Source organism: Actinomadura latina NBRC 106108, from assembly GCF_001552195.1.
Taxonomy (GTDB): domain Bacteria; phylum Actinomycetota; class Actinomycetes; order Streptosporangiales; family Streptosporangiaceae; genus Spirillospora; species Spirillospora latina.
Map to the genome: position 1 here is coordinate 57,672 of NZ_BCQS01000018.1, position 54,739 is coordinate 112,410.

The window sequence follows — 54,739 nt, forward strand, 5'->3', positions numbered from 1 at the left end:
TCGGCGGGCTGGCGGCTGCACCGGCTGGCCTTCAAGCTCGGACGGGCACGCCGAAAGACCCCCACCGATGACCTCACCTCGGCGCTGGTGAACGCCAACGTCGACGGCGAACGGCTGAGCCCCCGCGAGTTCGCCGCGTTCTTCCTGCTGCTGGTGGTCGCCGGGAACGAGACCACGCGCAACGCGATCGCGCACGGCCTGAAGCTGTTCACCGAGCATCCCGACCAGCGCGAACTGCTCCTGGAGGACTTCGACGGACGCATCGCCGGGGCCATCGAGGAGATCGTCCGCTACAGCAGCCCCGTCATCTTCATGCGCCGCAACGTCACCCGCGACTACGAGCTGAACGGCCACACCTACCGCAAGGGCGAGCGGGTGACGCTGTTCTACTGGTCCGCCAACCGGGACGAGGCGGTCTTCACCGACCCGGACCGCTTCGACATCCTGCGCTCCCCGAACCCGCACGTCGGGTTCGGCGGCCCCGGCCCGCACTTCTGCCTGGGCGCCAACCTGGCCCGGCGCGAGATCACCGTGATGTTCCGCGAACTGTTCACCCGCCTGCCCGACATCACCGTCGGCGAGCCGGACAGGCTCATGTCCGGCTTCATCAACGGCTACAAGCGCCTCCCCTGCACCTTCACCCCACCCAAGACCCGGCCCTCCACCTAACCCGGCGACCGAGCGCAGCCCTACCCCGCAAGTCAGTTGAGGGTGTCCAGGAAGGGCGCTCGGGGTGCTGGGCGGCGATCCGGTAGGCGGTGATGCCGCCGCCGGAGTGGCCGAGCGTCACGGCCTGCTCGACCCCGAGGCCGTCCGGGTGGGGGACAGGACGGCTGTCCCGCATCGCCATCACCGCGGCTTGGGGTGGAAGGGATCTTGACGTAGGGCGGTCAGGGGCCGAGATTCATGGTGTGCGAAGGACACTGCGCAGGTCACGGGTGATGTGGGCCGTCGTCGCGGCCTTCGTCTCCCTTGGCACGCTCGGTGGTGGCGCGGTGGCCGTCCATGCGCAGGACCCGCGGAGACCGACCGTGCGGTCGCCGGACGGGGGCCTGGCGCTGACAGTGTCCGTTGGGGGCGGACGGCTTGAGTACTCCGTCAGGCGGGGTGGTTCCGTTCTCGTCCAGCCGTCGGGGCTGGGGCTGAGACTCGTCGACGGGGCGGTGCTCGGAAGCGATGTGGAGGTCACGGGGAGTCGCGTCACGGCGAGGGACGGGACGTGGCGGCCGGTTTGGGGGGCCGACTCGCGGGTGCGCGATCGTTTCCGGGAGCTCACCGTCCGGCTTCGGCAGGCGGATGGAAGGGTCTTCAACGTCATCGCCCGTGCCTATGACGATGGGGTGGCGTTTCGGTACCAGGTGCCGGAGCAGACTGGTTTGCGGTCGCTGGAGATCGTGGACGAGGCCACGGAGTTCGCGCCGGCCGGGGACCCCACGGCGTGGTGGACGGAGCGAGATTTCGATTCCGATGAGAAGCCGTGGCAATCGTCTGCCTACAGCGCCATGGGGGCGTCCAACACTCCGGTGACGTTCCGCTATGGCGACGGGACTTACCTGTCGATTCACGAGGCCGATCTGAACGATTACGCGGCGATGACCCTGGTGCCGGAATACGGGCGGCTGCGTGTTGCCCTCGTGCCGACGCCTGGGCGGACGGCCGCGGTCGTGACCCGTACTGGGCGGGTCACTCCTTGGCGGGTCCTGACCATCGCCGGGAATGCGGGCGGGCTGATCGAGTCGCATTTGGTGGAGAACCTCAACCCGCCGTGTGCGATCTGCCAGGGCGACACGTCGTGGATCAAGCCGATCAAGTACGTCGGCATCTGGTGGCTGATCCAGCACGGGAAGGCCACGTGGGAGGACGGGCCGCGGCACGGGGCCACCACCGGACGCGCCGAGCAGTACATCGACTTCGCGGCCGCGCATGGCATTCAAGGATTGCTCGCGGAGGGGTGGAACCGGGGTTGGGAGGGCTCTTGGGCCGACCAAGACTTCACGCGGGCCACTCCGGACTTCGACCTCCCCCGGGTCGTCGCCTATGGCAAGAGGAGGGGCGTCGAGTTCATCGTCCACAATGAGACCGGTGCCGGGGTCGATAACTATGAGAAGCAGCTCGATGCTGCGTTCGCTCTTTATGAGCGGCTCGGGATCCGCTATCTGAAGACGGGGTACGTGGGGAGAATCCCCGGGCACCACCACTACGACCAGCGGATGGTCAACCATTACCGGCTCGTCCTCGAAAAGGCCGCGCAGCATCGGATCAACGTCGACTGCCACGAGTGCGTCCATGGGACCGGGGAGGTCCGGACGTATCCCAACGCGCTCGCCCGGGAGGCCGTGCGCGGCCAGGAATGGGACGCCATCGGGGACGGCAACACCCCCGAGCACACCCTCATCCTGCCCTTCACCCGCATGCTCTCCGGCCCGATGGACTACACGCCCGGCATCATGGACGTCCTGTGGGACCCGCGGGACGCCGGCCGCCGAGTGCACACGACGGCAGCCAAGCAGCTGGCCTACTACGTCACCTATTTCTCGGGTGTGCAGATGGCCGCCGACCTGCCCGAGCACTATGAGAAGTCGCCCGGTCTCACGTTCATCCAGGACGTGCCGGTCACATGGGACGAGACGAGGGTGCTGTCCGCGGAGATCGGTGATCAGGTGGTCATCGCGCGTCGTTCGGGCGCGGAGTGGTACGTCGGCGCGATGACGGGCGAGCGGGCGCAGACCCTGCGCTATTCGCTGTCCTTCCTGGGTGAGGGGACGTGGGCCGCGGAGTCCTATTCCGGTGGGACAGCGGCCGATCCGGCGTCGATCAACGTCGTCCGGTCCGTCGTCACCCGCGAGGACACCTTCACGGCCGTCCTCAAGCGCAGCGACGGCCAGGCGGTCCGCTTCCGGCGCGTCGGCTGAGCAGCGGCACTGCCGTCCGGGCACACGCGGGATGCGGCGCGCTTCAGGAGCCGTGACCGGGTTCGCGGGCGGCGAGGCGGCGGGCGAGTTCGTCGCGCTCGCGGGTGATTTCGGCCAGCTCGTGCTGGAGTTCGAAGATGCGGCGGATGGCGGGCAGGGTCATGCCGTCGCCCATCAGGGTGACGACCTCCTGGATACGCCCGATCTCGTGCCTGCTGTAGCGGCGCTGCCCGCCGACGGAGCGCTCGGGGGAGACGACATGGTGGTCGTCGATGCGGCGCAGGAACGCCTGTTGCACGTCGAGCATCTGCGCGACCTGGCCCACGGTGTACAGGGCGGCGTGCTCGTCGTCGAACGGCAGTTTCATGGGCTCTTCTTTCGCCTGCGCCGCGGCCGCCGGGGTGGCCCCGGCCCGCGTGGGGGGATGCCGCGGATCCGGGGCCGTGTCCGGAACCGTGGCGGTCAGCTTCTGATCGCCTTCTGCCCGTCGCCGGTCTGCTGGACGGCGACCTTGCGCGGTCGGGCCTTCTCCAGGACGGGGATGCGGACGGCCAGGACGCCGTTGTCGTAGGCCGCCTCGATCGCTTCGGCGTCGAGGTGCTCCGACAGGTAGACCCGGCGGGTGAACGAGCCCATCGTCCGCTCCCGGACGAACACGCGCTCGTCCTCGCCGAACTCCTCCTCGCGGCGTGCGGTCACCGACAGCACGCCGCGGTCCACGGTGACCTCGATCGAACCGGGGTCGATGCCCGGCAGGTCGAACCGCAGGACGACGTCGTCGGCGCGGCGGATGCCGTCCATCGGCATGCCGTTCCCGTTGCCCGCTCCGCTGACCTGGCGGATCGCCCGGTCGAACTGACGCTCGAACTCCTGCACGAACGGGTCGATCGACGTCAGCAACATGACCATCACCTCCGAAGACCTTCGGCGCCCCACCTGACGCCGAGTACCTGCTCCTCACAGAAGAGGAAACCTACGAGTCCATTTATAGGTTTCCACTCGCCCCGTGTCAACCGACCGCATCCAGGTCGTGGCCCTCGGGTGCTGGGCGCTGCGTAACATCCGCAGACCTGAAGGTGTGCTTGACAGAAACCTGCAACCTTGGCTATAGGAGTAGTAGAAGCGGTCAATGACCTGGTGGCGCTTACAGAGGTTTCCGGGGAGTGATCACCATGCCGGACTCGGGCACCCTGCCGGTGAGCGCAGGGTTCGCGGACCTGATCTACGCCGACGACGACTGGCTGCGGCAGGAGTTCGACGCACTGGTCGAGGCGAGCTTCGGCGCCCCGCCGGACAGGCCCGGGCCGCCCGCACCTCCCCGCACGCCGCCGTCCGGTCGGCCGTGGCGATATCCGTCCGGTGCCCGCGGCGCGCGGACGCCGTACCGGCCGGCCCGGGTGGCCGGCAGGCGGCGCCCGCCGCGCCGCCAGCGCTCTCCTCCGCCCGCCCGTCTACGCGCGGTCGGCGGCGAGGCGTTTGGGGGCCGAGAGGCGCCAGGCCTCGGTGACCAGTTCGGCCAGTTCCTCCCGGTCGACCCTGCTGAGGTTCACGTTCACCCAGGCGAAGCGGCCGCTCGCCCAGGACGGTGAGAAGACATCGGGGGCCTCGGCGACGAGGGCGGCCTGTTCGTCGCGGGTGGCCTTGAGCATGACGGTCTCGGCCGCTTCGTTGAGGTAGGCGAAGCCCTTGCCGCGCACCTTGAAGCCGGTCATGCCGCCGTACGACTCGTTCTCGGTCACCTCGGGCAGGCCGTGCGCGGTCTCCAGGAACTGTTCGATGCTCACATACGAAGCTGTACCCGCCGCGTCGGACAGTTCAGCCGGCAAGCCGATCAGCGCGCACCGCTCGGACGAAGGAGGGCGACACCGGCCACTCCCTGATCGTCATGGTTCGCCCGCGGCGCCCCGGGACATGGCCCGGAAGGCGGTCGGCGGCATTCCCGTCCGTTGCTGGAAGAACGCGCTGAACGACGTCTGGTAGCCGAAGCCGAGGCGGTCGGCGATCGCGGACGGCGGCAGGTCCGTATGGGACAGCAGCCGTTTCGCCTCCAGCAGGATCTGGTCGTCGATGAAGCGTTTGGCGCCGCAGCCCGTCGCGGCGCGGGTGGCGCGGGTCAGGGTGCGGACGCTGTAGCCGAGGCGGGCCGCGTAGTCGGCGACGCGGTGGCTGCTGGAGAGGTCCTGGTCGACGGCCTGCTGGAAACGCTGGAAGACCTCGCCCGCGGCGGCGGGCGAGCCCGGCCCGCCGTTCAGGTGCGTCAGCCGCAGCAGGATGACGCCGAGCAGGTGGCGCATGACGTCGATGTGCGCTTCGAGGGGGAGGTCGGCGAGGCGGCCGGACTCGTCCTCAAGGAGACGCAGCGTGCCGTCCAGGGCGGCCTTCTGCGTCCCCGCGGGTGTCAGCGGACGATGGTGGACGCGCAGGTCGAGCCCGACCGCCTCGCGGGTCGCGGCGTCCGGGAAGTCGGAGGTGAACAGCACCACCGTCGCCTCAGCCTGGCGGAGGTCGCCCATATAGCGGTGGATCTGGCCGGGCCGCATCCAGAGCCAGCTCCCCGCGGGCACCCGGAACTCGTTGAAGTCGACCGAGCAGCGCACCGTGCCCTCTTTGACGGCGATGAACTCGTGGAACACCGGGCGTCGCGGGGCGTAGATCTCAACCTCGTGGGCGCGGGCACGCGAGATCAGCCGGGGCAGGTCCAGAACTTCCACGCCCGGTGGTGCCCCCGCGGCGGGACGGTACGGGATGTGCGGAATGTCCGCCCGCTGAGGTTGTCCGTTTTTCTTCATCCGCTGTCCTTGATCTATGACAGCGATTATCAGCCCTCGCCCTAGCGTGAATCGCGGCGCCGGACAGGCGTGACCGAAATCTCAGGGGAGTGGACGGCCATGCGACTCATCGTCGGAATGACGGGTGCGACGGGAGCGGTGTTCGGCGTCCGGCTGCTGGAGAACCTGGCCAGGCTCCCGGACGTCGAGACGCATCTGGTGATGTCGCGGTGGGCGCGGGCGACCGTCGAACTGGAGACCGGGCTGTCGGCGCGGGAGGTCGGGGCACTCGCCGACGCCGTGCACGCGCCCGACGACCAGGGCGCGCCGATCTCGTCCGGCTCCTTCCGGACGGACGGGATGATCATCGCGCCCTGCTCCATGAAGACCCTCGCCGCGATCCGGACCGGCTACGCCGAGGGGCTCGTGGCCCGCGCCGCCGACGTGGTCCTCAAGGAGCGGCGCAGGCTCGTCCTCGTCCCGCGCGAGATGCCGCTCAGCGAGATCCACCTGGAGAACATGCTCGCGCTGGCCCGCATGGGCGTGCAGATGGTGCCGCCGATGCCCGCCTTCTACAACCACCCCGAAACGGTGGACGACATCGTCGACCACATCACGGCCAGGGTCCTGGACCAGTTCGACCTGCCCGCCCCCGCACGCCGCTGGGAAGGAATGCGGGCCGCCCGTGAAAGGAGCAACCACCATGCCCTATGACGATCTCCGCAGTTTCCTGGACGCCCTCGACAAGGAGGGGCAACTGCTGCGCATCACCGACCAGGTGATGCCCGAACCCGACATCGCCGCCGCGGCCAACGCCGCCTGCCGGATGGGCGATGACGCCCCCGCGCTGTACTTCGACAACGTCGCCGGGTTCACCAGCGCGCGCATTGCCATGAACGTCCACGGGTCGTGGGCCAATCACGCGCTCGCGCTGGGCCTGCCCAAGGGAATGGGCGTGAAGGAGCAGGTCAGCGAGTTCAGCCGCCGCTGGGACACGTTCCCCGTCGCGCCCGAATGGCGCGCCGGCCCGCCGTGGGCGGAGAACGTGATGGACGGCGACGAGGTCAACGTCTTCGAAGTGCTGCCCCTCGTCCGGCTCAATGACGGCGACGGCGGTTTCTACATCGACAAGGCCGCCGTCGTCTCCCGTGACCCCGAGGACCCCGGCAACAGCGGCAAGCAGAACGTCGGCATCTACCGCATCCAGGTGAAAGGGAAGCGCAGGCTGGCGCTTCAGCCCGTCCCGATGCACGACATCGCGCTGCAATTGCGGAAAGCCGAAGAGGCCGGCGAGGACCTGCCCGTCGCCATCACCATCGGCAACGACCCGGTCATCTCGATCGCCGCGTCCACTCCGATGCGCTACGACGAGAACGAGTACGAACTGGCCGGGGCGCTGCGCGGCGCGCCCGCACCGATCGCCGAGGCCCCGCTCACCGGACTTCCCGTCCCGTGGGGTTCCGAAGTGGTGATCGAAGGCGTCATCGAGGGCCGCAAGCGCGAGATCGAGGGGCCGTTCGGCGAGTTCACCGGGCACTACTCGGGCGGACGCAACATGACCGTCATCCGCATCGACCGGATCTCCTACCGCACCGACCCGATCTTCGAGCACCTCTACATCGGCATGCCGTGGACGGAGGTCGACTACCTGATCGCCGCCAACACCTGCGTGCCGCTCTACCAGCAGCTCAAGGCCGAGTTTCCGGAAGTGCGGGCGGTCAACGCCATGTACACGCACGGCCTCGTCGTCATCGTCTCCACCGCGAAGCGCTACGGCGGCTTCGCCAAGGCCGTCGGGCTGCGCGTGCTCAGCACCCCGCACGGGCTGGGCTACGCCGCCACGGTCATCGTCGTGGACGAGGACGTCGACCCGTTCGACCTTCCGCAGGTCATGTGGGCGTTGTCGACCAAGATGAACCCGGCGGGCGACCTGATCCAGGTGCCCAACATGTCGGTACTGGGGCTCGCGCCGCAGGCGACGACACCCGGCATCACCGACAAGCTCGTCATCGACGCCACCACCCCCACCGCCCCCGACCCGCGCGGAAATTACGGAAACCAGGTCCGCGATCTGCCCGAGGCCGCCGAGTGGCTCGTCCGCCTGCGCGACCTGGCCGCCCGCCGCTGAGAGGAGCACCCGAGATGACCTGCCCGCGTTGCGCGCACGAGACAGTCGAGCCGCTGTTCGCCTCCCCCGTCCCCGGCGTGTGGGAGGTGCTGCGGTGCGAGCGCTGCCTGTACTGCTGGCGCACCACCGAACCCGACCGCCGCACCCGCCGCGACCGCTACCCCGACGCGTTCAAGCTGACCGCCGAGGACATCGCGTCCGCCCCGGAGATGCCGTCGATTCCGCCGCTGCGAAGCCGGTGACCGGCGCGTTCCGGGACGCGCTGGCCGCCTGCGCCGTCCTCAACCTCGCCTACGCGGACGAGGACGGCCCGCAGGCGTGCGCGGTCTTCTACGCCCCGGCCGCGGACGGCTCGCTGGTGTTCGTCAGCTCGCCCTCGACCCGGCACGGCCGCGCCCTGGCGGCCGACCCGGCGGGCGTGCCGGTGGCCTTCACCGTCCAGGCCGACGACCAGAGCTGGCGGACGCTGCGCGGCGTCCAGGGGCGCGGCGTGTGCCACCGCCTGACCGGCATTGACCTGGACGTCGCCCGGAAAACCTACGCCGCGCGCTTCCCCTTCGTCGCGGACGACGCCCGGCTGGCCGGCGCGCTGGCGGCGGCCGGCCACTGGCGCGTCCGCCCGACCTGGCTCCGGCTCATCGACAACGCCCGCGGCTTCGGTCACAAGACCGAATGGCCGTAGGCCGGCCATTTCCATCCATTGCCACGTGTCGCCGGGAAATTCTGGGACACCGCCCGGATAAGGGGGACGTTGGTCCCGCTGAACATGGACCGAACGGACCTACGGGCAAGGGCCCGGCCAGGGTTGAGTAAGAGATGAAGAAACCAAGGCGATGTGATGGAAGGTGAGACGGCGATGGCAGTCTCCGAGCACAAGACGCACGTGAGGCGGAGCACTCTGATCCGCGTGGTCGCCCCCAAGCCGCTGACCGAGACGCCCGCCGCTCGCTACATCTGGGCGGCCGCGCGACTGGCGCTGGGCTGGGTGTTCGCATGGGCGTTCGTGGACAAGCTGTTCGGGCTGGGCCACGCGACCCCGGCCGGCAAGGGCTGGCTGGACGGCGGAAGCCCCACCGAGGGGTTCCTGGCGCACGCACCCAAGGGCCCGTTCGCCGGGTTCTACAACGACCTGGCCGGCGCGGCCTGGGCCGACTGGCTGTTCATGATGGGGCTGGCCGGGGTCGGCGCGGCGCTGATCCTGGGCATCGGGATGCGGGTCGCGGCCGCCGGCGGCGCGGCGCTGCTGGTCCTGATGTGGACGGCCGTTCTTCCTCCGGAGAACAACGTCTTCATGGACGACCACATCATCTACGCACTCCTGATCGTCGGACTGGCCCTGGTCAGCGCCGGCGACACCCTGGGACTCGGCCGCTGGTGGGGCAAGACCCCGCTGGTGGAAAGGCTCCCCTTCCTCAAGTGACCCCGATCCGAAAGGCGCCCGCCACGGCGGGCGCCTTTTCGCGTTGTCCGGGCCCTTCTCGATCTTGCCGGGGCCGCGTGGTGTGATTTGCGGCTGACGGGTAGCCATACCGCTGATCGATTCGGTCGGGGGCCGACCGCCGGTTCGTTGGAGGGCTGACCGCATGACCGCTGATACACGCGTAGGGACGATCACCACGCGGATCCCGGCGCGCCTGGACCGGCTGCCCTGGTCGCGGTTCCACTGGATGGTCGTGGTCGGCCTGGGCACGGTCTGGATCCTCGACGGCCTCGAGGTCACCATCGTCGGGTCCGTCGCGGCGCGGCTGACGGAGTCGGGCAGCGGCCTCGGCCTGACCGCGAGCGACATCGGGCTCGCGGCGGCGATCTACGTCACCGGCGCGTGCCTCGGCGCGCTGTTCTTCGGGCAGCTCACCGACCGGTTCGGCCGCAAGAAGCTGTTCATCCTGACGCTGGGCGTCTACGTCCTCGCCACCGTGGCGACCGCGTTCGCGTTCGCGCCCTGGTACTTCTTCGCGTGCCGGTTCGTCACCGGGATGGGCATCGGCGGCGAGTACGCGGCGATCAACTCGGCGATCGACGAGCTGATCCCGGCGCGCGCCCGCGGCCGCGTCGACCTCGCGATCAACGGCAGCTACTGGCTGGGCTCCGCGCTCGGCGCCGTGGCCGCGCTGCTGTTCCTGAACACCTCGATCTTCGCCAAGGACATGGGCTGGCGGTACGCGTTCGCGATGGGCGCCATCCTCGGCCTGACGATCATGCTCGTCCGGCGGCACGTCCCGGAGAGCCCGCGCTGGCTGTTCATCCACGGGCGCGAGGAGGACGCCGAACGCATCGTCGACGGCATCGAGTCGGAGGTACGCGAGCAGACCGACCACACCCTGGAGGAGCCGGGCGAGAGCATCACGGTGCGGCAGCGCAAGGCCATCCCGTTCCGGGAGATCGCCCAGGTCGCGGTCAAGGTCTATCCGAAGCGGGCGACGCTCGGTTTCGCGCTGTTCGTCGGGCAGGCGTTCCTCTACAACGCGGTGACGTTCGACCTCGGCACGATCCTGAGCAAGTACTTCGACGTGGCGTCCGGGGCGGTGCCGTACTACATCGTCCTCTTCGCGCTCGGGAACTTCCTGGGCCCGCTCCTGCTCGGGCGGATGTTCGACACGGTGGGCCGAAAACCGATGATCTCCGGGACGTACTTCATCTCGGCCGCGTTGACCGTCCTGCTGGGGGTCTTCCTCTGGACGGACGCGCTGTCGAACTGGTCGTTCATCCTGCTGGTCTGCGTGACGTTCTTCTTCGCCTCGGCCGGCGCCAGCTCCGCCTACCTGACGGTCAGCGAGATCTTCCCGATGGAGACGCGGGCCCTCGCCATCGCGTTCTTCTACGCGGTCGGCACGGCGGTCGGCGGCATCTCCGGCCCGCTGCTCTTCGGCAGGTTCATCGACAGCGGCATGCTGAGCAGGGTCGCGATCGGCTTCCTCATCGGTGCCGTGATCATGATGCTCGGCGGCATCGCGGAGCTGCTCTTCGGCGTCCGTGCCGAGCAGGCGTCGCTGGAGAACATCGCCAAGCCCCTCACCGCCCACGAGGCCGACGAGAAGGAAGCGGCACCGGCCGGGCAGGAGGCGCCGGCCGGGACGGCCGGGGAGGCGGACGGCGGCCCCGGGCGTCGCGCCGCGCTGGAGGCGCGCCGGCACGCCGAGGAGACGCGGGCGCGTGCCGCCGAGCACCGCGCCGCCATCCACCAGCTCAGGCCCCGCGTGCAGGAGGGCGGCGACGGCGCCGCCGAACGGCTGCGCGTCGAGGAGGTCCTCGCCCAGATCGCCGAGTGGGACGCCGAGCGCCTCACCGAGGAGGCGACCGCGCACGACGAGCGCGCCGGCGCCGAGCGGGCCGGGAACGACACCGAGCGGGCGAGCGCGCTCGAGCGCGCCGCGGCGGCGGACGAGCGGGCCCGCGCGCTGCGCGAGCGGTCGGCGGCGATGTCCGCCGAGAACGAGGCGGACGCGGAGATCCACGCGGCGCTCGCGGAGGCGGCGGCGGAGCGGGCGCGGGCCGGCGAGCAGCGGGCCATGGCCGCCGAGACCCGCGGGCGCGCCGAGGGGCTCGACGGGATCGAGGCCGAGATCGCGCTCGACCAGGCCGAGACCTACGACGAATGGGAGCGCATGCACGCCGAGCTGGCGCTCGCGCATGTGGCCCGCGCCGAACACGACGACACGGCGGCGGAGCGGCACGAGCGGCAGGCCGGCGTCCACCGGATGCGCGCCGAGTCCGCCGCCGACCGGATGGAGGCCGCGCAGCACCGCTCCACCGCGGAGTCGCTGGCGGCGGAGTCCGGCTCGGTCGAGCAGGCGGAGCGCGAGCGCGCCGAGGCGGCGGAGCGGGAACGGGCCGCGCGGGAACGCGACGAGCGCATCCGCGAGCGCGTCCTGCGCCGCGAGCGGGAGCAGCGCGCGGGGCTGCGCCGGTTCCGCCCCGGCCCCGGGCGGGCGTTCTACTCGCCGACCCTGATGACCGGCTGGACGACCGACTGGGCGTCCGACGCGGACTTCGCCCTCGACCGGGAGGTCAACACCATCGCGCAGGCGCTCGCCGAGCACGGGCCGACGGCCCGGAACCGGCTCGCCGAGATGGTGGGCGCGCGCTACTGGGGCCCGGGACGGTTCCGCGCCGCGCTGCGCGAGGCCGTCCACGAGGGACGGGCCCGGCCGCTCGCCCGCAACCAGTACGGGCCGCCGGAGAACAGGGAAGGGTGACCTCATGCTGGCCTGCCGCATATTCGGGCACGACTACCGATTCACCGCCGAGGGAACGACGATGCGCTGGTCGTGCGTGCGCGAGTGCGGTGCCGGAGGCGCGAAGGAGTACGACGCGGCAGCGCGGGCGCAGCGCTACGCCCGCGCCTTCGACCGGAAGGACACCGACGACCTGGGGCGGCGTGCCCCGCTCATCGGCCTGTTCCCGTTGCGCATGATCCGCGCCATGCGTGAACGCATAGGCCGTGAGGGTGCGGCCCGGGAGCGGGCAGCCCGCGAGCAGGCGGGCCGGCGTCAGGCCTGAGTGAACGTGTGGGTCTGGCCGGGCTCGATGTAGGTCGCCTGGTCGCCGAAGCCCCGGCGCTCCATCTCGTGGCGGAAGTCGTCCAGAGGCGAACTGAAGACGCCGTAGTCGTTGTAGTGGACCGGCACGGCATGTCCAGGGCGGATCGCCTCGAAGAGGTCGGCGCCTTGCGCGGCGTCCATCGTCACGATGAGCCCGCCGGGCAGCTTGGTGCCGCCCAGGTGGAGGACGGCCAGGTCGATGTTCCGGTTCCGCCGGGCGATCTGCCGGATGCCGTCGAACATCAGCGTGTCGCCGGTGATGTAGAGGCGGTACTGCACCTCGCCGGTGGCCGGCCCGAACTCCAGCAGGCTGCCCATCACCGGAGGCAGCAGCATGCGGGCCGGGCCGGGCGCGTGCCGCCCCGGCATCGCGGTGATACGGAGCATCGCCCCGTCCTTCACCAGGGTGTGCGACTCCCAGGTGCGCAGCCCGGTCGCGTGCCGGAAGCGGTGCCAGCCCTGCAGCCGGCGGGCCGCGTGCGGCGTCGTGACGATCGGCAGGCCGCGGTCGAGCTTCCCGCGCGCGACCCGGTCCCAGTGGTCGCCGTGCAGGTGGGACAGGACGACGGCGTCCAGGCGCGGCAGTTCCTCGATGTTCAACGCCGGCTCGGTCAGCCGCTTGGACGAAAGCCCGAACCCCAGATAGGCGCGCTGCCCGCGATGCAGGAAGTTGGGATCGGTCAGCAACGTGAACGGCCCGCAGCGCAGCAGCGTGGTGGCGTTACCGACGAACTGCATCGTGACCTGGCGTAGTGCGAGATCAGGTGCGGTTTTCATGCTTGATTCCCCCTTTTCCGGCCCGTGATGCCCGGCGGGACGACGCCGAACCCTGCCGTGCCGGACGGATACCGTTCGCTGCCGGATCATCGCCTCGGGTGGCCGCATTGCCTCATAATTCGTGCATCACAAGTTGTGGCAATGGAGGCGAAACGGTGAGCGACATCGAGCAGGCTCCCCCCGGGGTGGACGCCACAGTCCCCAGCCCGGCTCGAATGTACGACTACATTCTCGGCGGCTCGGCCAACTACACGGTGGACCGCGAGGCGGTGGAGAAGGTCCGCGCCCACATGCCCGACCTGGAGGACGCGGCGTGGGCGAACCGCGGGTTCCTGCAGCGTTCGGTGCGGTGGCTGGCCGAGCACGGCATCCGGCAGTTCATCGACATCGGCGCCGGCCTGCCGACGGGCAACAACACCCACGACGCGGTGCAGAAGATCGCGCCCGACGCGCGGATCCTGTACGCCGACAACGACCCGCTGGTCGAGATTCATGCGAAGTCCCTGCTGGAGGGGGTGCCGGGGACGGCGTCCATCACGGCCGACTTCCGTGACCCGGACGCTCTGCTCGGGCACGAGAAGACCCGGGAGATGATCGACTTCACGCAGCCGGTGGCGCTCCTCCTGGTGACGGTCACCCACTTCGTGTCGGACGAGGACGACCCGTGGGGGCTGATCCAGCGGTACGTGAGCCGGCTGGTGCCGGGCAGCTACGTGGCCCTGTCCGCGATCAGCAGCGACCGGCAGGTCAGCGAGGAGCTCGACGAGGTCACGGCGGTGTACGCGAAGTCGTCGTCTCAGGGCGCCTACCCCCGGTCCCGCGCGGAGATCGAGCGGTTCCTCACCGGGCTGGAGCTCGTCCCGCCGTACGAGGGGGCGCCCGCGGAGCTGTGCCATCTCGGGGTGTGGGGGGCCGATGACCCTGACGCCGCGAACAGTGATGGCTCACGGCTGGGCTATGCCGCTGTGGCCAGGAAGCCAGAATGACGACGCCGGCCGCGAAGGCGGCAAGGGAGGCGGAACGGTGAGCGGTACCGAGCAGGCTCCACCCGGGGTGGACATCACCATCCCCAGCGTGGCCCGAATGTACGACTACTTCCTCGGCGGCACGGACAACTTCGAGGTCGACCGTGCCGCCGGGGAGAAGATCCGCGCGAACATGCCCGAGGCCATGGACACGGCGTGGGCGAACCGCGGGTTCCTGCAGCGTTCGGTGCGGTGGCTGGCCGAGCACGGCATCCGTCAGTTCATCGACATCGGCGCCGGCCTGCCCACGATGAACAACACGCACGACGCGGCGCAGGCGGTCGCGCCCGACGCGCGGATCCTGTACGTCGACAACGACCCGCTGGTGCGGGTGCACGCGAACAAGCTGCTGGAGGGCTCGTCCGGGACGGCGTTCATCACGGCCGACTTCCGCGACCCGGACGGGCTGTACGGGCACGAGGTCACCCGGGAGACGATCGACTTCACCCGGCCGGTCGGGCTGCTGATGGTGGCGCTGACCCATTTCGTGGCGGACGAGGACGACCCGTGGGGCCTCATCCAGCGGTACATGAGCCGGCTCGTGCCCGGCAGCTACCTCGCGCTGTCCGCCGCCACCGGCGACCGGCAGGCCGATCGGGCGCTCGGCACGATCAAGGAGGAGTACTCCCGGTCCACCGCGGCCGTCCACATGCGGACCCGCGCGGAGGTCACCCGGTTCTTCGACGGGCTGGAGCTCGTCCCGCCGTACGCCGGGGCGGGGCGCGAGGTCTCCTACACCGGTGAGTGGGGTGCCGAGGACCCTGTCGCCGCCGATAGTGATGGGTCGCGATGGGCGTACTGCGGTGTAGCGAGGAAGCCAGAATGAAGAAGCCGACGGTGGATGAGCTGGGCGTCGACCCGGACGCCTTGGACTGGCGGCGCTCGGGGAGCGACGAGGGCGGCGTCGAAGTCGCTTTTGTCAGAGAATGGACGCTTTTGCGGACGTCCGGGGAGCTGATCTCGGTCTTCGACCAGCACGAATGGTCGTGCTTCCTGGACGGCGTGCGGAAGGGCGAGTTCGACCGGGCCGCGTCCTGAGGCGGTCGCATGATGCCGTTACCTGACGGGATTCGTGATGCGCTTCCTGATTCGGCCAAATCTGTGATTCACAAATTCGGAAGGCGTATGCTGATGCCGGCCGTATGTCAAGGGAGGTGGTGCCGATGAGCGAGGCGTACGGCGCCACCATCGCCAAACGGGGGCTGGCGCGCCGCCTGCGAGAGCTGCGCGTCGAGGCCGGATACACGGCCAACCAGGTCTGCGACCGGCTGAACTGGGGACGGGGGAAGGTCGGCCGGTTCGAGGCCAACAACTGGGTTCGCCCCGAGCTCAGCGACATCCGCGACCTGGCACGCATCTACGAGGGCAGCGACCTCGACGAGCTCGAGGAACTCGCGACGCGCGCCAGGCAGCGGGCCTGGTGGCGTGACTACCCGGAGGTGTTCAACAACGAGTTCCCCGGCTACGAGGGGGACGCGTCGAGCATCCGGGTGGTCATGCCGCTGGTGCTGCCGGGGCTGCTGCAGACCCTGCCGTACATGCAGGCGCTGCTGAGGTCCGGGACGCAGTCGCCGGAGTGGCGCGAGCAGGCGCTGCGGGCGCGGCTGCGCAAGCAGCAGATCCTCGACCGCGACGAGGGGAAGGCGCCGGAACTGGTCGCGCTGATCACCGAGGCGTCCCTGATGTACGAGTGGGGCGACCCCGGCGACCGCCGCGCCCAGCTGCGCCACCTGCTGACCATGTCGGCGCGGCCGAACGTCGAACTCCGGCTGCTGCGCCTGTCGGACGGCCTGCACCCCGGCATGTCGACGCTGGTCAACATCTTCCGGTTCCCCGGGGGAGAGCCGTCCATGGTCTTCCTGGAGAACGACGCCGACATCCAGGAGATCGACGACCCGGCCAAAGTGGAGGCCTATGGCGAGATTTTCGAAGAGATCCGCGGAGCGGCGCTGAGCGCCGCCGACACCGCGGCTCACCTGGAGGCACTCATCGCGAAGCTGGAGTAAGACTCATGGACCTCTCTCAGGCACGGTGGTTCAAGGCCACCGCGAGCGCGAGCAGCAACGGGGGTTGCGTCGAGGTCGCCGACCTCGAGACCGCCACCGGGCTGCGTGACAGCAGGACACCGGAGGCCGGGGCGCACGTCGTTCCCCGGTCCGTCTTCGCCGCGTTCCTCGAAGACGTGCGGGCCGGCAGGTACGACCGCTGACTGACCGGGCCGCACACAGGATCCCCCAGGGCTGCACCCCTGGGGGATCTTTCATGTGTGCGGCCCTCTCTCAGGCGCGTCCACGGTACAGCGCCGCGCGCCGGTCGTCGCGTGTCCTCCGGTACACGTTCGCGGTACCGCGCGGCAACGCGGTTTGGACGGTTTCGTGCACATCGATGAACGTCTCAACTTCTCTGCATGATCCTTGCCATCCACTGCACCATCCGGCCAGAAATGTGCAAAGCTGGGTTCTGTGATTCACACATAGCGAGTCGCGAACCATGGAGGTTCAAGCCGCGAATGTCTGAATCGTGAATGTCTCCGGAAACCCCCCGAGGTGGGCGTCATGACGAAGGCCGCGGCGACGTGCGGGATTCCGTGGAGGCTGGAGAACGGCGGTTGCGCGGCCCTGCCGCTGCCCACCGACGACTCGATCGCGCGGGTCGCCCGCGCGCACGTCACGGGACTGCTCCCCGCGCTCGGACTCTCCGTCCAGGACGCCGACGACATCACCCTCATGGTCAGCGAGCTGGCCACGAACGTCTTACAGCACGCCACGCCCGCCGACGGCGGCGAGTCCGGCGCCGAACTGTGGGTCTACCAGCGCGTGGACGGGCGGGGCAGGGACGAACTGGTCGTCAAGGCGTTCGACACGCTCCGGGGATGGCGCCCCCAGGCGCCCGCCGGCCCGATGCTCGAACACGGCCGCGGCCTGGAGATCATCGAACTGCTCACCCAGGGGCGGTGGGGGCACCACCCGTCCCGCTCCCGGCTCCGGACGCCGGCCGTCCGGGGGAAGGCGACCTGGTTCGCCCTGCCCCTCCCGCGCACCGCGCGCCGCCACCGGCACAGCTGGCGGCTGGACGAGCCGCACGCCATCAAGGACCTGCACGCCCTGCTCCTCCAGCGCGGCATCGACGACCTCACGCCGAGGGACGAACTCGGCATGTCCATCCTGTCCGGGAACGGTGACCTGACCATCTGGTGCGAGTCGGCGACGTTCCGCTGGTGCGCCCGGTCCGGCGAGACCGGCAAGCTCCCGATCGCCGACATCACCGAGGTGTGCGAGCAGCTCGTCCGGATCTCGGAGTCGTTGAACGACTGAGGCCGGTTCCGGCCGCATGATCGGCCGCCGCATGGCCCGGGGTGGGGGCGGGCCATGCGGCGGCAGGGGTCAGCCGGGGGTCAGCGGGGGGTCAGCCCAGTTCCCGCCGGACGCGGCGGGCGGCCGTGACCAGGTTCCGCAGCGACGCCTCGGTCTCCGGGTAGGCGCGGGTCTTCAGGCCGCAGTCGGGGTTGACCCACAGCCGTCCGGGCTCCACGGCCCGCAGCGCGCGCCGCAGGTTCTCCTCCATCTCCGCGGCGGCGGGGACGCGCGGCGAGTGGATGTCGTACACGCCGGGCCCGATGCCGTTCTCGTACCCGGCGGCGCGCAGGTCGCCGACCAGCTCCATGTGCGAGCGGGCCGCCTCCACGCTGGTGACGTCGGCGTCCAGCGCCCCGATGGCGCCGATGATCTCGCCGAACTCCGAGTAGCACATGTGGGTGTGGATCTGGGTGGTGTCCTTGACGCCGGACGTGGCCAGCCGGAACGCGCCGACCGCCCAGTCGAGGTAGGCGGCGCGGTCCTCGTTCCTCAGCGGCAGGAGTTCGCGCAGCGCGGGCTCGTCCACCTGGATGACGCCGATGCCGGCCGTCTCCAGATCGGCGATCTCGTCCCGCAGCGCGAGGGCGACCTGCCGGGCGGTCTCGGCGAGCGGCTGGTCGTCGCGGACGAACGACCAGGCGAGCATCGTGACGGGCCCGGTGAGCATCCCCTTGACCGGCTTGCTCGTCAGCGACTGGGCGTAGGTGGCCCACTCGACGGTCATCGGGCGGGGGCGCGCGACGTCGCTGTGCAGGATCGGCGGCCGGACGTACCGCGACCCGTACGACTGCACCCACCCGTGGTCGGTGGCCGCGTACCCGTCGAGCTGCTCGGCGAAGTACTGGACCATGTCGTTGCGCTCGGGTTCGCCGTGCACGAGGACATCGAGGCCGAGTTCCTCCTGGAGCGCGATGACGCGGGTGATCTCGTCCTTCATCGCCTTGACGTACGCCTCGCCGGTGATGCGCCCGGCGCGGCGGTCGGCGCGGGCCCGGCGGATCTCGGGGGTCTGCGGGAACGAGCCGATCGTGGTGGTCGCGAGGTCGGGCAGGCCGAGCGCGTCCCGCTGCGCGGCGAACCGGGCGGCGCGGTCACCGCGCCGCGCGTCGCCGACCGACCCGAGCCGTTCGCGGACGGCCCGGTCGACACCGGCCTCCGGCAGCGGCGTGCCGTCCTGGACGGGAACGCCCTCGCTCAGCGCCCGTCCGAGCGCGACGACCTCGGCGACCTTCTGCCGGGCGAACGCGAGCCGTCCCCGGACCCGCGGGTCGAGCGCGGTCTCCCGGTCGAGGTCGATCGGGACGTGCATCAGCGAGCAGGACGTCCCGACCACGATCTGATCGACGAGCCCGAGCACAGAGGCGCAGGTGGACAGCGCCTTCCCCGCGTCGGTCCGCCAGACGTTCCGCCCGTCGACCACGCCCGCGACGAGCGTCTTGCGCGGCAGCCCGCCGACCTTGGCGAGCACCTCCACATTGCCGGGCCCGGCGACGAAATCGAGGCCCACGGCCTCCACCCGGCTCCGCGCCAGCACCCGCAACGCGTCCGCCCCGACGGCGCCGAAGTACGTGGCGACCATCATCCGCGGCCGGCTGGTCAGCTGCCCGAGCCGCGCATAGGCGCGCGCCAGCGCGGCGATCTCGTCCTCGCTCCGATCGCCGGCGAGCACGGGCTCGTCCAGCTGCACCCACTGCGCGCCGGACCCCGCAAGCCGCTCCAGGACCTCGGCGTACACGTCCACGAGCCCGTCGAGCAGCTCCAGCGTCCGGAACCCGTCCACCGCCGGCTTGGCCAGGAGCAGATACGTGAGCGGCCCCACGAGCACGGGACGCGTCTCGATCCCGAGCGCCTTCGCCTCGCGGTACTCGGCCAGCGGCTTGGCGGCGGCCCCGTCCGCCAGCCGGAACCGGCTGTCCGGCCCCAGTTCCGGGACGATGTAGTGGTAGTTGGTGTCGAACCACTTGGTCATCTCGAGCGGCGGGACGTCCTGCACGCCGCGGGCCATGGCGAAGTACCGGTCGAACCCGTCCAGCCGCCGGTACCGCTCCGGGACGGCGTCGACCAGCACGCTGGCGTCGAGCATCTGGTCGTAGAACGAGAACGTGTTGGACGGGATCGCGTCGATTCCGGCGTCGCGCAGGCCCGTCCAGACGTCGGCGCGCAGTGCGGCCCCGGTCGCGGCGAGCGCGTCGGCGCTCGTGCGTCCCGCCCAGTAGTCCTCGGTGGCGAACTTCAGTTCCCGGTCCGCCCCGATTCGGGGGTATCCGAGGATGGTGGTGTTCAAGGCGGCTTCCCTCGCTGTGCCACGGGCGGACCCATGGGACGCACGGCACGGCCGCGAAACCGTGTCGCCGGCCGTCCCACGAGGCCGCGGACCACCGCGCGCCGGCCGGCGCGCGGGCGGAGGCAGGTCTTCGGACTCGCGGGCGCCGCCTCAAGAAGGCGTCCTACTGGCCGTCGCTTCCCAGGCCGCGTAACCCAGTGCGTATGACGGCGGTCGTTCCCACTCACCGCTGCGGGGCAGTCCCGGACTCGCACCGGGTTCCCTCTTACGACACTCGAAAGGAGTGAACCGTCCGCACCCGGAGTCTACGACGCCCCCCGCCCGCGGCGTCGGCACGGGGTGAGGGTCGCCGCCGGCGCGTGCCGGGCGGGCGATCATGGGCTCGTGCCCCGAATCACGAGGAGACTTCGATGCAGCGGACCTTCGTAGTGACGGGCGGCGGGCGAGGCGTCGGCCGCGCCGTCGTCGAACGGCTGGTCGCGGACGGCGCGACGGTCGTCGTGGTCGAGCTCGACCCGGCGGCCCTCGACTGGGCGGACGACCGGGTGATCCCGGTCGCGGGGAGCGCCGCCGACGAGGACGTCGCCGAACGCGCGGCCGACCTGGCGCAGGAAGCCGGAACGCTGACCGGGTGGGTGAACAACGCCGCCGTTTTCCGCGACGTCCCTTCTCCGTCCGCGCGCGAACTTCTCGACCTCGTCGGCCTGAACTTCGATCCGGCGGTGGTCGGCTGCGTGACCGCCGTCCGCCGTTTCCTGGACGCCGGGACGGGCGGTGCGATCGTCAATGTCTCGTCCCATCAGGCGCAGCGCCCGGTGCGCGGTTCCCTGCCCTATGCGACCGCGAAAGCGGCCATCGAGGGCCTGAGCCGGGCCCTCGCCGTCGAGTACGGCCCGCACGGCATTCGCACGAACGTCGTGGCCCTCGGCTCGATCACGACCGACCGCTACGAGACCTTTCTGGAAAGACAGAACGGTGCCGAGAGGCGGCGAATCGAGGGCGAAATGCGGCTGCTCCATTCGGTCGGCCGTGTCGGTCGCCCCGCCGAAGTGGCCGCGGCCGTCGCGTACCTGCTCTCGGACGGGGCGAGTTTCGTCAACGGCGCGGTCCTCCCCGTGGACGGCGGGCGCCACGCGGTCGGCCGGGACCCCGAAGAAGCCCGTGTTTTCCCGGACGACCTGCGGGAACGCGGTACGTAGGACGCGTGGTGGCCGAGCCCGGTTGACAGCGGACCCGGAGTTGGCCAGCAGCCCCCGAGCGGCACGGGATACCGGTACATATAGGGATTCGTTCGATCTGAAGGGATCCACAGGGTGAGGAAGATTCTCGTCACGGGGGCCGCCGCGATCGCGGTGGCGGGAGCCGGAGTGGTGGTGGCGGCGCCGGCCGAGGCCGCGAGCCCGGTGCAGATCTACCGCGTCTACTACAACTCGCCGGGCAGCGACACGGGGTCGAACAAGTCGCTGAACGCCGAATGGGTGCAGCTGTTCAACACGTCGCGATCGTCCAAGAACCTGAAGGGCGTCAAGCTCCGCGACAAGACCGGCTACACGTACACGTTCGGCTCTTACACGATCAAGGGCCGGAAGTCCGTTTACATTCACACGGGCAAGGGGACGAACAGCGCCGCCCACCGCTACTGGGGCAAGAGCTGGTACGTGTGGAACAACACCGGCGACACCGCCTACCTTCTCTACCCGAGCGGTCGGCTGGCCGACAAGTGCTCCTGGGGCAGCAAGGGCTCCTCGAAGTACTGCTGACCATTCCGCGACGCGGCTCGGCCCTCGCACACGGGGGGCCGAGCCGCGAGGTCAGGCGGTCTTGGCCTCGGTGACGGCCCCGCGCAGGGCGGCGAGGAACGCCGTGCCGTCGGGGTCGCCGCCCAGGCCGATGAAGAAGGAGGCGGACTTCGGGCTTCCCACAGCCGGCACGGCCGTCAACTGCATGCGGCCTTCTGTCTGGCCAGTTTGGTGGATACCCGCGCCAGATCAGCTCGCCGGTGCTTGGGAATGACGTCGTCCATCATGCGATCGGCTGTCAGCAGCGCGTTGAAGAACACGGAAGCGCGAGCGACCTCCACGGCGGTGTGGTCGACGTCGCCGAGCCTGTTTCGAACGAGCCAGTCGGAAACCTGAGCCCAGGAGAACAGCCGCTGCCGGACCGGCTCGGGAAAACCGCCGGGACCACGCACACCTCCGATCCAGTGCCGAACGGCGTGGATCGTCACCTTTGCTCTGGTGGCTATCGTCTCGACGGCGACGAGGTCTCCACCGTCGACGCCGGTCACCGTCATCCCCGCTTCGCGGACGTCCGTGATCGCCGACATGATCGCACCGGCGACGTCGTCGGCCTCACGGGAGAACATCACGACCCCGCCCCGGTCATCGGCCTGGACGGTCGCGTCGATGCCGTCACCGGCATTGGCGATGATCACTTCCGCCAGCCGGTCGACGTGCTCGTCCGTTACCGGCCCCGCGATCTCAAGATCGAACCAGTACACGTTCACTTCGCACTCCTTCCTCAGTGGCTGGCCGGGCACCCGGCGACGGCCTTGTAGATCTTCGCTGCCTCGTGCTCAGCCACACGTGGCGTTCCGTAGATGTTCAGTTGGGGGCAGCAACCTCGCCCGCCCGGGCAGCGCAGTTTGCAGTAGACGTGAGCGCTCCCTCCTGGCTAATCAGCGGGCTCCTGCCACCCGGCTTCGACTGCGGAACGGATGGCAGCGAGGATCTCCTTCGCAGGCATGTGGAAAAGCCTAATCCAGATGTACTAGTTCGCAGTACATGATCGGTGCGCTGAAGGCAAGAGTTGGGAGGAGGCAGAGCCCTCGGACGAGGACGGAGGGGTTCTGTCGGTGGGGTGGGGCATGGTTGCGGGACAGCGATGGGAGGGCACTGGTGATCATTATTTCGGGGGCGTTGCAGGTGGACGCCGATGCCCGTGACGCGTATCTGGACGGGTGCCGGGAGGTCGTCGAGCTGGCGCGGGCCGCGCCGGGATGTCTCGACTTCGCCCTGTCGGCCGACGTGGTCGAGCCCGGCCGGATCAACGTGTACGAGCGGTGGGAGAGCGGTGAGGACGTTGAGCGCTTCCGGGAAGCGGGCCCCGAGCCGGAGCAGGCGGCGCAGATCCGGCATGCCGAGGTGATGCGGTATCTGATCTCGGGGGTCGAGGCGCCGTAGCGCCGGTGGCAGAGTTGAGGGGTGCGGGTAGCCATCCTCGGGCCGCTGGTCGTGACGGACCAGGAGCGCCATGTCGCCGTCGGCGGGGCTCGGTTGCGGGCGCTGCTGGTCCGGCTGGCGCTCGAGCCTGGGCGGACGGTCTCGGTCGAGGCGCTCGTCCAGGCGTTGTGGCCCGAGGGCGGGCCGGGCGTGCACGCGTTGCAGGCGCTGGTGTCGCGGTTGCGGCGGTGCCTGCCGGACGGGCGGTTGCGGTCGGTCCCCGGTGGTTACGTCCTCGATGTCGAGTCGGTCGATGCGCCGGAGTTCGAACGGCTGGCCCGGGAGGGAAGGCGGGCACTCCGGGACGGGGACGCCGAGGGTGCGGCACGCCGGCTGCGGGAGGCGCTCGCGCTATGGCGCGGGGACGCGCTGGCCGACGCGGCCGGGATTCCGTTCGCGGACGCGGCGGCCGTGCGGCTGCGGGCCCTCCGGACCGCGGCGGTCGAGGATCGGGTGGCCGCCGAGCTGGCCGGTGGGGGAGACCCGGCGCGGCTCGTCGCGGAGCTGGAGGAGCTGGCCGCGCTGCACCCGCTGCGGGAGCGGCCCCGGGCGCTGCTCGTCGAGGCGCTGCACAGGGGCGGACGGTCGGCTGAGGCGCTGGCGGCGTTCGAGCAGTTCCGGGGCTTGCTGGCGGAGGAGCTGGGCGCTGATCCCGGGGAGGAGCTGCAGGACGCCTACCTGGCGGTTCTGCGGGCCGCCCCCAAGCAGCGGGCGCGCGGGAATCTGCGGGTGCCGCCGACGAGTTTCGTCGGGCGGGAGACCGAGTGCGCGTGGGTCGCGCGGGCGCTGTGGGCCGGGCGGCTCGTCACGCTCATCGGCCCCGGTGGGGCGGGCAAGACCCGGCTCGCCGCGAAGGTCGGGGCCGACGTGGCCGGACGGTTCCCGGGCGGGGTCTGGCTGGTCGAGCTGGCCGCCGTCGACGATCCGGCGGAGGTGCCTCGGGCGATCGCGGACGTCCTCGGGGTCAGGGACGGGACGCACCGGCTGGTCGAGGCGCTGTCCGCCGACGAGACGCTGATCGTCCTGGACAACTGCGAGCATGTCGTGGACGCGGCGGCCCGGGTCGTCCACGAACTGCTCGGCACCTGCCCCAGCCTGCGCGTCCTCGCGACCGGCAGGGAGCGGCTGGGCGTCGACGGGGAGGCGCTCTGCCCGGTGCCGCCGCTGGAGGCCGCGTCGTCCGTCGAACTCTTCACCGAGCGGGCGCGGGCCGTCCGACCGGGGTTCGAGGCGGACGGAGAGGCCATCGCGGACATCTGCCGGCGGCTGGACGGGCTTCCGCTCGCGATCGAGCTGGCCGCCGCCCGGCTGCGGTCGATGTCCCTGGAGCAGCTCGCGGCCCGGCTGGACGACCGGTTCCGCCTGCTGACGGGCGGGAACCGGACGGCGCTGCCCCGGCATCGGACGCTGCGCGCCGTCGTCGGCTGGAGCTGGGACCTGCTGGACGACGCGGAACGCCGGTTCGCCGAGCGCCTGTCGGTGTTCCCCGGCACGATCACGCCGGAGAGCGCGTCCGAGGTGACCGGCGCCGGGAACGCCCTGGGCCTCCTCGACGCGCTCGTCGACCGGTCGCTCCTCCAGGCCGTCGACGGGCCCGAGCCGCGCTTCCGCATGCTGGAGACCGTCCGCGAGTACGGGCTGGAGCGGCTGGCGGACGACGACGAGGTCGGCAAGGTGCGGGACGCGCACGTCCAGTGCTTCCTCGACCTGGCCGAACGCGCGGAGCCGCACCTGCGCCGTCCCGAGCAGCTGACGTGGATCCCGCTGCTCGCGGCGGAGCGCGACAACCTGCTCGCCGCGCTGCAGCACGCCGTGGACGGGGGCGATGCCGAGAAGGCCGTCCGGATGGGCGCCGCGCTGGCCGCCTTCTGGATGATCCAGGGTGATCACGCGGAGGCGGCGCGGCGGCTGCGGCTCGCGCTGGCCGTTCCGCGGCGGGGCCCGGTGCCGGGGGAGGCGGCGGCGCTGGGCGGTTACGTGTTCAACACCGTCCTGTCCGGCGGTGACGCGCGCGACGACCCGCTGATCGGTGAGCGCCGGGAGGACGCGCATCCGCTCGCCGCGCTGATCGAGCCCGCGGCGGCGCTGCTGAACGACGACCCCGCAGGAGGTGTCGCCGCCATCGACCGGCGCCTCCCCGACTCCGATCCGTGGACGAGCGCGGCGTTGTATCTGATGCGCGCCATGCTCAACGGCAACCGGGGCGAGATGGGCGCGGCGAGGGAGGACATCGCCGCGGCTCAAGCGGGCTTCCGGGAGGCCGGTGAACGGGCCGGGCTGGCGCTCGCGCTCACCTTCGCGGCCGAGACGCAGATCGTCGACGGGCATTTCGACGCCGCCGTCACGGCGCTGGAGGAGTCGGTCGGGCTGCTGCGCGAACTCGACCAGGACGGCGACACGGGCATGCAGCGGGTGATGCTCGCGATGGCGCGGGCCCGCTCCGGCGACGTCCGGAGAGCGCGGGACGAGCTGTCGTCGATGATCGCGCCGGGAGCCGCGACCCCGTCCCGCCACCTGGTGCAGGTGCTGCTGGCGCTGGGCGACCTCGCCCGTCACGCCGGCGACGCCGAGGAGGCCCGCGAGCACTATGCCGCCGCCGGCCGGGAACTCGACCGCGTCCCGTCCTACCCCCAGTACCGCTCGCTGCTGGAGGCGGCGTACGGCCGGCTGGCGCTCGGACGGGACGATCCGGCGGCGGCGCGCGGGCACCTGCGGAAGGCGCTGGCGCTCGCCGCCGACGCGCCCGACATGCCGATCGCGGCCGTCGCCGGCTACGTGGTCGCCCGGCTGCGCGCCGCCGAAGACCCCCGCGGGGCGGCCGAGGCGCTCGGCGCCGCGTCCGTCCTGCGCGGCGCGCCCGACGCGTTCAACCCCGACGTCGTCCAGCTGACCCGCGATCTAAGCGAGGATCTGGGCGAACGCGCCTACCGCGACGCCTACGGCCGAGGCCGCCGGCTCGGCGTGGACGGCGCGCTCGCCCTCCTGCACGCTCAGCTGCGCCGCCGGTAGGCGGCGACGGCGAGCGGGCCGAACACGAGCAGGAACCCGGCCGACCACAGCAGCGTCATCGTCGCCGGATGCGCCACCGGACCGCCGATCAGCAGCCCCCGCGAGGCGTCCACCGCGTCGCTGACCGGGTTGACCCTGACCCACGCCTGGAGCCAGCCGGGCATCGTGTCCACCGGGACGACCATGTTCGTGCCGAACGCCAGCGGGAAGATGCCGAGGAACGCCACCGTCTGCACGATGACCTCCTCCTTGATCAGGACGCCGATCAGCACGTTGATCCAGCCCATCGCGAAGCCCAGCACGGTCGCCAGGCCGGCCGCCGCCAGCGCCGACGCCGCGTCCGTCTGGACCCGGAAGCCCATCAGGTAGCCGGTCGCGAACAGCACCACGGCCGCGACCACGTACCGGATCACATCTCCGAGGACGATCCCGATGAGTGGTGCCGAAGGTCCGATGGGCAAGCTGCGGAACCGGTCGAAGACTCCCTTCTTGATGTCGGTGTTGATGCTGAGCCCGGTCGCCAGCATCCCGGCGAGCAGCATCGTCATCACCAGCACGCCGGGGAACACGTACTGCAGATACGCGTGCGTCGAGCCGGACACCGCGCCGCCGAACAGGTACACGAACAGCAGCAGGAAGATGATCGGCATGAACAGCGCGTCGCTCAGCACGCCGGGGCTGCGCCGGGTCTTGGTCAGGCTCCGTCCCGCGAGCAGCAGGGAATGCCGGACGAGCCGGTAACGGGGCTTCGCGGCCTGTCGGAGGTGGGCGCCCGATTCCAGAACGATGCCGCTCATGCCGCCTCCTCGTCCGTGTGGTGGCCGGTCAGGGTGAAGAAGACCTCGTCCAGGCTGGGCAGCCGCAGCGACAGCTCGGTGACGCCGATCCCGGCGGCGTCCAGGCGGCGGACGGTCTCGGTGAAGTCGCCGTCCCCGCCGACCGGCACCGACACCACGTCCCGGCGCGGCGGCTCGACCTCGCGTCCCGACACCGCGCGCAGGATCGCGACGACCTCGTCCAGCCGGTCCGGTTCGCGCGGCCGGACGGTGATCGTCTGCCCGCCCGCGATCCGCTTCAGCTCGGCGGGCGTGCCGGACGCGATGACCTTCCCGCGGTCGATGACCGTGATCTCGTCGGCGAGGGCGTCGGCCTCCTCCAGGTACTGGGTGGTGAGCAGGACCGTGCCGCCGCCGTCCGTCATCGACCGGATCAGCCGCCACGCCTCCTCCCGCCGGCCGGGATCGAGGCCGGTCGTCGGCTCGTCCAGGTAGATCACGGCGGGACGTCCGATCATGCTGGCGGCGAGGTCGAGGCGGCGCCGCATCCCGCCCGAGTAGGTCGAGACGCGGCGCCCGGCGTCCTCCGTCAGTTCGAACCGCTCCAGCAGCTCCGCGGCGCGGGCCTGGGCCTCCGCCTTCCGCATGTCGAGGAGCCGCCCGATGAGGACGAGGTTCTCGGCCGCGGTGAGGTCCTCGTCCACGGATGCGTACTGCCCGGTGAGCCCGATCAGCTCCCGCACCTTCGCGGCGTCCCGGACGACGTCCAGCCCGCAGACCTCCGCCCGCCCCGAATCGGGACGCAGCAGCGTCGCCAGCACCCGGACCGCCGTGGTCTTCCCTGCGCCGTTGGGGCCCAGGACCCCGAGGACCGTCCCCGGCCGCGCCGCCAGTTCCACCCCCGCAAGCGCGGTCGTCCTCCCGAACCGTTTGGCCAGGCCCTCAGCCTGAAATGCGTAACTCATACCCGGAGGCTGCCGGGCGCCGCTCACAAACCGCTCACACGGCGCCCGCCCCCTGCCTTACTCCAGGTCGAACTTGACCTTCTGCCCCTCGATCGAGGTCACCGTGATCGACACCGACCCCACCCGCGCACGCTCACCGTTGGGGATCACCGCGGGCGCGGACCCGTCCGCCGACACCGTCATCCCCTGGTCGGAGATCTGCGAGACGGTGACGTCGACGTCGTTGACCTCGACGGTCTGCCCGGCGCCGGTCACGGTCACGTGGCACTTGCCGTTGACGCAGCTGTGCGTGTTGCTCTGGCAGCCGCTGAGCAGCAGGACGCCGCCGAGTGCGGCAACGGAGAGAACCGGGACTGCACGCTTCACAAAAACCCCCATGTCAGACGATCTCGCATGTATCGATGCGCCGCCCGCCCGCCCGGTTCCACCCTCAACTGGCACAAAGCGGTCAGCGGGGACGAGAACTTCACGCCGCCGAGCCGCGTCCGCGCACGCCGAATCCGCGAGTTCGCCTGCGCCGGCTCACGTCAGACGGGGATCAGGGCCTGGTCAGCGAATGGCCCGGCCAGTTCGCCGCCCTGAACCGCGAGAGCACCGACGCCCTCAACGCGTTCATCGACCGCCGCCCCGGCCTCGACCGCGAGCGCCTCGTCTTCGCCACGGTCGACGTCCCCTACGGCGCCGTCCGCCGCCACCTCGTGGGCCGCCGCCCACCCCCGCCCAGCGTCGACCTCCTGATAACCACCACCTGCCGCGCCGTTCTGACCGGCTTCAAGCGTTGAGGATGGCCTGGATGACGGCGGGGGTGTCGGTCAGGTCTTCGAGGACCATTTCGGCGCCGGAGAGGCGGAGGGCCTCGGGCGGAGTGGCGCCCGTCGCCACGGCCACCACGCGGGCGCCGCCTTCGTGGCCTGCGCGGACGTCGTAGGGAGTGTCGCCGATCAAAACCGTGTTGGACGGCGTGAACTCGTCGCCGTACTTGCCGGACGCGCGTCGCTGTGCGAGGGCCACCAGCGGCGGGCGTTCGATGCCGTCCATGCCGTAGGCGCCCACGTCCAGGTCGAAGTAGCCGATCAGGCCGAGCGCGCTCAGCTTGGTGGCGGCGATCTGCTCCATGTTGCCGGTGAGGGCCGACTGGATCACGTCGGGGCGGGCGGCGAGGGTCTTCAGGGCGGCGTCGGCGCCCGGCAGGACGCTGCCCCTGGAGGCGATCTCCTGGGCGCGGGACGCGAACGCCTCGGCCAGGGCCGTCGTGAAGGACGTCAGGAGGGCGGGAGTCGGGTCAACGCCGTGGTGGCGGAGGGTCTCGGTGGTGATGGCGAGGTCGGTGCGTCCGGCCATGGACGCGACCTTGGCGGGGCGGTGGCCGATGAGGCGGTGGAACACCGACGCGTAGATGTCGGCGCTGATGCCGCCGGCGTCGATGAGCGTGTGGTCGATGTCCCAGAGCACCAGTGTTCGCACGCACGCATGCTAGGCCGGGTTGCCGGAGTAAAGGTTTCCCCCGCAGTTCACCGGGGCGTGAAATGCTTGTCACCTGGGTGTGCGCGTTGATTCCCGAACGTCCCTGAGGAGCAGAGCGTGGCCGAAAGGCATCTCGAGATCGAGCAGAAGTACGATGCCGCCGCCGACTTCGTCCTGCCGGAGCTGGACGGGTTGCCGGGCGTGGCGGCGCTCGGGGAGCCGCAGGTCCACGAGTTGCACGCGACCTACTTCGACACCGCGGACCTCCGGCTCGCCGCCAACAAGATCACGTTGCGGCGGCGGCGCGGCGGCCCGGACGCCGGGTGGCATCTGAAGATGCCCGCCGGGCCGGACAGCAAGCAGGAGCTGCGGGCGCCGCTCGGCCGGCCGCTGGTCGTCCCGGCGCGGCTCGCGGGCCTCGTCGCGGTGTACACGCGGGGCGCGGAGCTGCGTCCGGTCGCGACGCTGGAGACGCGCCGGACGGTCGTCCGGCTGTTCGGGGCCGATGGGGCGGAGCTGGCGGAGGTCGCCGACGACCTGGTCACCGGGCGGGGCGGGGAGGACGCCGAGCCCGAGCGGTGGCGGGAGATCGAGGTCGAGCTGGGGACGGGCCCGCCCGACCTGATGAAGGCCGCCGGGAAGCGGCTCCGGAAGGGCGGCGCGAAGAGGGCGAAGTCGTCGTCCAAGCTCGGGCGGCTGCTCGGCGACGCGGTCGTGCCGTCGGAGGCGGCGGCCGCCCGGGCGGCGGCCCGGTCGCGGATCGCGGCGGCCACCAGCAACGGGAAGGCGCCGGCGATCACGACCGGCGAGGTCGTCATGGCGTACCTCGCCGAGCAGGTCGAGGCCGTCGCGAACCTCGACCCGAAGGCGCGGCTGGGCGAGGACGACGCCGTGCACAGGATGCGCGTCGCCGTGCGGCGGACGCGGAGCGCGCTGCGCAGCTACCGTTCCGTCCTGGACGCGGAAAGGACCGTCCCGCTCGGCCCGGAGCTGCGCTGGCTGGCCCAGGAGCTGGGCGAAGTGCGCGACCGCGAGGTGCTGCGCATGCGTTTCCAGGGCGCGCCCCAGTTCCTGCTGGACGATCTGGAGAGGCAGGAGCGGTCCGCGTACCGGCGGCTGAACGCCTGCCTGAAGGAGCCGAGGTATTTCGCGCTGCTCGACGGGCTCGACCGGCTGATCGCCGATCCGCCGCTGGCCGCGGACGCGGACAGGAAGGCCCGCAAGGAACTGCCCGGCCTCGTCACGCGGGCCTGGGACCGGATGGCCAAGGAGTACGCGTCGATCAAGACGGCCGGCGACCCCGACCGCGCGCGCCACGAGACCCGGAAGGAGGCCAAGCGGGCCCGGTACGCGGCCGAGCTGGCGGTTCCGGTGCTGGGCGTCGCGGCGAAGCGGGTGGTCGAGGACGCCAAGCGCATCCAGGGCGTCCTCGGCGACTACCAGGACGGGGTCATCGCCATGGAGCATCTGGCGGCGGCCGCGAAGCGGACGCGGATTCCGGCGGAGGCGTTCACGCTCGGCGTCCTGTACGGCAAGGAGCAATGCGAGGCGATGTCCGCGCGAGACCGCCTGGCGACGACCTGGTCACGCACCCTCGGCCCGTCGTTCTGACGCGTCGTTCCGGCTCCGCTGGGGGCTGTGGCGTTCCAGGGCGGTCATCGAGTCGCCGGTCAGGTGGGCGGCCCAGAATTCGGCCTTGCGGAGGCTCGGGTCGTCGGGGACCTTCTCGCCGAGTTCCCTGCACAGGCCGGAGACGAGTTCGGAGACGATCTCGCCGTGCGTGCACACGAGCGCGGGGACGCCGGTCAAGGAGAGCAGCCGTTCCATGGCCTGCTCCGGGCCGGTGTCGCCGACGGTGAACGCCGCGTCCGTGGCGATGGACGTCCTGACGAGGCGCGCATAGGGCAGGACGGTCTCCAGGCAGCGGGCCGTCGCCGAGCTGATCACCTGCAGCGGCCCGTAGGCGTGCAGGAGGCCGGCGAGGGCGGCGGCCTCGCGCCGGCCGGCGGCGTCCAGCGGGCGCAGCGAGTCGGGCTCCCGCCACTCGTGCTTCTCTCCGGCGGACGCGTGCCGCAGGATGATCAGTGGCGCCGTCCGCAGCGGGCCGCGCAGGAACTCGTGCAGCAGGTCGACGTCGTGCCGGTAGCTGAGCCGGGCCTCCGCCTCGGCGGCCGGCAGCCACACGAGCTCGTCCACCTCGTCGTTGGGCGTGAACGCGCTCGACGCGGCGGGCCGGGCCGCCCAGTAGTCGACCAGCTTCGTCCGCTCCCCGAGCGGATAGGTGCTGGTCGGGAGCCGGCGGCCGAGGCGGGCGACGATGCCCGTCTCCTCCTCGGTCTCGCGGACGGCGGCGCGCAGCACGTGCTCGCCCGGGTCGACCTTGCCCTTGGGGAACGACCAGTCGTCGTAGCGGGGGCGGTGGATCAGCGCGAACTCGGGCCCGTGCTCCGGCCCGTCCCGCCACAGCAGCGCGCCGGCGGCGCGGATGACCTCAGCCATCGATCGTCCTCCACCGGCGGCTCTTGACCAGGTGCGTCTGGATGTCGAGGAGCGTCTCGCCCGGCCGGGGCCGCGCCCGCGTCCACGTGCCGTCGCCGGCGAGCGCCCACGCGTGGGTGCCCGGCTCCATGGCGCGGTCGAGCAGGGAGAGCAGGTCGTCGCGCTGCGCGCGGTCGGTGACGGTGACGAGGGCCTCGACGCGGCGGTCCAGGTTGCGGTGCATGAGGTCGGCGCTGCCGATCCACACCTCGGGCTCGCCGCCGTTCTCGAACGCGAACACCCGCGAGTGCTCCAGGAACCGGCCGAGGACGCTGCGCACCCGGATCATGTCCGACAGGCCGGGCACGCCGGGACGCAGCGCGCAGATGCCGCGGACCCAGACGTCCACTGGAACCCCGGCCCGCGACGCCCGGTACAGCGCGTCGATGATCACCTCGTCGACGAGCGAGTTGCACTTGACGCGGACCCGCGCGGAATGCCCGGCCCGCCGGTTGTCGATCTCGTGCTCGATCCGCTGCACGAGCCCGGACCGCAGGCTGTTCGGCGCGACGAGCAGCCGGTGGTAGGAACTCTGCCGCGAGTACCCGGTCAGGTGGTTGAACAGGGCGCTGACGTCCTCGCCGACCTCGGCGTCGGCGGTGAGCAGCCCGAAGTCCTCGTAGAGGCGGGCGGTCTTCGGGTGGTAGTTGCCGGTGCCGATGTGGCAGTAGCGGCGCAGGTTGCCCTCGTCGTCCTGCCGGACGATCAGCGCCAGCTTGCAGTGCGTCTTCAGCCCGACGAACCCGTACACGACGTGGCAGCCGGCCGTCTCCAGCTTGCGCGCCCACGCGATGTTGGCGCGCTCGTCGAACCGGGCCTTCAGCTCCACGACCACCACGACCTGCTTGCCGGCCTCGGCGGCGTTCATCAGCGCGTCCACGATCGGGGAGTCGCCGCTCGTCCGGTACAGCGTCTGCTTGATCGCGAGGACGCGCGGGTCGGCGGCGGCGTCCTCGATCAGCCGCTGGACGGTCGTGGTGAACGAGTCGTACGGGTGGTGGACGAGCACGTCCCGCTCGCGGATGGCGGTGAAGATGCTCGCGTCCTCGGGCAGTGCCTCCTTCGACGGCACGAAGGGCGGGTACTTGAGCTCCGGGCGGTCGAGGTCGGCGATGGACGCGAGCCCGCCGAGGTCGAGCGGCCCGATCACGCGGTAGATCTGGCTGTCGTCCACGGCCAGCTCGGAGGTGAGCAGCTCCAGCACGCCCTCGGAGATCGACTCCTCGACTTCCAGCCGGACGACCGGGCCGAACCGGCGGCGCAGCAGCTCGCGCTCCAGGGCTTGGAGCAGGCCCTCGCTGATGTCGTCGTCGATCTCCAGGTCCTGGTTGCGGGTGACGCGGAACGCGTGGTGCTCGACGACCTCCATCCCGACGAACAGCTGCCCGAGGTGCGCGGCGATGACGTCCTCCAGCGGCGTGAACCGGTCGGGGGACGCCTCGATGAAGCGCGGCAGCAGCGGCGGGACCTTGACGCGGGCGAACATCGTCGCGTCGGTCTCCGGGTCGCGGACGATCACCGCGAGGTTCAGTGACAGGCCCGAGATGTACGGGAACGGGTGCGCCGAGTCGACCACGAGCGGCGTGAGCACCGGGTAGATCCGGTCGCGGAACAGCCGCCGCAGCCGCTCCTGCTCGGTCTCGGCCAGCTCGTCCCAGCGCAGGATGTCGATGCCCTCGTCCTCCAGCGCGGGACGGATCTCGTCGCGGAAGCAGGACGCGTGCCGGCCCATCAGCTCGTGCGCGACCTCGCCGGTGCGTTCCAGCACCTCGCGGGGCTGCCGGCCGCTGGCGGACTGGACGGCGAGCCCGGTCGCCATCCGGCGGGCGAGGCCGGCGACGCGGACCATGAAGAACTCGTCCAGGTTGCTGGAGAAGATCGACAGGAAGCGGACGCGCTCCAGCAGCGGCAGGCCGGAGTCCTCGGCGAGCTCCAGGACACGCTGGTTGAATCTCAGCCAGCTCTCCTCCCGGTCGAGGAAGCGGTCGTCCGGCAGCGCTTCGGGCTGATGGGGGAGCTGTCCTGGGTTGACGGTCATGCCTTAATTGTCCCTGACCAAGATGAACGGCGATCGAACTCGGCTGTTTCTCCGACGTATCAGACCCTCCGATCATGCCCCGGGTTCCGGCTGATCACTCGATATTTCCGCCCCCGAGCACCGGCTACGTACCGCCGTGGCCCGGATGCGCGATGTGCGCGGTGTCGGCGCGCTCGTCATGGTTCACGGCGGACGCGCCGGCGCACACCAGGGCCACGATGACCGCGAGCCAGGCGACCACGCGTCCCGCGCGCAGCCCGTAGCCGCAGGTGATCCAGAGCAGGTGCAGGCCCAGCCGGCGCAGCGGATCCCGCTCGCCGCGCCGCCGCAGCTCCAGCGCCCCGTACCGGAAGTCCCGGGCCAGCCGGCCCCGGCCGGAGTCGGCGGTGGCGCGAGCCAGCTCCAGGTAGAGCGTCCGCAGCCGGTCGCCGCGGCCGGCGTCGCCCGCGCCGCGGACGAGGCCGACGAGGTCCTCGGCGAGTACGGCACGCCCGCGGCGCGCCCAGGGCCGCAGCGTCCGCCGGTCCGGGACGGTCGCGAACGAGCAGTCGCCCGTGATCGCCAGCGTGTCCGGGCGGCGCAGGCCGAGGAAGGCGCAACCGCTCAGGTCCAGGTCGGCGAGGTGCAGCCGGGCCGCGTCGACGCGCCGCAGCGACGTGACCCGGACGCCCGCCGGGCCGGCCGGAGGCGCCAGCCCCTGGATGGGGCGGGCCAGCGACCGGACGGTCGCCGGGCCGTCGAACACCGCGTCCTCCAGGTCGAGCTCCGCGTGCCGCAGCCGGAACCCGGCCTCCCCGTGCACGGTCACGCCGCGCGCCGTGACCTGCGGGGCCGCCGCGTGGACGCGGAGCCCGCCGTGCACGGTCGCGTCCGACAGCCCGACCCGGCCGCCCGCCGCGAGCGGGCCGAGCCACACGCCCTGCCGGAACCGCGTCCGCTCGAACCGGGCGTGCCGGGCCACCTGGACGCGCTTGAACGAGACGGGCCCGCCGAAGCACGCCGCCTGCATCGCCGCGTCCCGGCCGAACCGGGCGCGGTCGAAGCAGGCCGCGCCCATGAACACGGCCTTCCGGAACGAGGCGTCGGCGTGCCAGCGGGCCTCCCCGAACAGCGCGTCGCAGGTGAAGACGGCCTCCTCGAACGTGGTGTACCGGTGGAACCGCGCCTCGTGAAAGGACACGTTGCGGCCGAACCGCGCGCCCCGGAACGAGACGTTGCCGAAGAACCGCGCGTCGTAGAACGAGACGCCGCCGAGGAAGCAGGCGCCGTCGAACGAGCTGTCGCCCTCCACGCAGGCGCCGCGCAGCACCGCGCCGGACGGCAGCACGGCGCCGTCGAAGCGCGTCCGGCCGAGGTGGGGGCGGCCGTCCGGCCCGGTGACGGCGTCGAGCACGGCGTCGAGCAGCCGCGCCGGGACGGTGACGCCGCGCAGGTCCAGGTCGCCGCCCGGACGCAGGGCGCGCACGAACTCCTCGAACTCGCCGGGACGCAGATGGGCGGGGCAGCCGCCGGACGGCCCGGCCGCCCGTCCGCTGCATCCCGGGACGGCCGAACATCGAGGCCAGAACACCGCCGGTGGGGAAGGCTCGGGATAAGTCACGGTTCTCGTTGTACCCATGGCGCCCCGCGGAGTGAAGGTCTCCTGGAGGCCAGGTGCGTGCGACCCCGGCGCCAGCCGGCGGCGCCACCCGCCCCGGGCGACCCGCGGATAAAAGGCGGGCTTGTTTTGTCAGACCCTTGCGTAATGATTTGTGTTATGAGCAGAGACACCCATCCGGGGGTGCAGTGCCCGCACTGCCAATCGCATCTCGCGCTCGTCCCCGTGCCTGGAAACCCCGTGCCCGGAAACTCCGCCGTACCCGTCCCCGCGTCCGTCCCCGCCGTGCCGATCGTCGCCAAGGAGGAATGGCAGCCGCCGCCCGTCGCCGAGGTGCTCGCCGTTTACGCCGGACGCGCCAAGGACACCGTGACCGCGACGCGCGGCGCCGCCAAGGTCAGGGAAAGCCTCAACCGCGCGAAGGCCGTCGCCGCGCAGCGCAGGGCCGTGCAGAAAACGGCCCGCCGGACGCCCAAAAGCGCCTGATCACATCTCGGCCACTAACGCCGGGAAGGGACGGCGCCATCCGGTGGCACCGCCCCTTCCGCCGACGGGTCAGCCCGGGTGGGAGTTCGTCCATTCCGTGGTGACCGTGACGGTGGAGTCCACCGTCCGCCCGGACGGGATCTGCGTCCCGGCCGCCGGGGCCAGCATGATGTCCTCGCTGGCCAGCGCGGTCCCCGAGGACAGATCAATGATCATCTGATGGCGGATCACGCCGCGGCTCGTCTTCTCGTCCACCGCGATGGCGCTTCCCGCCCGCCCCTGCGGGTCCTTCACCTTTCCGACCGACCGCACCGCCGGAAGGGCGGCCAGCATCCGGAATCCGGCCGCCCGGACCGCCGGCTTCACCGGCATGTCCATCACCAGGCCGCGCGCCACCTCGTAGAGCCATTCGTCGGACGGCATCGGATCGTCCGACTCGGTGCCGTGGCCCTTGTACGAGCGCATCAGTTCCGCCCTGAGGCGCTTCGGGTCGGACGGCAGTGACCGCAGATCCTTCATGGTCACGTTCCGGCCGAGCCAGAACACCTTGTCGCCGTCGACCAGCGGTGAACTGCTCACCTCGGGACGGCCCGGCGCGGTCGTCGCCGTGAAGGTCTTCAATCGTCCCTTGCCCGCCTTGGAGGGCGCGGGGGCCTCGATCTTGAAGGTGGCCGGTGATCCGGCGCGTCGCCAGGCCGCCGCGTCCGCCATGGTGGCGGGTTTGGCGCCGAGGTTCTGCTGGAGGACCCACGTCTTGACTCCGGGCTTGCTCGGAGTCCATGTCTCCGCCTTCTGCCGGACGGCGACGCCGTAGCGGTCCGCGCCCGTCCCGACCATGTAGAGATGGGACGAGATCGTGGCCTGATGCCAGTACGCCCGCATGGTCTCGGTCTGCCCGTCCGCCTGCTCGGCCGCCGTGAGCAGCACGGACTTCGCGTCGAGCGCCGGCTCGGCCGCGCCCGGCCGCGGTCCCGGGCCGGGCGGGTTCCCGCCGGTCGTGACCACGGCCGCCGCGACGATCGCCCCCGCGGCCACCGCCCCGGCGAGGCTCAGCCCCCACATCGGGCGCACCCGCCGCCGCGCCGGCCCGGCCTGCGCGTCCGCCAGAGTGCCCGCCGGTGTGCCCGCCATGGCACGGGCCAGTTCCGCGTGCCGGACGCCGTCGTCGATCCGCGTGTCCGGGTCCAGTTCGGCGGGCCTGGCCTCCCGCAGCGTGTGCAGCACGTCCCTCATGACATCTCCTCGCTCACGATCCCCATCTGCGGCCGCACACCGGCCCGCTCGCGGGCTTCCGTCGCTTCTTGGCCGGCCGCCGCACGCAGAAGGCGGCGGCGGGCCCGGTGCAGGCGCACCCGCAGCGCGGCCGGCGAGCAGCGGACGACCTTCGCCGCGTCGCGCGGCGTCAGTCCCTGCCAGGCGATGAGGATCAGGATCTCCCGGTCCTGCTCCGGCAGCGCCGCCATCGCGCGCAGCACGGCGAGCCGTTCCGCGACGTCGTCGGCGATGTCGCCGGCGGGACGCGCGGCCCACCGGGCGAACTCCGCCGTGAACGACTCGCGCCGCACCTCCGCCCGGCGGCCGTCGCGCAGCACGTTCCGCGCGACGCCGAGCAGCCACGGCAGGGCCGGGTCGGGGACGTCGGCGAGCCGCCGCCACGCGACCGCGAACGTCTCGCTCACCACCTCGTCCGCGGCCTGCCGGCCGGCGCGGCCCGCGGCGTACGCCCACACGTTCTGGCGGCACGCGTCGTAGATCGCGGTGAACCGCTGTTCATCGGGAGTCACGCCGCGTCACCGCCCGTCCCTCCGCCGCTGTCGTCCGTCACCGCGTCTCCGTCCGTCCAGGTGTGCATGTCACGAGGTAGTGGCCGGGGAAGCCGCATTGTTACACCGCGGAACCGTCCCGGCGGAGGGCCGGGCGCCGGTGTCGTCCGCCCGGGGGCCTACGCCGGGGGGAGGGAGTCGAGGAAGCGGGCCACCAGCGGGGCGATCTCGGGGAGGTGGTCCTCCAGGGCGAAGTGGCCTGTGTCGAAGACATGGAGTTCGGCGTCCGGCAGGTCGCGCAGGTACGCGCGGGCGCCCGGTTCGGGGAAGAACGGGTCGTTGCGTCCCCAGACGATGAGGGCGGGCGGGGTGTGCTCGCCCAGCCACGCCTGCCAGGCCGGGTACCGCTCGACGTTCGAGTGGTAGTCGAAGGCGAGGTCGAGCTGCGGCCTGGTCCGTCCGGGCAGGTCGAGGAAGTGCTGGTCGAGAGTCCAGCCGTCGGGGGCGATCAGCCCGGGGTCTCTCGTCCCGCCCTCGTACTGGCCGCGCGTGGCGGGAAGCGTCAGCAGGTCGCGGACGGTCTCCTCCGCGCCTTCCCCATCGGGACGCAGGGCGATGAACTCCCGCGCGCCCGGCGACAGGCCCTCCTCGTAGGCGTTGCCGTTCTGGACGACCAGGCCCGCGATCCACTCCGGGTGCCGCAGCGCCAGCCGGAAGCCGACCGGCGCGCCGAAGTCGAAGACGTACATGGCGAAGCGGTCCAGGCCGAGGCGTTCGACGAAGCCCTCCATCACGTCGGCGAGGCCGTCGAAGGTGTAGCGGAACGTTCCGCCGGTGGACGCCGGCTCGGGGACGTCGCTGTGCCCGAAGCCCGGATAGTCCGGGGCGATCAGCCGGTACCGGGCGCCGAGCACGTCGATCAGGCGCCGGAACTGGTGCGACGCGGACGGGAAGCCGTGCAGCAGGAGCAGCGCGGGCGCGTCGGCGCGCGCGGGCAGCGACTCGCGGTAGAAGACGCGGATCCCGTCCACGTCGATGAGGCGGTGCGCGGTGCGGGCGAGGGCCGGGATCGTCATTTCACATGCCTCCTGGACGTGAAGATGCATTAGTCCTAACCCATGACGATCTAATGTGTCAATGAGCGGATGTAGCATTAGAGCCATGACCGACCCCGTCCCGCTGACCGGCGAGCCGCTCGCGCTGGACCTCGTCAACACCCGCCCGGCCGGCGCCGACCTGATCGCCACCGTGGACGGCCTGGCCGCCTGGCTGGCCCTCGAAGGCGACCGGGTGCCGGAGCCGGCGGCCCTCACCGCGGCCGACCTGGCGCCCGTGCACGCCGTCCGGGAGCACGCGGCCGTCGCGATCGGGCACGCGCGGCGCGCCGAGCGGCCGCCCGGCGCGGTCCTCGGCGGCCTCACCGAGGCGCAGCGGCGGGCTCCGGCGATCAGGCGGCTGAGCTGGGACGGAACGGCCGTCACCGCGACCCCGGAACGTCCCGGCCGCTACGGCGACCGGCTGGCGGCGCACCTCGCCGAGGCCGTGGCCGACCTGCTCGCCGGCCCGGCGATCGGCCGCGTCCGGCAGTGCGAGGGGGACGGCTGCGTCATGCTGTTCCTCCCCGCGCACCCCCGCCGCCGCTGGTGCTCCGCGACCCGCTGCGGGAATCGCGCACGGGTCGCCCGCTACTACGCGCGGCGCACCTAGGTTGGTCGGGCAAGAGGGATCGTTTCGGTCGTTTGCCGTGCATTCCAGCGATCGATAACCCTTAATATTTGCTCAACGACAACCAAACCCCGTTGGACCCATCCGGTGGCGCCGGACCGAAGGAGCTGAGACATGGCCGCGATGCACAGTCGCGGTGCGGAGCGACTTCTCGGCGTGGCCGGCTCCCCGCACCTCCTCCTGGTCGAGGACGATCCGGGCGACGCGTTCCTGTTCGAGGAGCTGCTGGCCGAGGCTCAGCCCGGCCTCCGGATCACGGTCGCGACCACGCTCCGGGAGGCGCTCGACGCGCTGCGGCCCGAGATCCAGTGCGTCATCGTCGACCTGTCGCTGCCGGACGCGCAGGGCCTCGACGCGCTCCACCAGGTGCGCACGCACGCCCCGACCACCGCGGTCCTCGTGCTCACCGGCCTCGACGACGCCCACGTCGGCGTGGAGGCCGTCGCCGCCGGCGCCCAGGACTACCTCGTCAAACAGGACGTGGACGGCGCGCTGCTCACCCGCGCGATCAGCTACGCCATCGAGCGCCAGCGCGCCGACGAGACCGAGCGGCAGCTCGTCGAGGCGCGCGCGCTGAGCCGCGAGAACGCCCGGCTGGAGCGGGGCCTGCTGCCCGTGCCGATCCTGCACGACGGCACGCTGCGGCACCACACCCGCTACCGGCCCGGACGCGACCGTGCGCTGCTCGGCGGCGACTTCCACGACACCGTGGAGACCACCGACGGCGCCGTCCACGTGGTGATCGGCGACGTCAGCGGGCACGGCGCGGACGAGGCGTCCCTCGGGGTGCGGCTCCGCATGGCGTGGCGGACGCTCGTCCTCGCCGGGCACGCGGGGCCGCTCCTCCTGGACACGCTGGACGCCGTCCTGCAGCACGAGCGGTGGGCCGAGGAGATCTTCACGACCGTGTGCATGCTGACGATCGCGCCCGACCGGCGCAGCGCCCGGCTGTACCGGGCGGGGCATCCGGCGCCGCTGTTCTTCGGGCCGGGCGGCGTCGCGGCCGTCCCGGACGAGCCGCGCGGCCCGGCGCTCGGGCTGATCCCGGGCGTCGAGTGGCCCGCCCTCGACCTCGAACTCGGCGAGTCGTGGACCCTGCTGCTCTACACCGACGGGCTGATCGAGGGGCATGACGGCGACGGGTACCTCGACCTGTCCGGGCTGGTCGAGCTGGCGAAGATCGCGCACGGCGAGGGGCAGCGCGGCGACGTGCTCATCGACGGGCTCATCGCGGAGGCGGAGCGGCTTAACGGGGACGTCCTGTCCGACGACCTGGCCGTCCTGCTGCTGAGCCGGGGGGACGGCTGATGGCGGACGGACCGCGGACGCGGACCTCGGCCGACGCCGCGCCGCGCCGTCCCGAGGCCGCTCCGGAACTGCGGATCGGCGGCCCGGCGGTCGTGCTGCCCGCGGCCGACATGCCCGAGGGGCACGGGATGAGCCGGCTGCGGCTCGTCCGGATCTACCAGATCGGCGCGCTCGTCCTCGGCCTGCTTCTGATGGCCGTCTTCGCGCAGGCCGGGACCGCGCTGTACGGGAACAACAAGGCGCGGGACGTCCTCGTCAACCAGGTCGACCCGGCGACGCTGGAGCAGTTCCGGCTGTCGACCGCCGTCGCCAACCAGGACACGGCCATCCGCGACTACGCGCAGGACGGCCGGGACGAGCACCTCGCCCAGTACCGCCGGGCCGTGCGGCAGGAGGCGGACTCCGCGGCCACGATGCGCCGGCTGCTGTCCGGCGTGCCCGGCAGCGCGGGCGTCGACCGGCTCCTGGACCGGGCGACCGACGACTCCAGGGCGTGGCGGGCCGCGTTCGCCGACCCGATCGCGGCCGGACCCGGCGGCGAGGGCGTCGACGCCGCGCGGAGCCAGGACGCGCGGCGGCTGCTCAACCAGGCGCGCGGCGACATGACGCCGCTCCAGGTCGGCATCACCAAGCTGCACGACAGGGCCTCCTCGACGCTCCAGTCCCGCGCGCGGGCGGCCCTGTGGTCGACGATCGCCGCGCTCGTCGTGGTCGTCGTGGCCGCGCTGGCGCTCGCCGCGCTGCTCCGCCGGACGGTGCTGACGCCGGTGGCCTCGCTGACCGGACGCGTCCGCGCCGTGTCCCAGGGCGACCTCGAAGCCCGGCTGGACGTCCCCGGCCCGGCCGAGATCAACGAGCTGGCGGCGATCATCGACGCGATGCGCGACCGGATCATCCGGCAGTGGCGCATCAGCGAGGAGAAGACCCGGCAGCTCAACGAGCAGACCGCGGAGCTGCGCCGGTCCAACGCCGAGCTGGAGCAGTTCGCCTACGTCGCGAGCCACGACCTGCAGGAGCCGCTGCGCAAGGTGGCGAGCTTCTGCCAGATGATCGAGCGACGCTACGGGGACCAGCTGGACGACCGGGGGCAGCAGTACATCGCGTTCGCCGTCGACGGCGCCAAGCGCATGCAGGCCCTCATCAACGACCTGCTGAGCTTCTCCAGGGTCGGGCGGATGACGCAGCCTGAGGAGTCCGTCGACCTGGCCGGCGTCGTGCGGCGGGCCCTGGACAACCTGGCGGCGCTGCGCGAGGAGACCGGCGCCGAGGTGGACGTGCGGGACCTGCCGGACGTCTCCGGCGACCGCACGCAGCTCACCCAGCTCTTCCAGAACCTCATCGGGAACGCGATCAAGTTCCGCCGCGAGGGCGTGCCGCCCCGGGTCGTCATCGACGCCCGCCGCGACGGCGACGAGTGGGTGTTCGGCTGCGCCGACAACGGCATCGGCGTCGAACCCCGCTACGCCGACCGCATCTTCCTGATCTTCCAGCGGCTGCATCCGCGGGACGAGTACACCGGCACGGGCATCGGGCTGGCGCTCTGCAAGAAGATCGTCGAGTTCCACGGCGGCCGTATCTGGCTCGACGCCCGCGACCCCGGCGACGGGCCCGGCACGACCTTCCGCTGGACCCTGCCGGTCCGATCGCACATCGGCAACGGAGACGACACGTGAACGAAGGCCCGCACCCCATCGAGGTCCTGCTCGTCGAGGACGACCCCGGCGACGTCCTGCTGACCGTCGAGGCGTTCGAGCACAACAAGGTCAACAACACGCTGAGCGTCGTGAACGACGGCGAGCAGGCGATGGCGTTCCTGCGCCGGGAGGGCGAGTACGCGGATGCGCCCCGCCCCGACCTGGTGCTGCTCGACCTCAACCTGCCGCGCAAGGACGGCCGCGAGGTCCTCGGCGAGATCAAGGCGGACGACGACCTGCGGACCATCCCCGTCGTCGTGCTGACGACGTCCGAGGCCGACGAGGACATCCTGCGCAGCTACCACCTGCACGCGAACGCCTACGTCACCAAGCCGGTCGACTTCGAGCAGTTCATCTCCGTCGTCCGGCAGATCGACAACTTCTTCGTCACCGTGGTCAAGCTGCCTCGCTGACCCTTTTCAGCGGTCGCGTCCGGTCCAGTCGATGCAGACGATCACGGCGTCGTCGGCCGGCTCGCCTTCGTCGTGGTACTCGACGAAGCGCCGGACCACGGTACGGACGGCCTCCGGCGGGTCCTGCAGCCGGGTCGCGCGCAGCGCCTGGAGCAGCGAGTCCGGCCCGAACGGCACGCCGGACGGGGACTGCGCGCCGTGCACCCCGTCGCTGACGACGACCAGCCGGTCGCCCCGCTCGACGGTGAACTCCTCGGTCGTGTAGCGGGTGTCGCCGAACATCCCGAGCGGCATCTGCGCGTCGAAGTCGATCGCGTCGGTGGCGCCGCCGCGCAGCCGGTAGATCCGCGGCGAGCCCGCGTCCACCACCCGGACCCGCCCGGTGCCGAGCTCGAACTCCAGCAGCAGCGTGGCCACGTGCTGGTCGCCGCGGTGCCGCGCGAACAGCGCCTGGTCGCCGAGCGCCGCCTGGTCGACGATGCCGGCGCCGGACCGGCGCGCGTTGCGCAGCGCGCTGATCGCCAGATGGGTGAGCGCGGCCGCCCTCGTCCCCGACCCCATGCCGTTGCTGACGGTCAGCGTCAGCTTCTCCGCGGACACCGACCAGTCGAAGTTGTCGCCCCACACCGCGTAGGCGGGTTCGAGCTGGCCCGCGAAGCGGAACTCGGCGGCGTTGTAGGCGGGCGGGGGCAGCAGGTCCCACTGCATCTCCGCGGCGAGCGTCAGCCGTGTCCGGCGGCGGAGCCGCCGGTACAGGTCGGTGCCCCCGTCGGCGATCTTCAGGGCGCGGGCGAGGGCGTCGGCGAACGCGGCCAGCCAGCCCGGCCCGCCGTCCGGGAGCCGCACGGTCAGCACGCCGAGGCGCTCGCCCTTCACGGTCATCGGCAGATGGAGGGCGTCGCCCTCGCCGATGGCCCGCTGGGCGGCGAACGCGTGGCCGGGCGCGGTGTTGTCGACCGGCACGCCCTCGCCGTCCCCGGGGACGGTCCGGACGAGGAACGCCTGCCGGTAGTCGACGAGGAGCACCTCGGCGCCGGTGGCGCCCGCGTGCCGTCCGAGCAGGCCGGTCGCGACGTCGATCAGCTCGTGCGGCGGAGCCGCCCACATCGCCGCTTCGAGCGCCGCCGGGAGATCGTCGTCCGCAGGTTCGCCTGGCATCGCCGTCCTCGCGGGAATAGGGGCCGGGCCGCCCCCGGCGTCCGGCGGACCCGCAGGTCCAGGGATGCCGTCGGCGGCGTCGTATGTAACAGTGGAGGGCATGGTGGCCACGTCGGGTGAGGATGCCGCGGATGCCGCGGCGGCCCTGGACGACGCGGCCTCCACCCTCATGAACGTCTGGTCGCGCGCCCACAATGCCCCGGATGTACCCGTCCCGTCTACGCAACTGCGGGCGCTGTTCGTGCTGGAGCGCGGCCCGGTCAACATCAGCAACCTGGCGGGCGAGCTGGACGCGCTGGTGTCCTCGGCGAGCCGGCTGTGCGACCGGCTGGAGGCGTCCGGGCTGCTGGCCCGCGACCCCGGCCGGGACCGCCGCGAGGTGACCGTCCGGCTGAGCGCGGACGGGCAGGCGCTGCTCGACCGGCTCCGGGTGCGGCGCCTGGAGGAACTCGCCCGCGTGCTGGCGCAGATGCCGGCGTCCGCGCGGGCCGCGCTGCTGTGGGGGCTCATGGAGTTCCACGAGGCTGCCTCCAAGCCGGACGACGAGGACGGTTCCTTCTCCATGCTCGCCTGATGCGCCCGGTTTTATTCGGGTAAGTTACAACGCTCCGCAAAGCACCTGCCAAATTGGTGATTGTCATTATTTGTAATGGCGGCTCTCGGCGCGTTTTCCGCCATTCCCCATACGCGCGCCTTCACCGCCACTAGCATCCCGGCTCATGGCGACCATCAATGCCCCGCGGCATTCCCGCCGCGCCGTCACCGCCGCCGGGCTGCTCCCGGCGGCCGCCGCCGTGCTGCTGCTCGGCGGGTGCGGCGGCGGCTCCTCCGCGCCCGGCACGGCGTCCGGGAAGGACGCCGGCCGGCCGCCGGCCGCGGTGGAGGCCGGCGCCGCCAAGGTCCCCGAGGCCACCACGTTCGGCACCCTGCGCGGCGCGCCCAAGGACACCGCGCCGGACGGCGCCACCGACGGCCTGGTCGTCCACCCGGCCGGGCCGACGCCGGTACTGGACCGTCCGGGCGGGCGCCGCGTGGCCACGCTCCCCACCACCGAACTGGGCGGCCCCACCTGGGTGCCCGTGGTGGAGAGCTCCGGCGGGTGGCGGCGCGTCCTGCTGCCGAGCCGCCCCAACCAGGCGAGCGGCTGGATCTCCGGCGCCGGGCTGCGGACCGCGCACACGCCCTACACCGTGCGGGTCGACCTCGGCCACCGGCGGCTCACGCTGCTCAAATCCGGGCGGCAGGCCGGCCGCTGGCCGGTCGCCGTCGGCGGCGCCGAGACCCCGACGCCGCCCGGCCGGACGTTCGTCCTGGCCTCCATCGTGCCGTCCGACAAGAAGCAGAGCCCGATCGTCCTGCCGCTCGGCACGCACTCGGCGACCCTGGACACCTTCGGCGGCGGGCCGGGCACCGTCGCCCTGCACGGCTGGCCCGACGCCTCCGTGTTCGGCAGGGCCGTCACGCACGGCTGCGTGCGGGTACCCGCGGACGCGCTCAAGGCGCTGTCGCGCGTCCCGCTCGGCTCGCTGGTGTTCATCACCGCCTGACCTCAAGAAACGGAGCACATCCATGCGTCACAGCCATGCCCTCGGGCGCCTCGCCACGACCGGCCTGCTCGCCGGCGGCCTCGTCGCCGCCGGGCTGCCGGCCCTGGCCGCCACCCCGGCCGGTGAAGGCTCCGCGTACGGGCTGGCGGTCACCGGGCCGCTCGCCGTCCCGCCGGTGCCCGCCGTCTCGTCCACCACGGGGGAGGTCAACAAGCGCCTGCTGCGGGAGGACCACACCAAGCTGGTCAAGGCGTCCGCGCTGGACGTCAGCGCCTCGGCCGCCCGCGCCCGCTCGTCCGTCGCGCGGCTCGCCGTCCCGTCGGCGAAGCTGGCGGCGGGCGCCGTCTCCGCCCGGTGCGTGAACGGCCAGGGCTCGGCGAACCTCGCGCACGCCGTCCTCGCCGGCAAGCGGTTGGACTCCACGCCGCCGCCGAACACCACCGTCCCCGTCGACGTGGACGGCCTCGGCCGGACGTCGATGACCCTCAACAAGCAGCAGCGCACCGCCGACGGCCGGCTCGCCGTCACCGCCATGGAGCTGATGCTGCCCGGCGGCAAGGGCGCGCTCAGGGTCGCGTCCGCCACCTGCGGGCGCGGCGCCGTGCCGAAGGGCCCGGCCGAAGCGCCCGAGCCGACCCCGATACGGCACGACCTGCCGGTCACCGGCTGACGCCGACGGCCCGGCCGACACTGACGGCCCGGCGGACACTGACGGCCCGGCGGGCGCGCGCCCGCCGGGCCGTCAGCCCGCCAGCGACTTCTCGAAATGCACCACCGAACCGTTCCGGTGCACGCGATCCGCTATCTGAAGCTCCTCCGTGAACGCCCGCATCAACTGCAGCCCCCGGCCGTGCTCGGCGAGCGGCGGCGCCTGCAGGGTCTCCCAATCGGCGCCGTCCTCCGCGTCGCCCGTGCCCCCGTCTATGACCTCGACGACGCATCTCGCCCCGTCCATCCGCGCCCGGACCTCGTACTCCATTCCGGCCGCGGCGTGCTGGATGACGTTCGCGCACGCCTCTCCCAAAGCGAGCGCGATATCGGCACGGACCTCGGATGCCACCCCGAGGCCGCGGAGAGAGGCGTCGAGCGTATGCCGCACCAGCGGAGCGCTCTCGGCGTTCCTCGGCAGGGTCATTTCGAGAACGACCTCCATGCCAATCGCCTCCGTTCCCTCTAGCAGGCAGATTTCCCAACCACCACAACGGGAAACTCCGGCCACCAGAAAAACGCGGCGACCCGCATATTCGCCGGACTACTCGTCTCGCCGGACTACTCGTCGGCCCGCCCGGCGAGCTTCCGCAACGCCGCGACCTGCTCCTCGTCCAGGCCCTCGTAGTCGCTGTGCCGGCGCTGCTCGGCCTGCTCGTCGATCCACCGGCCGTGCGCCTCCCAGGCGGCCTGCTTGCTGACGCCGAGCGCTCCCCCTATCTGCGTCCACGACGCTCCGGCCCGCCGCGCCGACCGGACGGCGAGCTGCCGCCCGTAGACCGCCTTGCGGGCGATGACCTCCCCGAGCGCGAGAAGCTCCAGTACTTCCGCGCGCTCCAGTGGCATGTCCCCGACCGCGTCCCGAACCCACAGCTCGTCATACCGGACGGCTGCGCTCGTCAACGTGATGTCCCGCTCGATCCCATCAGGAGTGACCATGCCTTTGAGCATGCGCGTCAAGCCGCCCTGACGTCAAGTCGTCCTGACGTTATTCCTCCAAGGCGCGGGCTCGCCGGACCCAGCCGGCGAACAACTCCTCGTCCACGTCCTCCAGGCCGCTGAGCTTCACGCCCGCCATCTGCCGCGACATCGCCTCCAGCCGCCCCGACGCGTCCTCGATCTCCTGCCCCCGCCACAGCCCGAACGTCACGTACTTCGCGTACGCCTTGATGAAGCAGACCGGCTTCTGCCCGGCCTTCTCGCCGAGGCTCCACGTCGGCTGCGCATGCCACAGCGCGACCTCCACCCCCGGCAGCGCGGCGTCCACCACCGCAAGCGCCTTCTCCGCCACGTCCCGCAGCCCGGCCGGCACGTCCGCCATGTACTCCCGAACGTTCGCGTGCTTACCCATCCCGATCTCCTCTCGTCACCAACGCGTCGCACGGGCGCCGACCAGATCGACGGCCCGCCCGAACTTCTTCGAGAAAATCTCGGGGCACGCCTTCGGGGCGGGACCGCGTCGACCGGAAACTCTTCCTCCTCCAGCCGTGGGCATACGGGGGCGGGTATCAGCCCTCCCCGGTCAGGTCGGCGGCGATGTCTCGGTCGCCGTAGCCTTCGGGCGCCGCGACCTCGACGATCGGTTCCGGGCGGTCGTCGAATTCGAGCCGGAGGGCGCGGCTCATCGTCGCGTGCATGTCGTACATGCAGGTGATGTAGGTGAGTTGGAGGATCTCCTTGTCGGAGAGGTGCTCCTTGAGTTTGTCGAAGACCGCGTCGGGTGTGCGGCCCCCGTCCAGGACGAGGCAGTCGGTGTAGGCGAGGACGGCCCGTTCCAGCGGCGAATAGCAGTCGGCGGTCTGCCAGTGCGGAATGGATTGGATCCGCTCCTCGTCCATGCCGAGCGCCCGCATCTGCTTGCAGTGCTGCGAGAACACGAACTGGCTGCCGCGCGCCCAGCCCGCCCGGCACTGGCCCAGCTCCCGGAGGACGGGGTCGAGGCCGGAGTTCCGGTACAGCGCGAAACCCTTGACGGCGTGCCGGAACACGTCGGGGGACTGGGCGAAGACCGTCCACCAGTCGCCGGGGGAGCCGGTCGCGGTGCCGTGGTCGACGGCCGGGTCGCGGTCGGGCGCGAAAAGGTGGTCGTAGAAGAACAGGATCTGCTCGTCGGTGACTTCGGCGCGGGGAACCTCACGCAGTCGGGGCATGCTGCTCCTTCGGGGCGGTGCGGTCGGCGGCGGTCTTGGGCTCGTGGGAGACGTCGGAGTCGTCGAACGTCCGCGTCCAGCAGGCGAATTCGAGGAGGATTCCGTCCGGGTCCTGGAAATAGAAGGAGCGGACGAACACCCCGTCGTCGACGTCGCGGGAGATGCCCATCGGGCTGTCGTCGTGGTTCAGGATGGGGCTGACCGTGACGCCCTTCTCCTTCAGCCGCTTCCGGTACTCCTCGAACTTCTCGGGCGGGACGTGGAAGGCGACGTGGTTCATGGACCCGACCGCGCTGAGCAGTTCGCCCTGCTCGGGACGGCCGGCCGGGGCGGAGATCCCGGGGACGCCGTCCGGCGCGTCCGGGAACCAGAAGAAGGCCACGCAGTCGCCGCCGCCGCAGTCGAAGAAGAAGTGCTGGCCCAGGCCGGCGGGCAGGTCCAGCGTCTTGATGAGCGGCATTCCGAGGACGCCCGAGTAGAAGTCGATGGTGCGTCTCATGTCGGACGACACCAGCGCCAGATGGTTGATCCCACCGAGTTCGAATTCGGTGTTCATGCGACCCTCCCTGGAAGTTGACTTGACAGTCATATCAACTTGCTCGATGCTCGGATACTGTTCCTGCGAACATCGGGTTGTCAACACCCAGGGCGAGAGGAACCACGGCGATGCGGGACGATCCCGGCGGGCAGCCGCTCACCGAACGCGGCGCCCGGACCAGGGAGCGACTCCTCGCCGCCGCCCGCGAGGTCTTCGAGGAGCGCGGCTTCCCGGAGACCCGCGTCGCCCACATCACCCGGCACGCCCGCGTCGCCTACGGGTCCTTCTACACCTACTTCCCGTCGAAGGAAGCGGTGTTCCTGGAGGTCGCGGACCGGCTGTTCGAGGACATGACGGACCACGACCTCGTCCCGTCCGCCGGGCCGGAGCCGGCCGCGCGCATCCGCCGCACCAACCGGGCGTACTACCGGGCGTACCTGCGCAACGCGAAGATGATGGCGATCATCGAGCAGGTCGCGACGTTCAACGCCGAGTTCCAGGAGCTGCGGCGCAAGCACCGGGCCGCCTCGGCGGAGCGCTCCGCGAGGGCGATCTCCCGCTGGCAGCGCGAGGGGCTCGTCCCGTCCGACCTCGACGCGGAGATGGCCGCCCGCGCCCTCGCCGCGATGGTGGACCATTCGCTGTACCTGTGGCTCGTCCAGGGCAACGACCCCCCGGGCACCGAGCGCCTCCTGGACACCCTGGACATCCTGACCGTGCGCGCCCTCGGCCTGCCGTCCTGACGAAGGAGACCCGTGGAACTCGCCGACCCCCTCCGCGCCCTCGCCGCCGCCCAGCCCGCGGCCCGCACATGACCGCCGTGGAGGCCGCGCTGGCGGCCCGGCTGCACGCGAAGATCACCGGTCTCCGCCGCCTCTCCGGCGGCGCCAGCCGCGAGACCTGGTCGTTCGACGCCGACGGCCGCGCCCTGATCCTGCGCCGCGACCCGCCCGGCTCCCCGGACCCGGCCGCGATGGCCCGCGAAGCGGCCCTCCTCGCCTCGGCGGCGGCGGCCGGCGTGACCGTGCCCGCGCTGGCCGACCACGGCGACGACCTGGCCGGCGCGCCCTTCCTCATCATGGAGCGCCTGCCCGGCGAGACGATCCCCCGCCGCCTCCTCCGCGACGACCGCTTCGCCGCCGTCCGCCCCGCCCTGGCCCGCGACCTGGGCGCCGTCCTGGCCCGCCTGCACACGATGGAGCCCGTCCCCGGCCTGCCGGACCTCGACCCGCTCGACGCCCTCACCGAGCACTACGCGAACTTCGAGCCCCGCCCCGCCGTGGAACTGGCGCTCCGCTGGCTGAACGACAACCGTCCACCGGCCTCGGACCGCCGGACGGTCGTCCACGGCGACTTCCGCAACGGCAACCTGATGATCGACGAGACCGGCGTGCGCGGCGTCCTCGACTGGGAGCTGACCCACCTGGGCGACCCCGCCGAAGACCTGGGCTGGCTCTGCACGAAGGCCTGGCGCTTCGCGTCCCCGCACCCGGTAGGCGGCTTCGGCTCCCGCGAGGACCTCCTCGCCGGCTACGCCTCCGCCGGAGGCACCCCGCCCACCCTGGACGAACTCCACTGGTGGGAGGTCTACGGCACCCTCCGCTGGACGATCCTGTGCCGCCACCAGGCCGAGCGCTACCTGAACGGCTCGGACCCGTCCATCGAGTACGCCGTCCTAGGCCGCAAGGTCTGCGAGCAGGAACACGACCTACTTCTGGCCTTGGGCCTGACCGAACCCACGACCGTCCGAGACCCCTTGGAAAAGGCCCAGCCGACCGACACACCCCCGCACGACCGCCCCGACGCCGGCGCGCTCATAGACGCAGTGGGCGCGTTCCTGCTCCAGGCAGACCAACCCGACGACCGCCTGCGCTTCCATGCCCGCGTCGCCGCCGCGGCCCTCGTCATAGCCCGTCGGGAACTCCTCCTGGGCGAAACCCACAAGGCCGCCCACGAGGAACGCCTCCGCAACCTCGACTGCGAGTCGGACGCCGACCTGGCCAAGGCCATCCGCGAGGGCACCCTCGACACCCGGATGGACGAGGTGACCGAGGCGGTACGAGCGTCAGTCGTCGACAAGCTGATGGTGGCCAACCCCCGCCACCTCTCCCTCCCCGGCGCCTGAACAGAGCCCGGCGCCTGAACAGAGCCCGGCGCCTGAACAGAAGAGTTGTCAGGTGAGGTGGTACTTCATGCCCATGTGGGAGGGGCGGAAGCCTATCTTCTGGTAGAAGCGGATGGCGTCGGGGCGCTGGCGGTCGGTGGTGAGCTGGACGACGCGGCAGCCGCGGGTGCGGGCCTGCTCGATGACCCAGTTGATCATGAGCTGGCCGACGCCGTAGCCGCGCTGCTCGGCGGCGACGCGGACGCCCTCGATCTGGGCGCGCTCGCCGCCGGTGTAGGTGAGGCCGGGGATGTAGGTGAGTTGCAGGGTGCCGGCGAGTTCGCCCGCGACCTCCGCGACGATCACCGCGTTGTTGGGGTCCTTCTCGATCGCGGCGAAGGCGATGAAGTAGGCCTCTGGGATCTCCTCTCCCGGTGTTTCGCGGGTGGATCCGAGGGGATCGTCGGCGAGTAGCCGGACGATCTGCGGAAGATCGGCCGCCGTCGCCTCGCGGAAGGTCACTTCTTGATCACGCTGCACACCTCCCAGGTTATCCGGACGCTAAGTTGCAACGTTCACGTATGTCTTGTAGTACTACGGGTCGTAGTACTACGTTGAGTGGAGACCACCCCCGCCGAGTTGACCCGCACGGTGGTCTCGTCGCGGCGCAGGGAGAAGCCAATGCACAGCAACGAGAACAACGAGAACGAGGAACACTGGACCGACCACGCCATCTGCCGTGGGGCCGACCCCGACCTCTTCTTCCCGATCGGCTACTCGGCGCCGCTGCTCCAGGCGCAGGAGGACGCGGCCAAGGCGATCTGTGCGAACTGCCCCGTGAAGGCCGAGTGCCTCGCGTGGGCGCTGAAGGTCGGCGAGCCCGACGGCATCTGGGGCGGGACGACCCCGGAGGAGCGCCGCTACCTGCGCCGGACGGCCGATGCCCCGGTCCGGAAGCCGCTGCCCGTCATCGTGGTGCGCGGTGACGTGTCCGAGTCGGAGCACGCCTCGGCGGCTTAGGGGAGCAGAGCCACCTTCCCCACGACGCGGCGGTTCAGCAGGTCGTCCATGATCTCGGCCGCCGATGCCAGAGGTGCCGTGCGGGGCGGCACCGGGGTGAGGTCTCCCTTGGCGACCATGGCGAGGAGCTCGTCCAGGAGGGCGCGCTGGTCCAGCGGGTTCCGCATCGACCACGCACCCCAGTCGACGCCGACGATCGCGCGGTTGCGCAGCAGGACCTGGTTCAGCGGGAGGGACGGGATCTCCCCGGACGCGAACCCGATCACGACATGGCGGCCCCGCTCGCGCAGAGAGCGCAGGGCCGGGTCGGCGAGCGCGCCGCCGACCGGGTCGTAGACGACGTCGACTCCGCCGTCCGACCAGGCGCGGGCGGCCGTCTTGACGTCGGCGGCGCTGTCGAGGGTCTCGTCGGCGCCCGCGGCGCGTGCCGCCTCTCGTTTCGGCGGCGTCGACGCCGCCGCCAGCACCTGGGCGCCCAGGCACTTCGCGACCTGGATCGCGGCGAGGCCCACGCCGCCGCCGGCGCCCAGGACGAGCACGGTCTCGCCCGGTCGCAGATGCGCGCGGTCGCGGAGGGCGAACAGGGCGGTGCAGTAGCTCTGCGTGAACGTGGCGGCGCGCGGGAAGTCCAGTTCGTCCGGGATCGGGACGGCGGACGCGGCGGGCACGGCCACCGCGGACGCGAAGCCTCCGAGGCCGCACATCGCGAGGACGCGTTCGCCGGACGGGAGCGTCCCCGCCACCTCGCTCCCCGGCACGAACGGCAGCGGCGGCTTGATCTGGTACCGGCCGTGGACGAAGAGGGCGTCCACGTAGTTGACCCCCGCCGCCTCCACCGTCACGAGCACCTGACCGGGGCCGGGGACGGGAGCCTCGGTGTCCCTGACGACGACGGAGCCGAGTTCTGCACAGATCGCTGCACGCATCCGTCCACTATGCCGGAAAGGCCTGGTGGCACCTTCCGGACGCCCCGCTCGTTGACGGCTCAGGGACGTCCAGACTTACGGTGGAGAACATGAGCTACACCCCCGACCGGCAGCGTTCCGATGACCTGGCGAAGCACGGGGTCCGCGCGCTGTCGTCGCTGATCCTGGTCGTTTCGATCACCGCGGTGATGTGGGTCCTGGAGGCGTTCGACTACACGACCGACGGGTGGCTCGACCGGTTCGGGATCCAGCCGCGCGACGTCAACGACCTGCCGGACATCTTCACCGCGCCGTTCATGCACGCCGGCTTCGGGCACCTGATGGCCAACACGCTGCCGTTCCTCATCCTGGGGTTCATCGCGGCGGCGCGCGGCATCGCGAAGTTCCTGGTCGCCAGCCTGATCATCATCGTGGTCGGCGGGCTCGGGGTGTGGTTCCTCAGCTCGGCGAACACGCTCGGGTCCAGCATCCTGATCTTCGGGTTCTTCGGCTACCTCGTCGGGCGCGGGATCTTCGAGCGGCGGCTGCTCGACATCGGCATCGCGGTCGCCGTCGTCGCCGTCTACGGGACGATGATCTTCGGGGTGATCCCCAGCGACCCCGGCATCTCGTGGCAGGGCCACCTGTTCGGTCTGATCGGCGGTGTCCTCGCGTCCTGGTTCCTGCGGCGCGACTGACACGCGGGTGCGCCGCCGCGGAGTCAGTGCGGCCGGACGGTGACGTCCGAGATGACGGCGTCCCGGGACGTTTCCAAGGCCGCCACCAGGACGCGGGCCACGGTTCCGGGGGCGGCGAAGTCGTCCTCGGCGTAGGGGTGGCCCTCCTGGGCGCGGACCCTGCGCTGCATCTCCGTGGCCGTCCGTCCCGGGTAGACGGTCGTGACGCGCAGGGACGGCTCCTCCGCACGCAGCGAGTCGGCCAGCGCCCGCAGCCCGAACTTGCTCGCCGCGTACGCCGACCATTCGGGGTTCGCGCGCAGGCCGGCGGTCGAGTTCACGAAGACGACATGGCCTTCGGCGGCGCGCAGAGCGGGCAGCAGCAGGCGGGTCAGCTCCGCCGCCGACACCAGGTTGACCGACAGGTGCTCCATCCACTCGTCGGCCTCAAGGCCGGCGACCGGGGACAGGTGCACCATGCCCGCCGCGTGGACGACGCCGTCCAGCCGCTCGGGGATCCCGGCCATCGCGAGGGCCGCCTCGATGCGGCGCGGCTCCGTCAGGTCGAGCGGGATCGTGGTGACGGACGCGTTGCGCGGCGGCGACGGCACCGCGCCGGGGTTGATGACCTGCGTGGCGGAGTACGCGCCGCCCGCCAGGGTCTTGGCGAGCCGTTCGAGCCGCTCGGCGGACCGGCCGGTGAGGATCAGGTCGTGCCCGCGCTCGCGCAGCAGCTCGGCGACCGCCGTCCCGATGCCGCCCGTCGCGCCCGTGATCAGATACGTGCCCATGAAGCCCCATTCTCGTTGATGCCCTCTTCGGGTGGACGCCCGAGGCGGCGGGTCAGTTCGGACGCAGCACCCGGGTGACGCCCGCGATCAGCGCCGTGGCCAGCACCCAGCCCGTCGTGACGAGCCCGTACGCCACCCAGCGCGACCAGTCCACCGCGTCGTACGACAGCTGCTGCCCGAACGTGTCGAGCGGGATCAGCAGGTCGAGCGTGTAGATCAGCGCGTGGAACGCGGGCAGCTCGTTGCCCGGCTTGATCGGATGGGGCCGCTCGATCGAGAACACCGTCGTCCCGACGGCCAGCAGGACGGCGAACCAGGCGAACGCCAGCCAGGGCCGGTAGCCGAAGCCGACC

General features: G+C 71.6%; 61 protein-coding genes and 1 riboswitch (2 of these 62 only partly in view). Of the genes, 33 read left to right on the top strand and 28 right to left on the bottom strand.

The genetic code is table 11. The features are described from left to right. Both AL2_RS22890 and AL2_RS22895 read left to right on the top strand, forming a co-directional pair. A protein-coding gene (locus AL2_RS22890) for a cytochrome P450 (protein WP_067636739.1) crosses the window boundary here: on the top strand, positions 1-669 show its 3' portion. 663 nt of this gene lie to the left of the window's left edge; only the last 669 of its 1,332 coding nucleotides appear in the window; its start codon lies beyond the left edge, outside the window; its stop codon occupies positions 667-669. Positions 670-941: 272 nt separating this feature from the next. After that, the gene (locus AL2_RS22895) at positions 942-2,912 is read left to right on the top strand and encodes a glycoside hydrolase family 97 protein (protein WP_067636741.1); all 1,971 of its coding nucleotides are present in this window, start codon (positions 942-944) and stop codon (positions 2,910-2,912) included. 43 nt (positions 2,913-2,955) lie between these two features. Here AL2_RS22895 and AL2_RS22900 read toward each other — a convergent pair whose 3' ends face one another. The 4 genes from AL2_RS22900 to AL2_RS22915 all read right to left on the bottom strand — a co-directional run bounded on the left by AL2_RS22900 (position 2,956) and on the right by AL2_RS22915 (position 5,701). Beyond that, the gene (locus AL2_RS22900; RefSeq protein ID WP_067636743.1) at positions 2,956-3,279 is read right to left on the bottom strand and encodes a MerR family transcriptional regulator; all 324 of its coding nucleotides are present in this window, start codon (positions 3,277-3,279) and stop codon (positions 2,956-2,958) included. Positions 3,280-3,374: 95 nt separating this feature from the next. Further along, positions 3,375-3,815, bottom strand: a complete 441-nt coding sequence (locus AL2_RS22905) for an Hsp20/alpha crystallin family protein (RefSeq protein WP_067637101.1) — start codon at positions 3,813-3,815, stop codon at positions 3,375-3,377. Positions 3,816-4,363: 548 nt separating this feature from the next. Then, the gene (locus tag AL2_RS22910; RefSeq protein ID WP_245666856.1) at positions 4,364-4,696 is read right to left on the bottom strand and encodes an MmcQ/YjbR family DNA-binding protein; all 333 of its coding nucleotides are present in this window, start codon (positions 4,694-4,696) and stop codon (positions 4,364-4,366) included. Between the two features lie 99 nt (positions 4,697-4,795). Continuing rightward, positions 4,796-5,701 carry an AraC family transcriptional regulator gene (locus tag AL2_RS22915; protein ID WP_067636746.1) on the bottom strand — a complete coding sequence of 302 codons (906 nt, stop codon included), beginning with the start codon at positions 5,699-5,701 and terminating at the stop codon, positions 4,796-4,798. 99 nt (positions 5,702-5,800) lie between these two features. Here AL2_RS22915 and AL2_RS22920 point away from each other — a divergent pair, with 99 nt between their 5' ends. The 7 genes from AL2_RS22920 to AL2_RS22950 all read left to right on the top strand — a co-directional run bounded on the left by AL2_RS22920 (position 5,801) and on the right by AL2_RS22950 (position 12,308). Continuing rightward, a complete protein-coding gene (locus tag AL2_RS22920; RefSeq protein WP_067636748.1) occupies positions 5,801-6,394 on the top strand; it encodes a non-oxidative hydroxyarylic acid decarboxylases subunit B in 594 nt (197 codons plus the stop codon). Further along, on the top strand, positions 6,384-7,808 hold the full coding sequence (locus AL2_RS22925; protein ID WP_067636750.1) for a non-oxidative hydroxyarylic acid decarboxylases subunit C: 1,425 nt from the start codon (positions 6,384-6,386) through the stop codon (positions 7,806-7,808). The genes AL2_RS22920 and AL2_RS22925 overlap by 11 nt, the downstream gene beginning before the upstream one ends. A 14-nt stretch (positions 7,809-7,822) precedes the next feature. Next, a complete protein-coding gene (locus tag AL2_RS22930) occupies positions 7,823-8,050 on the top strand; it encodes a non-oxidative hydroxyarylic acid decarboxylases subunit D (protein WP_067636752.1) in 228 nt (75 codons plus the stop codon). Then, entirely contained in the window at positions 8,047-8,490 is a 444-nt protein-coding gene (locus tag AL2_RS22935) for a pyridoxamine 5'-phosphate oxidase family protein (protein ID WP_067636754.1), read from the top strand. Before AL2_RS22930 ends, AL2_RS22935 begins: the two co-directional genes overlap by 4 nt. Positions 8,491-8,664: 174 nt before the next feature. Then, positions 8,665-9,228 carry a DoxX family membrane protein gene (locus AL2_RS22940; protein WP_067637105.1) on the top strand — a complete coding sequence of 188 codons (564 nt, stop codon included), beginning with the start codon at positions 8,665-8,667 and terminating at the stop codon, positions 9,226-9,228. A 163-nt stretch (positions 9,229-9,391) separates the two neighbouring features. Beyond that, positions 9,392-12,004, top strand: coding sequence for an MFS transporter (locus AL2_RS36670; RefSeq protein WP_083946812.1), 2,613 nt, complete (start codon positions 9,392-9,394; stop codon positions 12,002-12,004). A 4-nt stretch (positions 12,005-12,008) separates the two neighbouring features. Beyond that, entirely contained in the window at positions 12,009-12,308 is a 300-nt protein-coding gene (locus tag AL2_RS22950; RefSeq protein ID WP_067636756.1) for a hypothetical protein, read from the top strand. Here AL2_RS22950 and AL2_RS22955 read toward each other — a convergent pair. Continuing rightward, positions 12,299-13,126: an MBL fold metallo-hydrolase gene (locus tag AL2_RS22955; RefSeq protein WP_067636758.1), complete on the bottom strand. Its 828-nt coding sequence runs from the start codon at positions 13,124-13,126 to the stop codon at positions 12,299-12,301. The two genes, AL2_RS22950 and AL2_RS22955, sit on opposite strands and share 10 nt — an antisense overlap. A gap of 155 nt (positions 13,127-13,281) precedes the next feature. Here AL2_RS22955 and AL2_RS22960 point away from each other — a divergent pair, with 155 nt between their 5' ends. From AL2_RS22960 to AL2_RS22985, 6 genes are all read left to right on the top strand, one after another. Next, positions 13,282-14,112, top strand: coding sequence for an SAM-dependent methyltransferase (locus AL2_RS22960; protein WP_067636760.1), 831 nt, complete (start codon positions 13,282-13,284; stop codon positions 14,110-14,112). Between the two features lie 37 nt (positions 14,113-14,149). Continuing rightward, positions 14,150-14,977 carry an SAM-dependent methyltransferase gene (locus AL2_RS22965; protein WP_067636762.1) on the top strand — a complete coding sequence of 276 codons (828 nt, stop codon included), beginning with the start codon at positions 14,150-14,152 and terminating at the stop codon, positions 14,975-14,977. Beyond that, complete coding sequence (locus AL2_RS22970; RefSeq protein WP_067636763.1) at positions 14,974-15,189, top strand: DUF397 domain-containing protein; 216 nt, start codon at positions 14,974-14,976, stop codon at positions 15,187-15,189. The genes AL2_RS22965 and AL2_RS22970 overlap by 4 nt, the downstream gene beginning before the upstream one ends. A gap of 125 nt (positions 15,190-15,314) precedes the next feature. Further along, a complete protein-coding gene (locus AL2_RS22975) occupies positions 15,315-16,157 on the top strand; it encodes a helix-turn-helix domain-containing protein (protein WP_067636765.1) in 843 nt (280 codons plus the stop codon). Positions 16,158-16,162: 5 nt separating this feature from the next. Next, the gene (locus AL2_RS22980) at positions 16,163-16,360 is read left to right on the top strand and encodes a DUF397 domain-containing protein (protein WP_067636766.1); all 198 of its coding nucleotides are present in this window, start codon (positions 16,163-16,165) and stop codon (positions 16,358-16,360) included. Positions 16,361-16,706: 346 nt separating this feature from the next. Further along, entirely contained in the window at positions 16,707-17,465 is a 759-nt protein-coding gene (locus AL2_RS22985; RefSeq protein ID WP_067636767.1) for an ATP-binding protein, read from the top strand. A 91-nt stretch (positions 17,466-17,556) separates the two neighbouring features. On the opposite strand, the gene metE is transcribed toward AL2_RS22985, so the two are convergent. Next, complete coding sequence (gene metE, locus AL2_RS22990) at positions 17,557-19,791, bottom strand: 5-methyltetrahydropteroyltriglutamate--homocysteine S-methyltransferase (RefSeq protein WP_067636769.1); 2,235 nt, start codon at positions 19,789-19,791, stop codon at positions 17,557-17,559. 104 nt (positions 19,792-19,895) lie between these two features. Further along, positions 19,896-20,100: riboswitch (cobalamin riboswitch) on the bottom strand. A 50-nt stretch (positions 20,101-20,150) separates the two neighbouring features. Here metE and AL2_RS22995 point away from each other — a divergent pair. Then, a complete protein-coding gene (locus tag AL2_RS22995) occupies positions 20,151-20,990 on the top strand; it encodes an SDR family NAD(P)-dependent oxidoreductase (RefSeq protein WP_245666858.1) in 840 nt (279 codons plus the stop codon). A gap of 114 nt (positions 20,991-21,104) precedes the next feature. After that, complete coding sequence (locus AL2_RS23000; RefSeq protein WP_067636774.1) at positions 21,105-21,551, top strand: lamin tail domain-containing protein; 447 nt, start codon at positions 21,105-21,107, stop codon at positions 21,549-21,551. A gap of 51 nt (positions 21,552-21,602) precedes the next feature. On the opposite strand, the gene AL2_RS39820 is transcribed toward AL2_RS23000, so the two are convergent. Together AL2_RS39820 and AL2_RS23005 are read right to left on the bottom strand one after the other, a co-directional pair. Continuing rightward, complete coding sequence (locus AL2_RS39820) at positions 21,603-21,737, bottom strand: hypothetical protein (protein ID WP_281181606.1); 135 nt, start codon at positions 21,735-21,737, stop codon at positions 21,603-21,605. After that, positions 21,728-22,297: a hypothetical protein gene (locus AL2_RS23005; protein WP_067636776.1), complete on the bottom strand. Its 570-nt coding sequence runs from the start codon at positions 22,295-22,297 to the stop codon at positions 21,728-21,730. The genes AL2_RS39820 and AL2_RS23005 overlap by 10 nt, the downstream gene beginning before the upstream one ends. A 391-nt stretch (positions 22,298-22,688) precedes the next feature. On the opposite strand from AL2_RS23005, the gene AL2_RS23010 reads away from it, so the two are divergent. Both AL2_RS23010 and AL2_RS23015 read left to right on the top strand, forming a co-directional pair. Next, positions 22,689-22,973 carry a putative quinol monooxygenase gene (locus tag AL2_RS23010; protein WP_067636777.1) on the top strand — a complete coding sequence of 95 codons (285 nt, stop codon included), beginning with the start codon at positions 22,689-22,691 and terminating at the stop codon, positions 22,971-22,973. Between the two features lie 21 nt (positions 22,974-22,994). Then, positions 22,995-26,021: an AfsR/SARP family transcriptional regulator gene (locus tag AL2_RS23015; protein ID WP_067636779.1), complete on the top strand. Its 3,027-nt coding sequence runs from the start codon at positions 22,995-22,997 to the stop codon at positions 26,019-26,021. On the opposite strand, the gene AL2_RS23020 is transcribed toward AL2_RS23015, so the two are convergent. The 3 genes from AL2_RS23020 to AL2_RS23030 are packed head-to-tail and all read right to left on the bottom strand — an operon-like array spanning position 26,003 to position 28,128. Beyond that, positions 26,003-26,818: an ABC transporter permease gene (locus AL2_RS23020; RefSeq protein ID WP_067636781.1), complete on the bottom strand. Its 816-nt coding sequence runs from the start codon at positions 26,816-26,818 to the stop codon at positions 26,003-26,005. The two genes, AL2_RS23015 and AL2_RS23020, sit on opposite strands and share 19 nt — an antisense overlap. Continuing rightward, complete coding sequence (locus AL2_RS23025; protein WP_067636783.1) at positions 26,815-27,762, bottom strand: ATP-binding cassette domain-containing protein; 948 nt, start codon at positions 27,760-27,762, stop codon at positions 26,815-26,817. Before AL2_RS23025 ends, AL2_RS23020 begins: the two co-directional genes overlap by 4 nt. 57 nt (positions 27,763-27,819) lie before the next feature. Further along, positions 27,820-28,128, bottom strand: coding sequence for a hypothetical protein (locus AL2_RS23030; protein WP_067636785.1), 309 nt, complete (start codon positions 28,126-28,128; stop codon positions 27,820-27,822). 35 nt (positions 28,129-28,163) lie between these two features. Between AL2_RS23030 and AL2_RS37630 the strand changes: the two genes are divergently transcribed. Beyond that, complete coding sequence (locus AL2_RS37630) at positions 28,164-28,544, top strand: hypothetical protein (RefSeq protein WP_157438311.1); 381 nt, start codon at positions 28,164-28,166, stop codon at positions 28,542-28,544. Here the strand turns inward: AL2_RS37630 and AL2_RS23035 are convergent. Continuing rightward, entirely contained in the window at positions 28,534-29,226 is a 693-nt protein-coding gene (locus AL2_RS23035; protein WP_067636787.1) for an HAD family hydrolase, read from the bottom strand. The genes AL2_RS37630 and AL2_RS23035 overlap by 11 nt on opposite strands. Before the next feature lie 117 nt (positions 29,227-29,343). Between AL2_RS23035 and AL2_RS23040 the strand changes: the two genes are divergently transcribed. Beyond that, positions 29,344-30,837, top strand: a complete 1,494-nt coding sequence (locus AL2_RS23040; protein WP_067636789.1) for a CYTH and CHAD domain-containing protein — start codon at positions 29,344-29,346, stop codon at positions 30,835-30,837. Here the strand turns inward: AL2_RS23040 and AL2_RS23045 are convergent. The 3 genes from AL2_RS23045 to AL2_RS23055 form a co-directional block, all read right to left on the bottom strand. Beyond that, positions 30,811-31,725 carry an NUDIX hydrolase gene (locus AL2_RS23045; protein ID WP_067636790.1) on the bottom strand — a complete coding sequence of 305 codons (915 nt, stop codon included), beginning with the start codon at positions 31,723-31,725 and terminating at the stop codon, positions 30,811-30,813. The genes AL2_RS23040 and AL2_RS23045 overlap by 27 nt on opposite strands. Further along, entirely contained in the window at positions 31,718-33,802 is a 2,085-nt protein-coding gene (locus AL2_RS23050) for an RNA degradosome polyphosphate kinase (RefSeq protein ID WP_067636792.1), read from the bottom strand. The genes AL2_RS23045 and AL2_RS23050 overlap by 8 nt, the downstream gene beginning before the upstream one ends. A gap of 124 nt (positions 33,803-33,926) precedes the next feature. Then, complete coding sequence (locus tag AL2_RS23055) at positions 33,927-35,402, bottom strand: pentapeptide repeat-containing protein (protein WP_168444564.1); 1,476 nt, start codon at positions 35,400-35,402, stop codon at positions 33,927-33,929. Positions 35,403-35,558: 156 nt separating this feature from the next. Between AL2_RS23055 and AL2_RS23060 the strand changes: the two genes are divergently transcribed. Then, positions 35,559-35,885 carry a hypothetical protein gene (locus tag AL2_RS23060; protein ID WP_157438313.1) on the top strand — a complete coding sequence of 109 codons (327 nt, stop codon included), beginning with the start codon at positions 35,559-35,561 and terminating at the stop codon, positions 35,883-35,885. Between the two features lie 69 nt (positions 35,886-35,954). Here AL2_RS23060 and AL2_RS23065 read toward each other — a convergent pair whose 3' ends face one another. The 3 genes from AL2_RS23065 to AL2_RS23075 form a co-directional block, all read right to left on the bottom strand. Next, entirely contained in the window at positions 35,955-37,118 is a 1,164-nt protein-coding gene (locus tag AL2_RS23065) for a CU044_5270 family protein (RefSeq protein ID WP_067636797.1), read from the bottom strand. After that, a complete protein-coding gene (locus tag AL2_RS23070; protein ID WP_067636800.1) occupies positions 37,115-37,669 on the bottom strand; it encodes an RNA polymerase sigma factor in 555 nt (184 codons plus the stop codon). Before AL2_RS23070 ends, AL2_RS23065 begins: the two co-directional genes overlap by 4 nt. A 158-nt stretch (positions 37,670-37,827) precedes the next feature. Beyond that, positions 37,828-38,724, bottom strand: a complete 897-nt coding sequence (locus tag AL2_RS23075; RefSeq protein WP_067636801.1) for an alpha/beta fold hydrolase — start codon at positions 38,722-38,724, stop codon at positions 37,828-37,830. Positions 38,725-38,809: 85 nt separating this feature from the next. Here AL2_RS23075 and AL2_RS23080 point away from each other — a divergent pair, with 85 nt between their 5' ends. The 4 genes from AL2_RS23080 to AL2_RS23095 all read left to right on the top strand — a co-directional run bounded on the left by AL2_RS23080 (position 38,810) and on the right by AL2_RS23095 (position 42,788). Beyond that, entirely contained in the window at positions 38,810-39,355 is a 546-nt protein-coding gene (locus AL2_RS23080) for a CGNR zinc finger domain-containing protein (protein ID WP_067636803.1), read from the top strand. Positions 39,356-39,487: 132 nt separating this feature from the next. Further along, a complete protein-coding gene (locus AL2_RS23085; protein WP_067636805.1) occupies positions 39,488-40,681 on the top strand; it encodes a PP2C family protein-serine/threonine phosphatase in 1,194 nt (397 codons plus the stop codon). After that, a complete protein-coding gene (locus tag AL2_RS23090) occupies positions 40,681-42,354 on the top strand; it encodes a sensor histidine kinase (protein ID WP_083946815.1) in 1,674 nt (557 codons plus the stop codon). The genes AL2_RS23085 and AL2_RS23090 overlap by 1 nt, the downstream gene beginning before the upstream one ends. Then, on the top strand, positions 42,351-42,788 hold the full coding sequence (locus tag AL2_RS23095) for a response regulator (protein ID WP_067636807.1): 438 nt from the start codon (positions 42,351-42,353) through the stop codon (positions 42,786-42,788). Before AL2_RS23090 ends, AL2_RS23095 begins: the two co-directional genes overlap by 4 nt. Before the next feature lie 6 nt (positions 42,789-42,794). Here AL2_RS23095 and AL2_RS23100 read toward each other — a convergent pair whose 3' ends face one another. Then, complete coding sequence (locus AL2_RS23100; RefSeq protein ID WP_067636810.1) at positions 42,795-43,946, bottom strand: PP2C family protein-serine/threonine phosphatase; 1,152 nt, start codon at positions 43,944-43,946, stop codon at positions 42,795-42,797. Positions 43,947-44,046: 100 nt separating this feature from the next. Between AL2_RS23100 and AL2_RS23105 the strand changes: the two genes are divergently transcribed. The 3 genes from AL2_RS23105 to AL2_RS23115 all read left to right on the top strand — a co-directional run bounded on the left by AL2_RS23105 (position 44,047) and on the right by AL2_RS23115 (position 46,163). Beyond that, positions 44,047-44,520: a MarR family winged helix-turn-helix transcriptional regulator gene (locus AL2_RS23105; protein ID WP_067636811.1), complete on the top strand. Its 474-nt coding sequence runs from the start codon at positions 44,047-44,049 to the stop codon at positions 44,518-44,520. Positions 44,521-44,665: 145 nt separating this feature from the next. After that, entirely contained in the window at positions 44,666-45,493 is an 828-nt protein-coding gene (locus AL2_RS23110) for a L,D-transpeptidase (protein ID WP_067636813.1), read from the top strand. Positions 45,494-45,515: 22 nt separating this feature from the next. Then, positions 45,516-46,163 carry a choice-of-anchor P family protein gene (locus AL2_RS23115; RefSeq protein ID WP_067636814.1) on the top strand — a complete coding sequence of 216 codons (648 nt, stop codon included), beginning with the start codon at positions 45,516-45,518 and terminating at the stop codon, positions 46,161-46,163. A 72-nt stretch (positions 46,164-46,235) separates the two neighbouring features. Here the strand turns inward: AL2_RS23115 and AL2_RS23120 are convergent, their stop codons facing one another. The 5 genes from AL2_RS23120 to AL2_RS23140 all read right to left on the bottom strand — a co-directional run bounded on the left by AL2_RS23120 (position 46,236) and on the right by AL2_RS23140 (position 48,907). Next, positions 46,236-46,646, bottom strand: coding sequence for an ATP-binding protein (locus AL2_RS23120; RefSeq protein WP_067636815.1), 411 nt, complete (start codon positions 46,644-46,646; stop codon positions 46,236-46,238). A 116-nt stretch (positions 46,647-46,762) separates the two neighbouring features. Then, positions 46,763-47,140 carry a hypothetical protein gene (locus AL2_RS23125; RefSeq protein WP_067637109.1) on the bottom strand — a complete coding sequence of 126 codons (378 nt, stop codon included), beginning with the start codon at positions 47,138-47,140 and terminating at the stop codon, positions 46,763-46,765. A gap of 49 nt (positions 47,141-47,189) precedes the next feature. After that, a complete protein-coding gene (locus AL2_RS23130; protein WP_067636817.1) occupies positions 47,190-47,552 on the bottom strand; it encodes a DUF1801 domain-containing protein in 363 nt (120 codons plus the stop codon). A gap of 157 nt (positions 47,553-47,709) precedes the next feature. After that, complete coding sequence (locus AL2_RS23135; protein ID WP_067636819.1) at positions 47,710-48,351, bottom strand: carboxymuconolactone decarboxylase family protein; 642 nt, start codon at positions 48,349-48,351, stop codon at positions 47,710-47,712. Next, positions 48,335-48,907 carry a VOC family protein gene (locus AL2_RS23140; protein ID WP_067636821.1) on the bottom strand — a complete coding sequence of 191 codons (573 nt, stop codon included), beginning with the start codon at positions 48,905-48,907 and terminating at the stop codon, positions 48,335-48,337. The genes AL2_RS23135 and AL2_RS23140 overlap by 17 nt, the downstream gene beginning before the upstream one ends. A gap of 110 nt (positions 48,908-49,017) precedes the next feature. Here AL2_RS23140 and AL2_RS23145 point away from each other — a divergent pair, with 110 nt between their 5' ends. Both AL2_RS23145 and AL2_RS23150 read left to right on the top strand, forming a co-directional pair. After that, positions 49,018-49,632 (top strand): TetR/AcrR family transcriptional regulator, encoded by a 615-nt coding sequence (locus AL2_RS23145; RefSeq protein ID WP_067636823.1) that lies wholly within the window; start codon positions 49,018-49,020, stop codon positions 49,630-49,632. Positions 49,633-49,700: 68 nt separating this feature from the next. Further along, positions 49,701-51,014 carry a phosphotransferase family protein gene (locus AL2_RS23150; protein ID WP_067636825.1) on the top strand — a complete coding sequence of 438 codons (1,314 nt, stop codon included), beginning with the start codon at positions 49,701-49,703 and terminating at the stop codon, positions 51,012-51,014. Positions 51,015-51,062: 48 nt separating this feature from the next. Here AL2_RS23150 and AL2_RS23155 read toward each other — a convergent pair whose 3' ends face one another. After that, positions 51,063-51,533, bottom strand: coding sequence for a GNAT family N-acetyltransferase (locus tag AL2_RS23155; RefSeq protein ID WP_376741304.1), 471 nt, complete (start codon positions 51,531-51,533; stop codon positions 51,063-51,065). A gap of 141 nt (positions 51,534-51,674) precedes the next feature. Here AL2_RS23155 and AL2_RS23160 point away from each other — a divergent pair, with 141 nt between their 5' ends. Beyond that, entirely contained in the window at positions 51,675-52,013 is a 339-nt protein-coding gene (locus AL2_RS23160) for a WhiB family transcriptional regulator (protein WP_067636829.1), read from the top strand. Here the strand turns inward: AL2_RS23160 and AL2_RS23165 are convergent. Further along, positions 52,010-52,939, bottom strand: coding sequence for an NADPH:quinone oxidoreductase family protein (locus AL2_RS23165; RefSeq protein ID WP_067636831.1), 930 nt, complete (start codon positions 52,937-52,939; stop codon positions 52,010-52,012). The genes AL2_RS23160 and AL2_RS23165 overlap by 4 nt on opposite strands. 89 nt (positions 52,940-53,028) lie before the next feature. Here AL2_RS23165 and AL2_RS23170 point away from each other — a divergent pair, with 89 nt between their 5' ends. Next, positions 53,029-53,616 carry a rhomboid family intramembrane serine protease gene (locus AL2_RS23170; RefSeq protein ID WP_067636835.1) on the top strand — a complete coding sequence of 196 codons (588 nt, stop codon included), beginning with the start codon at positions 53,029-53,031 and terminating at the stop codon, positions 53,614-53,616. A gap of 23 nt (positions 53,617-53,639) precedes the next feature. Here AL2_RS23170 and AL2_RS23175 read toward each other — a convergent pair whose 3' ends face one another. Continuing rightward, positions 53,640-54,386 carry an SDR family oxidoreductase gene (locus tag AL2_RS23175; RefSeq protein ID WP_067636837.1) on the bottom strand — a complete coding sequence of 249 codons (747 nt, stop codon included), beginning with the start codon at positions 54,384-54,386 and terminating at the stop codon, positions 53,640-53,642. A 52-nt stretch (positions 54,387-54,438) separates the two neighbouring features. After that, on the bottom strand, positions 54,439-54,739 hold the end of the coding sequence (locus AL2_RS23180) for a translocation/assembly module TamB domain-containing protein (protein WP_067636839.1). Its footprint extends 1,157 nt past the window's final position; only the last 301 of its 1,458 coding nucleotides appear in the window; the start codon falls outside the window, past its right edge; its stop codon occupies positions 54,439-54,441.

Coding starts and splice junctions, on each gene's coding strand:
- AL2_RS22895 (WP_067636741.1), top strand. CDS start 942: ATGTGGGCCGTCGTCGCGGCCTTCGTCTCCCTTGGCACGCTCGGTGGT.
- AL2_RS22900 (WP_067636743.1), bottom strand. CDS start 3,279: ATGAAACTGCCGTTCGACGACGAGCACGCCGCCCTGTACACCGTGGGC.
- AL2_RS22905 (WP_067637101.1), bottom strand. CDS start 3,815: ATGTTGCTGACGTCGATCGACCCGTTCGTGCAGGAGTTCGAGCGTCAG.
- AL2_RS22915 (WP_067636746.1), bottom strand. CDS start 5,701: ATGAAGAAAAACGGACAACCTCAGCGGGCGGACATTCCGCACATCCCG.
- AL2_RS22920 (WP_067636748.1), top strand. CDS start 5,801: ATGCGACTCATCGTCGGAATGACGGGTGCGACGGGAGCGGTGTTCGGC.
- AL2_RS22925 (WP_067636750.1), top strand. CDS start 6,384: ATGCCCTATGACGATCTCCGCAGTTTCCTGGACGCCCTCGACAAGGAG.
- AL2_RS22930 (WP_067636752.1), top strand. CDS start 7,823: ATGACCTGCCCGCGTTGCGCGCACGAGACAGTCGAGCCGCTGTTCGCC.
- AL2_RS22940 (WP_067637105.1), top strand. CDS start 8,665: ATGGCAGTCTCCGAGCACAAGACGCACGTGAGGCGGAGCACTCTGATC.
- AL2_RS36670 (WP_083946812.1), top strand. CDS start 9,392: ATGACCGCTGATACACGCGTAGGGACGATCACCACGCGGATCCCGGCG.
- AL2_RS22950 (WP_067636756.1), top strand. CDS start 12,009: ATGCTGGCCTGCCGCATATTCGGGCACGACTACCGATTCACCGCCGAG.
- AL2_RS22955 (WP_067636758.1), bottom strand. CDS start 13,126: ATGAAAACCGCACCTGATCTCGCACTACGCCAGGTCACGATGCAGTTC.
- AL2_RS22970 (WP_067636763.1), top strand. CDS start 14,974: ATGAAGAAGCCGACGGTGGATGAGCTGGGCGTCGACCCGGACGCCTTG.
- AL2_RS22975 (WP_067636765.1), top strand. CDS start 15,315: ATGAGCGAGGCGTACGGCGCCACCATCGCCAAACGGGGGCTGGCGCGC.
- AL2_RS22980 (WP_067636766.1), top strand. CDS start 16,163: ATGGACCTCTCTCAGGCACGGTGGTTCAAGGCCACCGCGAGCGCGAGC.
- AL2_RS22985 (WP_067636767.1), top strand. CDS start 16,707: ATGACGAAGGCCGCGGCGACGTGCGGGATTCCGTGGAGGCTGGAGAAC.
- AL2_RS39820 (WP_281181606.1), bottom strand. CDS start 21,737: ATGCAGTTGACGGCCGTGCCGGCTGTGGGAAGCCCGAAGTCCGCCTCC.
- AL2_RS23020 (WP_067636781.1), bottom strand. CDS start 26,818: ATGAGCGGCATCGTTCTGGAATCGGGCGCCCACCTCCGACAGGCCGCG.
- AL2_RS23025 (WP_067636783.1), bottom strand. CDS start 27,762: ATGAGTTACGCATTTCAGGCTGAGGGCCTGGCCAAACGGTTCGGGAGG.
- AL2_RS37630 (WP_157438311.1), top strand. CDS start 28,164: ATGCGCCGCCCGCCCGCCCGGTTCCACCCTCAACTGGCACAAAGCGGT.
- AL2_RS23045 (WP_067636790.1), bottom strand. CDS start 31,725: ATGGCTGAGGTCATCCGCGCCGCCGGCGCGCTGCTGTGGCGGGACGGG.
- AL2_RS23050 (WP_067636792.1), bottom strand. CDS start 33,802: ATGACCGTCAACCCAGGACAGCTCCCCCATCAGCCCGAAGCGCTGCCG.
- AL2_RS23060 (WP_157438313.1), top strand. CDS start 35,559: ATGAGCAGAGACACCCATCCGGGGGTGCAGTGCCCGCACTGCCAATCG.
- AL2_RS23065 (WP_067636797.1), bottom strand. CDS start 37,118: ATGAGGGACGTGCTGCACACGCTGCGGGAGGCCAGGCCCGCCGAACTG.
- AL2_RS23075 (WP_067636801.1), bottom strand. CDS start 38,724: ATGACGATCCCGGCCCTCGCCCGCACCGCGCACCGCCTCATCGACGTG.
- AL2_RS23080 (WP_067636803.1), top strand. CDS start 38,810: ATGACCGACCCCGTCCCGCTGACCGGCGAGCCGCTCGCGCTGGACCTC.
- AL2_RS23085 (WP_067636805.1), top strand. CDS start 39,488: ATGGCCGCGATGCACAGTCGCGGTGCGGAGCGACTTCTCGGCGTGGCC.
- AL2_RS23090 (WP_083946815.1), top strand. CDS start 40,681: ATGGCGGACGGACCGCGGACGCGGACCTCGGCCGACGCCGCGCCGCGC.
- AL2_RS23100 (WP_067636810.1), bottom strand. CDS start 43,946: ATGCCAGGCGAACCTGCGGACGACGATCTCCCGGCGGCGCTCGAAGCG.
- AL2_RS23105 (WP_067636811.1), top strand. CDS start 44,047: ATGGTGGCCACGTCGGGTGAGGATGCCGCGGATGCCGCGGCGGCCCTG.
- AL2_RS23110 (WP_067636813.1), top strand. CDS start 44,666: ATGGCGACCATCAATGCCCCGCGGCATTCCCGCCGCGCCGTCACCGCC.
- AL2_RS23115 (WP_067636814.1), top strand. CDS start 45,516: ATGCGTCACAGCCATGCCCTCGGGCGCCTCGCCACGACCGGCCTGCTC.
- AL2_RS23120 (WP_067636815.1), bottom strand. CDS start 46,646: ATGGAGGTCGTTCTCGAAATGACCCTGCCGAGGAACGCCGAGAGCGCT.
- AL2_RS23125 (WP_067637109.1), bottom strand. CDS start 47,140: ATGGTCACTCCTGATGGGATCGAGCGGGACATCACGTTGACGAGCGCA.
- AL2_RS23130 (WP_067636817.1), bottom strand. CDS start 47,552: ATGGGTAAGCACGCGAACGTTCGGGAGTACATGGCGGACGTGCCGGCC.
- AL2_RS23135 (WP_067636819.1), bottom strand. CDS start 48,351: ATGCCCCGACTGCGTGAGGTTCCCCGCGCCGAAGTCACCGACGAGCAG.
- AL2_RS23140 (WP_067636821.1), bottom strand. CDS start 48,907: ATGAACACCGAATTCGAACTCGGTGGGATCAACCATCTGGCGCTGGTG.
- AL2_RS23145 (WP_067636823.1), top strand. CDS start 49,018: ATGCGGGACGATCCCGGCGGGCAGCCGCTCACCGAACGCGGCGCCCGG.
- AL2_RS23150 (WP_067636825.1), top strand. CDS start 49,701: ATGACCGCCGTGGAGGCCGCGCTGGCGGCCCGGCTGCACGCGAAGATC.
- AL2_RS23160 (WP_067636829.1), top strand. CDS start 51,675: ATGCACAGCAACGAGAACAACGAGAACGAGGAACACTGGACCGACCAC.
- AL2_RS23165 (WP_067636831.1), bottom strand. CDS start 52,939: ATGCGTGCAGCGATCTGTGCAGAACTCGGCTCCGTCGTCGTCAGGGAC.
- AL2_RS23170 (WP_067636835.1), top strand. CDS start 53,029: ATGAGCTACACCCCCGACCGGCAGCGTTCCGATGACCTGGCGAAGCAC.
- AL2_RS23175 (WP_067636837.1), bottom strand. CDS start 54,386: ATGGGCACGTATCTGATCACGGGCGCGACGGGCGGCATCGGGACGGCG.